This window comes from Bradyrhizobium sp. Kon58 (assembly GCF_055807455.1).
Genome location: NZ_JBVVOT010000003.1, coordinates 450,280 through 491,173, shown reverse-complemented (window position 1 = coordinate 491,173; position 40,894 = coordinate 450,280). Strand labels below are relative to the sequence as shown.

At 58.4% G+C, this 40,894-nt stretch carries 35 protein-coding genes (1 of these 35 cut by a window edge); 20 read left to right on the top strand and 15 right to left on the bottom strand.

All coding sequences use genetic code 11. The annotated features are described in order from the left end of the window. Positions 1 to 250 precede the first annotated feature (250 nt). Positions 251 to 994, bottom strand: coding sequence for an outer membrane protein (locus tag AC0L20_RS08725; protein ID WP_035974413.1), 744 nt, complete (start codon positions 992 to 994; stop codon positions 251 to 253). An 860-nt stretch (positions 995 to 1,854) separates the two neighbouring features. Here AC0L20_RS08725 and AC0L20_RS08720 point away from each other — a divergent pair. Next, entirely contained in the window at positions 1,855 to 2,058 is a 204-nt protein-coding gene (locus tag AC0L20_RS08720; RefSeq protein WP_473288196.1) for a hypothetical protein, read from the top strand. Between the two features lie 4 nt (positions 2,059 to 2,062). Here AC0L20_RS08720 and AC0L20_RS08715 read toward each other — a convergent pair whose 3' ends face one another. Further along, positions 2,063 to 2,344, bottom strand: a complete 282-nt coding sequence (locus AC0L20_RS08715) for a hypothetical protein (protein WP_456767971.1) — start codon at positions 2,342 to 2,344, stop codon at positions 2,063 to 2,065. Positions 2,345 to 2,469: 125 nt separating this feature from the next. After that, complete coding sequence (ybgC, locus tag AC0L20_RS08710; RefSeq protein WP_007596415.1) at positions 2,470 to 2,913, bottom strand: tol-pal system-associated acyl-CoA thioesterase; 444 nt, start codon at positions 2,911 to 2,913, stop codon at positions 2,470 to 2,472. A 357-nt stretch (positions 2,914 to 3,270) separates the two neighbouring features. On the opposite strand from ybgC, the gene AC0L20_RS08705 reads away from it, so the two are divergent. Next, positions 3,271 to 4,554, top strand: coding sequence for an NAD(P)/FAD-dependent oxidoreductase (locus tag AC0L20_RS08705; RefSeq protein WP_473288195.1), 1,284 nt, complete (start codon positions 3,271 to 3,273; stop codon positions 4,552 to 4,554). A gap of 1,156 nt (positions 4,555 to 5,710) precedes the next feature. Here the strand turns inward: AC0L20_RS08705 and AC0L20_RS08700 are convergent. Beyond that, positions 5,711 to 5,872 carry a hypothetical protein gene (locus tag AC0L20_RS08700; RefSeq protein WP_157158605.1) on the bottom strand — a complete coding sequence of 54 codons (162 nt, stop codon included), beginning with the start codon at positions 5,870 to 5,872 and terminating at the stop codon, positions 5,711 to 5,713. Between the two features lie 429 nt (positions 5,873 to 6,301). Here AC0L20_RS08700 and AC0L20_RS08695 point away from each other — a divergent pair, with 429 nt between their 5' ends. The 3 genes from AC0L20_RS08695 to AC0L20_RS08685 all read left to right on the top strand — a co-directional run bounded on the left by AC0L20_RS08695 (position 6,302) and on the right by AC0L20_RS08685 (position 10,243). After that, positions 6,302 to 6,511 carry a hypothetical protein gene (locus AC0L20_RS08695; RefSeq protein WP_473288194.1) on the top strand — a complete coding sequence of 70 codons (210 nt, stop codon included), beginning with the start codon at positions 6,302 to 6,304 and terminating at the stop codon, positions 6,509 to 6,511. A gap of 987 nt (positions 6,512 to 7,498) precedes the next feature. Continuing rightward, positions 7,499 to 8,185: an HAD family hydrolase gene (locus AC0L20_RS08690; protein WP_007596419.1), complete on the top strand. Its 687-nt coding sequence runs from the start codon at positions 7,499 to 7,501 to the stop codon at positions 8,183 to 8,185. A gap of 501 nt (positions 8,186 to 8,686) precedes the next feature. Next, complete coding sequence (locus tag AC0L20_RS08685; protein ID WP_247402520.1) at positions 8,687 to 10,243, top strand: ISL3 family transposase; 1,557 nt, start codon at positions 8,687 to 8,689, stop codon at positions 10,241 to 10,243. A 214-nt stretch (positions 10,244 to 10,457) separates the two neighbouring features. On the opposite strand, the gene AC0L20_RS08680 is transcribed toward AC0L20_RS08685, so the two are convergent. From AC0L20_RS08680 to AC0L20_RS08670, 3 genes are all read right to left on the bottom strand, one after another. Then, a complete protein-coding gene (locus tag AC0L20_RS08680; RefSeq protein WP_473288193.1) occupies positions 10,458 to 10,943 on the bottom strand; it encodes a hypothetical protein in 486 nt (161 codons plus the stop codon). A gap of 16 nt (positions 10,944 to 10,959) precedes the next feature. Then, positions 10,960 to 11,154 (bottom strand): hypothetical protein, encoded by a 195-nt coding sequence (locus AC0L20_RS08675; protein ID WP_007596423.1) that lies wholly within the window; start codon positions 11,152 to 11,154, stop codon positions 10,960 to 10,962. A gap of 87 nt (positions 11,155 to 11,241) precedes the next feature. After that, positions 11,242 to 11,661 carry a DinB/UmuC family translesion DNA polymerase gene (locus tag AC0L20_RS08670; protein ID WP_425304747.1) on the bottom strand — a complete coding sequence of 140 codons (420 nt, stop codon included), beginning with the start codon at positions 11,659 to 11,661 and terminating at the stop codon, positions 11,242 to 11,244. 874 nt (positions 11,662 to 12,535) lie between these two features. Between AC0L20_RS08670 and AC0L20_RS08665 the strand changes: the two genes are divergently transcribed. The 3 genes from AC0L20_RS08665 to AC0L20_RS08655 all read left to right on the top strand — a co-directional run bounded on the left by AC0L20_RS08665 (position 12,536) and on the right by AC0L20_RS08655 (position 15,793). Then, the gene (locus tag AC0L20_RS08665; protein WP_473288192.1) at positions 12,536 to 14,011 is read left to right on the top strand and encodes a coproporphyrinogen-III oxidase family protein; all 1,476 of its coding nucleotides are present in this window, start codon (positions 12,536 to 12,538) and stop codon (positions 14,009 to 14,011) included. Positions 14,012 to 14,031: 20 nt separating this feature from the next. Continuing rightward, positions 14,032 to 15,222 (top strand): hypothetical protein, encoded by a 1,191-nt coding sequence (locus AC0L20_RS08660; protein ID WP_473251270.1) that lies wholly within the window; start codon positions 14,032 to 14,034, stop codon positions 15,220 to 15,222. A gap of 79 nt (positions 15,223 to 15,301) precedes the next feature. After that, entirely contained in the window at positions 15,302 to 15,793 is a 492-nt protein-coding gene (locus tag AC0L20_RS08655) for a GNAT family N-acetyltransferase (RefSeq protein WP_456767966.1), read from the top strand. 134 nt (positions 15,794 to 15,927) lie between these two features. Here the strand turns inward: AC0L20_RS08655 and AC0L20_RS08650 are convergent, their stop codons facing one another. Continuing rightward, positions 15,928 to 17,616, bottom strand: a complete 1,689-nt coding sequence (locus AC0L20_RS08650; RefSeq protein ID WP_473288191.1) for a DAPG hydrolase family protein — start codon at positions 17,614 to 17,616, stop codon at positions 15,928 to 15,930. A 212-nt stretch (positions 17,617 to 17,828) separates the two neighbouring features. Between AC0L20_RS08650 and AC0L20_RS08645 the strand changes: the two genes are divergently transcribed. From AC0L20_RS08645 to AC0L20_RS08635, 3 genes are all read left to right on the top strand, one after another. Continuing rightward, positions 17,829 to 18,095 (top strand): hypothetical protein, encoded by a 267-nt coding sequence (locus AC0L20_RS08645; protein WP_473288190.1) that lies wholly within the window; start codon positions 17,829 to 17,831, stop codon positions 18,093 to 18,095. Between the two features lie 188 nt (positions 18,096 to 18,283). After that, positions 18,284 to 19,120 (top strand): alpha/beta fold hydrolase, encoded by an 837-nt coding sequence (locus AC0L20_RS08640; protein WP_473288189.1) that lies wholly within the window; start codon positions 18,284 to 18,286, stop codon positions 19,118 to 19,120. Then, entirely contained in the window at positions 19,117 to 19,821 is a 705-nt protein-coding gene (locus AC0L20_RS08635) for a helix-turn-helix transcriptional regulator (protein WP_473288188.1), read from the top strand. The genes AC0L20_RS08640 and AC0L20_RS08635 overlap by 4 nt, the downstream gene beginning before the upstream one ends. On the opposite strand, the gene AC0L20_RS08630 is transcribed toward AC0L20_RS08635, so the two are convergent. The 3 genes from AC0L20_RS08630 to AC0L20_RS08620 are packed head-to-tail and all read right to left on the bottom strand — an operon-like array spanning position 19,702 to position 21,937. After that, entirely contained in the window at positions 19,702 to 21,105 is a 1,404-nt protein-coding gene (locus AC0L20_RS08630) for a diaminobutyrate--2-oxoglutarate transaminase (protein WP_473288187.1), read from the bottom strand. The genes AC0L20_RS08635 and AC0L20_RS08630 overlap by 120 nt on opposite strands. Further along, complete coding sequence (locus AC0L20_RS08625; protein WP_473288186.1) at positions 21,102 to 21,314, bottom strand: hypothetical protein; 213 nt, start codon at positions 21,312 to 21,314, stop codon at positions 21,102 to 21,104. The genes AC0L20_RS08630 and AC0L20_RS08625 overlap by 4 nt, the downstream gene beginning before the upstream one ends. Further along, entirely contained in the window at positions 21,311 to 21,937 is a 627-nt protein-coding gene (locus AC0L20_RS08620; protein ID WP_473288185.1) for an acyl-homoserine-lactone synthase, read from the bottom strand. The genes AC0L20_RS08625 and AC0L20_RS08620 overlap by 4 nt, the downstream gene beginning before the upstream one ends. Positions 21,938 to 22,121: 184 nt before the next feature. Here AC0L20_RS08620 and AC0L20_RS08615 point away from each other — a divergent pair, with 184 nt between their 5' ends. The 3 genes from AC0L20_RS08615 (at position 22,122) to AC0L20_RS08605 (ending at position 24,669) form a co-directional block, all read left to right on the top strand. Continuing rightward, the gene (locus AC0L20_RS08615; protein ID WP_456767958.1) at positions 22,122 to 22,391 is read left to right on the top strand and encodes a helix-turn-helix transcriptional regulator; all 270 of its coding nucleotides are present in this window, start codon (positions 22,122 to 22,124) and stop codon (positions 22,389 to 22,391) included. A gap of 575 nt (positions 22,392 to 22,966) precedes the next feature. Further along, a complete protein-coding gene (locus tag AC0L20_RS08610) occupies positions 22,967 to 24,283 on the top strand; it encodes a DUF2130 domain-containing protein (protein ID WP_456767956.1) in 1,317 nt (438 codons plus the stop codon). 149 nt (positions 24,284 to 24,432) lie between these two features. Continuing rightward, positions 24,433 to 24,669, top strand: coding sequence for a hypothetical protein (locus AC0L20_RS08605; RefSeq protein WP_473288184.1), 237 nt, complete (start codon positions 24,433 to 24,435; stop codon positions 24,667 to 24,669). 235 nt (positions 24,670 to 24,904) lie between these two features. On the opposite strand, the gene AC0L20_RS08600 is transcribed toward AC0L20_RS08605, so the two are convergent. From AC0L20_RS08600 to AC0L20_RS08585, 4 genes are all read right to left on the bottom strand, one after another. Further along, positions 24,905 to 25,789, bottom strand: coding sequence for a hypothetical protein (locus AC0L20_RS08600; protein WP_473288183.1), 885 nt, complete (start codon positions 25,787 to 25,789; stop codon positions 24,905 to 24,907). Then, positions 25,786 to 27,693, bottom strand: a complete 1,908-nt coding sequence (locus AC0L20_RS08595; protein ID WP_473288182.1) for an NERD domain-containing protein — start codon at positions 27,691 to 27,693, stop codon at positions 25,786 to 25,788. Before AC0L20_RS08595 ends, AC0L20_RS08600 begins: the two co-directional genes overlap by 4 nt. Positions 27,694 to 27,783: 90 nt before the next feature. After that, positions 27,784 to 29,565, bottom strand: a complete 1,782-nt coding sequence (locus AC0L20_RS08590; RefSeq protein ID WP_456767952.1) for a hypothetical protein — start codon at positions 29,563 to 29,565, stop codon at positions 27,784 to 27,786. Beyond that, positions 29,562 to 30,527 carry a hypothetical protein gene (locus tag AC0L20_RS08585; RefSeq protein WP_456767951.1) on the bottom strand — a complete coding sequence of 322 codons (966 nt, stop codon included), beginning with the start codon at positions 30,525 to 30,527 and terminating at the stop codon, positions 29,562 to 29,564. The genes AC0L20_RS08590 and AC0L20_RS08585 overlap by 4 nt, the downstream gene beginning before the upstream one ends. A 1,136-nt stretch (positions 30,528 to 31,663) precedes the next feature. Between AC0L20_RS08585 and AC0L20_RS08580 the strand changes: the two genes are divergently transcribed. The 6 genes from AC0L20_RS08580 to AC0L20_RS08555 form a co-directional block, all read left to right on the top strand. Next, positions 31,664 to 32,200, top strand: coding sequence for an HhH-GDP family DNA glycosylase (locus AC0L20_RS08580; RefSeq protein ID WP_473288181.1), 537 nt, complete (start codon positions 31,664 to 31,666; stop codon positions 32,198 to 32,200). 373 nt (positions 32,201 to 32,573) lie between these two features. Next, complete coding sequence (locus AC0L20_RS08575; protein ID WP_456767949.1) at positions 32,574 to 33,650, top strand: hypothetical protein; 1,077 nt, start codon at positions 32,574 to 32,576, stop codon at positions 33,648 to 33,650. Positions 33,651 to 33,918: 268 nt separating this feature from the next. After that, the gene (locus AC0L20_RS08570) at positions 33,919 to 35,136 is read left to right on the top strand and encodes a hypothetical protein (RefSeq protein WP_473288180.1); all 1,218 of its coding nucleotides are present in this window, start codon (positions 33,919 to 33,921) and stop codon (positions 35,134 to 35,136) included. Positions 35,137 to 35,372: 236 nt separating this feature from the next. Then, complete coding sequence (locus AC0L20_RS08565; RefSeq protein ID WP_473288179.1) at positions 35,373 to 38,162, top strand: DUF2235 domain-containing protein; 2,790 nt, start codon at positions 35,373 to 35,375, stop codon at positions 38,160 to 38,162. Between the two features lie 31 nt (positions 38,163 to 38,193). Then, positions 38,194 to 40,527: a transporter substrate-binding protein gene (locus AC0L20_RS08560; protein ID WP_473288178.1), complete on the top strand. Its 2,334-nt coding sequence runs from the start codon at positions 38,194 to 38,196 to the stop codon at positions 40,525 to 40,527. Between the two features lie 34 nt (positions 40,528 to 40,561). Continuing rightward, positions 40,562 to 40,894, top strand: partial view of a hypothetical protein gene (locus AC0L20_RS08555; RefSeq protein ID WP_473288177.1) — the 5' portion only. It continues 738 nt past the right edge of the window; 333 of the gene's 1,071 nt are visible here — the first part of the coding sequence; the start codon lies at positions 40,562 to 40,564; its stop codon lies off the right edge, out of view.

The following is a 40,894-nucleotide window of genomic DNA, read 5'->3' as shown; positions in this document are numbered from 1 at the left end:
ACATACCAAAACGCCATCGCCAACGCCGTCCAAAGAATTGACGACGCAAAGAACAACTTTGGTCGAGGGAAGAATGAAACGAACATGCTCGCTGTCCTTTATCGACTTAGAACTTCAGCTCAGAAGATGAACTCGCCGCGGTTTCGCTAGCTGTTCCTGACTTCCGGTCACCCCCCAGTCGCGTCGCACGCGCGATGCCTGAAAGGCCCCGGTCTAGCCGGGGCCTTCGATTCACCAGTCCGACTTCAGATCAATATTTGAGCAGAATCGGGCCGCCGAACTTATAGTTGAGCCGCGCAGTCACAAGATCGAAATCCTGGCGGATGCGGTCGCCGCCCAGCGAACCAGCAGCCACGACAAAGTTCACGTCGGCATCCCGCATGAACAAGTGGTCGTACTCGACGCTTACCGACCAGTTCGGCGCGAAACCGACTTCGATCCCGGCGCCCACAGTAGCACCCCAAGGGCTGCTATCAGCGCCCGCGAACTGCGCGCCCGTGACTGCGGAGTTGACTCGATACGTGTTGCTCGCCACTGCGACGCCGCCCTTGGCGTAAAACAGTACGGTGTCGAGCGCATAACCGATCTGCCCAGTCATCGTACCGAACGCACCAATCTTGCTCTGGTCGACATCGCCGAACGCAATGCTGACGTTGGATCCGCTCAGATCAGCCCAGTTCCCCTGACCTTCAACGCCCAGCACGATCTGGCCGATCTGCCATCGATAGCCGATCTGCCCGCCGACGGTAATGCCGGTCGCATCATGACAGCCCTCAGGGGTGCGACCATTGTAGTCCCAGCAATTCGAGCTTGAGCCCAAGCCGCCGTTCACACCGACGTAGAGGCCGCTCCAGTCGTAAATTGCAGCCGCGACAGGCGGCGGAGCTTTGGAGTAGAGAGGTTGGACGGGCTGCGCAGCCAGGTCTGCACCGGATGCGGACGCAATTGCGCCAAGCGCCACAATGCTCACAGTCGTAAGCAAGAAGTTCTTCATTTCTACTCTCATGTCTTGAGTGCCCCGAGCCTCATGCGTCTTAACAACGTGCGCGCGAATTGCTGTAGCTGCGTCACAACATTCGTGCCGAAAGAAATGCGTGAACCGGACGCTGCGTTAGGTTCTGCGTTGCAGATCATTCCCAAGTGTCCCCTTACGGAGGCCACCATGGGCGGAGCGCCACATCGGCATGCGTTTCTTGGAATCCCGGGCCCACCTTGATATCCCGCATTCCAAGTTCGGCGGAGACATCGAGCAGTTTGCTGACGGAATTTGTCGGATTCCATTCGCTTCTCGTCAGTCCTGTACCAATCGAGCAGAAATTCAATCTTCAGATATTTGATGCCATTGTCTTGAAGAATGCGTCTCATTTCCGCAAAACCAATCTTGCTTTGCGCGACCATCGTGTCTTCGTAGTGAAGACCGAACCCGTTGAACCCCGCGCGCGCTGCCCCTTCGACCCTGCCTTTGAATTGGAATGGAGTGACCTCAGCAGGCCCCCAGCGGGTAAACGTGCCCCGAAAGCGCGAAATACGAGATCAGGAGCTCTACGTCATTAGCCACGGCACTATCCTCGCGCGTTCAAGCGGTGAAGTAAGGTATGGCAGCCCACAGGCCACCGGTTGCCATTCTGATATCATGGCACTCGCTGACATAAAGTGGGCGCCCCACGAAACCGTTTTGCCTATTGGAGGCCCGGACCAACTTCGAAAATGGCCGCGCGGCCCTTCATTCGATTGGCGGCGCATCCGGCGCAATGTTGTTGTCGGCACGGCACGCGGCATAAAGAGCGCTAGCCGATGCGCGGTCTCGAACGTAAGCGGCATTTCCGCGACGATATCCATCCTCTTTGAGCGACGGTGAATGACGATCGCTCGATCGTGCTGATCCGCATTCCAGAAAACAGCATAAAGATTGTACTTTCTAATGAATCCGACAAACGTGCCTTTGATGTTTTCAGACCCAAGGACGAGGCCGCCGGCCGCCTTCGATTGGGCCGGCTCCTGGACCGTCTTGACCATCTCGTCGAAAATGATCGCGCTCGGTTCCGCCCTCTTCCATGATTTTTTATCCGGAGTGGCAAGAGCACCGAGCGTTGGCGCGCAGCTCGGAAACCATCCGCCTCGCTGCCGTCAGCCAGATGGAGCATGGGGCAATGGAGACGGTGCCGCCATTTGAGAAGAGCCGCGAAATGCGATCGCGCAAGTTCGCCACGGCAGCGCCGCCGGGATAGCCGCGCCAGTCGCCAATCGGCCCGTCATCCTTGACGTGGATTTCGCTGTGGTCGCTGTGACGAAAGCGGCCGACGAAGTCCGATTTGTTTTCGTTCTTCGCCGGCTTCTGATTCATTCGGCTGGACTGTGCAATTGAGCCACCCCGGGTTTGCCGCAGCCCATTTGCTTTAACTTACGCCGCCATGATGACTTGAATTCGTTGGAGCGCTGCAAGGCAAACGCGTGAATGAGGCGGCAGATTTATCTATGCCCTTCCATAGCGAGCCGCAGCGACTTCGGGATGCGCTGCGCCTTTCCAGCTGAGATAAACGCTACCCGTACACGTGCTGTGACCAGGAGATCGTCGCCACGCCTGCATTCCTGCAGCAAGGCAATCGACGCGCCCCTCACCTCTTGCGGGACTGTGACGACGTCAAGAATGTCATCCAAGACCGCCGGTTTTAGAAAATCGATCGTCATCGAGCGCACAACGAAGGCAACACCGGGCGCATCGTTCTTGGCTTCTTTGAGTAATGCTTGCTGATTCGTTCCGAGCAGGCGCAAGTAGTTCGTTCTGCCGCGTTCCATGAAGCGCAAGAAATTTGCGTGATAAACAATTTGGCCGGAGTCGGTATCTTCGAAATAGACCCGGATCTGCATATGATGGCGGCCGTCGCGAATTTCGCCATCAAGAGAGGCTCTCACGGTGTGGTCCCCTTGCTGCCCTTTTGGGACCCATTGTCTCGCACAAAGGCGCGTTCCAGAGCAAGCGCCGAGGGGCTTTGGCTTTGTTCGCGCAGTCGGAGCTCCGGCGCACCGCCGCGTGGGTGCTGCGCGTGCCCTCAACAGATCAACAACTTAGTAGCTCGGCCTGATCTTCGGGGTGATGACGAACTGCCCTTTTGGCCCGCGATTTGCCTGCCGGTGTGGCGCTGGCACGTCAGTGTTGGATACTAGGGAGGTCCGCTTGGATACTAGAGAGGTCCGCCAGAACTTAGCGGTATTCACGATGGCTGCTGGAGCTCGGGTCGATCAAGAAGCTACTTGTAAGAGGATTGGCGGATGCGAAACAATCGACGATCACACGGACTGTGGGTGCTGACTGCGCCACCAGCGCCACAAACTGCTCCACTTACTGATGAAATTGCAGCGGATATCGTCGTGATTGGCGGTGGATATACCGGGCTGTCGGCGGCCCTTCATCTAGCTGAAGGTGGAGCGCGTGTTGCGCTTTTGGAGGCGTCTGAAATAGGATTCGGCGGGTCCGGGCGGAACGTCGGACTCGTGAATGCGGGCATGTGGCTCATGCCCGAGTCGCTTCCGGCCGCGCTCCGCGCGCCTTTTGGAGAACGGTTACTTGAACAGCTCGGCCGCGGACCGCAGACGGTATTCGAGCTCATCGAAAAGCACCACATCGAATGTGAAGTCGAACGTGCCGGCACCTTGCATTGTGCGGTCGGACGTAAGGGCTTGGAGGAGGTTGAGGCCCGTGCCGAACAGTGGCAGAAGCGTGGAGCGCCCGTCCTGGTGCTAAATGCGGAGGCAACACGCAGCAAAGTAGGCGGTGGCGACTACACCGGCGCGCTGCTCGATAAGCGCGCCGGCACCATACAGCCATTGGCTTATGTGCGAGGGTTAGCGCGGGCCGCGCTTGCGATGGGAGCCAGGATATTTACGCATAGTGAGGCCGTCATGGCGCAACAGAATGGTTTCCGCTGGAGAGTCGGCACCGAAAGCGGATCTGTAGAGGCCGACTGGGTGGTCGTCGCGACGGATGCTTATAGCAAGGGACTTTGGTCTGAGGTACGGCAGGAACAGATTCAACTGCCCTATTTCAACTTTGGCACGCCATATCTGCCCGATGATCTGAGAAAGTCGATCCTGCCTGAGCGGCAGGGTGTGTGGGACACTCGAGAAGTCCTCTCTTCGTTTCGTCTCGATCGCTCCGGGCGACTCGTGTTTGGCAGTGTTGGTGCGCTTGAGGGGATTGGGCGATCTATTCACCGCGCTTGGGCCCAAAGATCGTTGCACAAGCTTTTTCCAGGACTTCGGGGCGTCCAGTTTGAAACCGGCTGGTTTGGCATGATTGGAATGACCTCCGACAACTTGCCCCGGCTTCACAAGCTGGACCGCAAAGTCATCGGTTTCAGTGGCTATAACGGCCGCGGAATCGCACCAGGCACTGTGTTTGGCAGTGTTTTGGCTTCGTATGTATTGGGGCAGATCGCGGAGAACGACCTGCCGTTGCCGGTCACCGCCGTTGAAGCCCAGCGCTTTCGTGCAGCGCAGGAGGCGTTTTATACGGCGGGCTCCCAGCTTGTTCACCTGATGGATTCCTGGTTCTGATCACCCCAGCAACCCGGTTGGCTTCACAAGCTGCCCTCGCTCGAAGCATGCCGGTCCTCGTGATGTTGTTATGATGTGTTCAAGGGCGCCGTCATGGAACTTAGCATACCTCGGGTAGACAATCGGATGGTGAAAACGACGAGCTTGCGACGGGTGACGTTCATGACTCGAGCTGTCGGTTCTCCGCCGAATGCCAGTCCGCACCGTGGAGGCGGATCATCTCCCCGACGGATCGCTCGATGAAGACGCGCTCAACGCAAAAGCCGGCAGTGACCGAAGCCGCACTTTAAAAGGGTATCTCGATATCGCGAGACACCAGCGCGAAGGCCCACCCCAAACTGGAAGCGCTCATGAGTTGCCGTCACGGCGGTCGAAAGGGAAGCGCCAGCCTGTGAGGCGAGTTCTGCGTCATTTCGTTTCGCTGAACCCGTCTGGAAACTCCCTTATGATGGACAGGGCAACTTCGCCTCGCTGCTTTATCCCGGCATCGTAGCGCTAGATGCCAGCGCGGCTTTCTGTTGGGGTGTCATAATTAATCCATGCGCCGAGCGCGTGCGGTGCGCGGCGAAATCTCTTCCGAATAATGAGGTTGTCCACAGGAAGCTGTGAATAGCCGGCATAAGGTTCCGCTATTTGCGGTTGCACGCCGGGAAACGTGTTCCACTGCTCGTAACGAATCGGGGAGAACCGCCAGCTTGCGACTGGCGGCCCCGATTGCCCGCGCAACGCTGCGGACTGCGGGCCAAACGCCGATGTTAGCAGCAACAGCATTACATTCGGTAAGCCCCGAGAGGTCAAGTCCGGCTTTACTCTAGTGACAGAAGTCGAATGGCTACCTATAAGAACGCCAACTACCTACCGCAATCTAACAGCGACTGTTTCGATCAGGATCAGGGGCCGGGAGTCGCGGCTCCCTTTGCCGCTCTCTACCGATGCACGGGCTGTCATCGCGAAATCGGAATTGCAGCAGGCCACACATTGCCTCCGCAAAGCAATCATGCGCATACGTCAGCACAAGCACCATTCGATGGCGTCTGATCGTATGGGCAGATCACAATCCGAAGTGAGCAACCGACAACAGCGGAAGTCCGGTTCAGCCGGGCTTCTACACTCTTGTTTGGAGATGCCCATTCAGGCGAGAGTACTTGAGAATGAGCTAGAAGTATTTCGCGGCCGGGTCTTCAGCATCTTCCACTTCCGGCATCATTACTTTCGATGCATCGGACAGCGAGCCGCCAATGGAATTCAGCATCATTCTGAGAAGATTCAGAGCTTTCGCAAACGTCTTCGCCTCCGATTTGCCGCGCAACCAGCCCACTTGCCATTGCCACTAGCGTCCGGTGGCTCCGGGTTGAACCATCGAAGGTCATCAGACAGCGTTCGCCGCGCCTCGCGCTCGTGCGGTTTGCCTAAGCATTTCGGCGGTTCGCCTAACGCACCCAAGCCGTTTGGCTCTTCGCGGCCCGAAAATCGTTTTGGATTCTTGCGAGTGCGGCCGGTCGCCCGGGCTTTGCTGAGAGGAACGCATGCGCGTGCCATTGAAATTCATTCCTTTATATAAATTGGGTATGGGGACTCCATTTGCAGCTGTGCGCGTGAACGACCCGGTCTGTGTTTGGGTTGGCCGTTCTGTGCCTTTCGAGATGCCCTACCCATGTGGAACCACGCGAGCGCGACAAAGATTGCAATCAGGTGCATGCTCCGAACAAACATCTTCTCGGAAGCAACGGCAATACGGGCAACGGCGATGAATGAAGTTACGATGCTCAACGCGGAGTTAGATCGCTGCAAGGCTGAGTTGAGGGACCTTAACGCGAAGATGAGCTCAATTTCCTGCACGCAGCCGGTGGACATGACCGCAGTCGAGGACGTGGCGAGGCGAATTCGCCAAATTGCCGAGCGGGTCGAAGTCTTGACGCGCACCATCCTCCACGGTCCACAAGCCGGAACACAATAAGGCTGCCAGGAGCGCTGCCGGGCGGCCAGTTACAAAGTTAACCCGGCAGGGAGATGCCCAGGTTAGATCATATTTCTAAGCCTTGCGTGTTCTTGCAGCAGCTCAACTTCTTCTGTCTGAGCCCCTGTTGCTTTCGTCAACTGTCGGCCACCTAATCTTGCGAAGCGATTCGCGATCACCGTAGGTCGCAGGAACGTGCGCTTTTAGATGACGTAACGTGCGCGACACGCGATGCAGCTTCTGCGCTGCTACGGTCGAAAATGTCTTAAGCGGGCAGATATTCTGGCGGGAATTGTGCGAGGGCTTTAGCCTCTTCGCCCTGCCCGTGCGTTGGATGTAACCGTTGACATAAGTGCGATGGCAAGGGCCGCGTCCCCAAGCCGGATGATGAGCGGACCTGAGGCGCATTCAGCGAAGCTCGAGTCTGCCAAGGACCGCGAGTGCTCGCCACGAAAGATCGCTTCGCGGTCCTCAAATCGCGTGTTGCTCAGGCAGTCGCCTGCCGAAGCCCGACTTCCCCATGCCAACCGGAGCGTCTTCAGCGCAAAGGCCCCGTCTCCATGGAGCGCCGCCCGCGAACACTTGCGAATGGCGCCTCCTTCATACTCAACATTTCGCGTTGTCGTGTTCAGCCGTATCCGGCTGAAGACGTTAATGTCGGAGACCAGACACTAACGCGCGAGTATTCCGTCGCCTGAGCCGAAGAACATGGTTTTGCCCTCTTCAAGCGGGGCTCGCAAATGGCTTTGGTGGCACGTGGATTGCTGGGACACCGAAAAGAGCCCGTACGATCATGACGGCCTCGCAGTCGCCGGCCCAGGAGTCCAAATGAAACTTGCTCGATTGATCGCGGGCGTCAATCATCTCCATTCTCGCCAGCATTTCAACTCATCTAGTGTGTCGATGCCCATGCCGTAGTAGTTCGGTGCTACTATACGTGGCGAACGACGGTGGCACCCGCACGGAATCTATGCTTAAGGTCAGATCATGAAACCGGTTCTCGTCTTCGATTGGAATGGAACGTTGCTCGATGATGCATACGCACTGCTCGAAACCACCAATGCAATTCTAGATCGCTTTGGTCGTACAACGATCGACATGAAGACGCTTCGGGAACATTGCGACGTTCCGCTGTCTCTTCTTTATCGCAGCCTCGGACTATCGCGAGACGAGCTTGCGACGGTGGATCGCGATGGGAGTGCAATGTTTCACGACGCCTATGAGGCTCTTGCGGGCAGAGCCGATCTACGCGAGGGCGCGCGCAGAGTCTTGGAGTTGGCGCGCCGAGAAGGGGCTTCGTCCATCATCGTGAGCAACCATATAGTCGACCCTCTGCGCTACCAATTGAGAAGACTTGGAATCAATGACTGCATCGACGATGTGCTCGCGTTCGAAAGCCGCGACACGCAATACAAATCGACAAGCAAAGGAGAGCGACTTCGTCTATACATGCAGAAGAACAACTTGAAACCAGCGTCAACTTTCATCATCGGCGATATGCCGATCGAAACGGATATTGCACGGAATCTCGGACTGATAAGTATAGCCATTACCGGGGGATTTGTTTCCGAGGCGCGCCTGCAAGCGGCGCATCCAGACTACACGATTAACAACCTTCATGAGCTGTTGCCAATCTTACGAAGCTACGGTTTTTTTGGAATGCACAAATCATGATCGGCGAAGATCACCGCACAGCGTCTGTAAAACCTTGATCATGTCGTCCATGTTGAACGAGTTTATCTCGGCGATTCGAACTCCGCCTTCGACATCGCACGCGTCGCATGGCTCAACTCAGTCGCGAGTCCAGCATCTGCAATACCGAACCCGTAATCGGGTACCTGCCGCACTCGCGGCATTCCAGGCGCCTGTAGTCGTCACCGGTGGACTGCTCGAGGCTTGACGATGCCAGATCGAACAATAACCCATCTCTCACCCACACATTGCCGCTCTTACGACCTCAGCGATCCCAGATAGTCGAGCGTGTTGGCAAGCGTCACATTGTAGAATCGGAGAGCAACTTCACCCCGGGCGTCGAACGCTGACCCCAGCTATTCCATCGCAAGTCAGTACTGGTCTGGACGAAATCAGCAGTAGGCCGGGGTCATGGTTGGGGTCTGACTCATTTCCGATGAAGTTTGCCGGGCGACTGTGGTTCTCAAACGGAGAATCAGCGCCATGCGGACGGGCTTTCAAATCTCATCGCTAGTACCGAGTGGTTTGGTGTTTGATGGTGTAAGTGACTCAATGGATTCGGTTATTCTGGCTGTTCGGTCAGAGGCTGCGGAGGCCCAATGCCCTTTGTGCGCGACAGCGTCGCGCCGAATCCATAGCCGATACATCCGGCACGTGGCTGATTTGCCGTCAGCGGGCAGAAGGGTGCGCCTCCGATTGCTCACGCGGCGCTTCACATGTGAGGTGCCGCATTGCCGCCGGCGGATCTTCGCGGAGCGGTTTGGAGAGGACATCGTCCCGCTTCGACGGCGCCGGACGGCACGGTTGGAATACATCGTCCATCACTTGGGGTTGGCGCTCGGCGGCCGGCCGGCGGCAAGCTTCGCCAAGCGGCTCATGCTGCCCGTCAGCAACGATACCTTGCTGCGGGTGGTCCGCCGGCGGACGGCGATGCCGACAGATCCATTGCTTGTTGTGGGCATCGATGACTGGGCGTTCCGGAGAAATCATCGATACGGGACGATCGTGTGCGATTTGGAGCGCCGGCGGATCGTTACCCTGCTGCCCGACAGGGAAACTGCGACCGTTCGGGCGTGGCTATCGAAGCACCCAGCGATCAACATTGTGTCGCGAGATCGCGGTGGTGGATACGGCGAGGCAGCAGCCAAGGCGCTGCCGAACGCCATCCAAGTCGCCGACCGCTGGCATCTGATGGAAAATGCGAGCGCGGCCTTCCTTGATGCGGTGCGCCGCTCCATGAACAGAATCCGAACCGCAATTGGAGCGACGACGATCAACCCGGAATTGCTGACCTGTGCGGAAAAGCTGCGCTATCAGGGCTATTTGCGGCGGCAGGACAGCCATGCCGTAATTACGGCTCTCGTCAGCGACGGTGTGTCGCTCAAGGAGATCGTCCGCCGCACAGGACATAGTCGCAATCTGGTTCGCCAAATTAGCCGCGGCGGCGGTACGGATATGTTCCGCACCCGTCAAAGCACCCTGGACGGGCATCTGCCGTTCCTGGACGCGCAGTGGTCAGTCGGCTGTCGCAACGGTGCCGAGCTCTGGCGTCGCTTGAAGGGACAAGGCTTCAAGGGATCGCTGCGCGTCGTGGCGGAATGGGCGACGCGACGGCGACGTGCCGAGACTATCAGCCATCAACAATTGCAGAAGGTCCCCGCCGCCAGGACGATAGCGCAGCTGATGACGACGAAGCGCGACCACCTAACCAAAGCCGAGACCGTCACGCTTGCGGTCATCGAACAAAACGTTCCTATGCTGGCCGACGCCCAAGCTCTCGTTGGCCGCTTCCACGCGATGATCCGAAAGAAGGCCGAGATGGAGCTCGAACCTTGGATTGATGACTCCAAGCGGAGCCTCATTGCCTCGTTCGCGAATGGCATTGCCAACGATAAGGGCGCGGTGCACGCCGCTATTACGCAACCCTGGTCCAATGGCCAAGTGGAAGCTCAGATCACCAAGCTCAAGCTGGTCAAACGGCAGATGTACGGGCGCGCTAAGCTCGATCTCCTTCAGGCTAGGCTGATTGGCGCGCCATAAAAACAATCACGATCATCGAATATGCGTCAGAGCCATGGTTGGACGCTGACGGGGCCAGTTGGGCATCCGGAACTCCGCAACCGTAACAGCACCAGCGCTCGTGCCGCACGGTACGCCAAAGGCACCGGTTCGGTTTGACGCGCGGGTCGCGCTGCCGGATGGAGATGCGCTTCGCCGCTGCTGGCGGACATAGTCCAATTCGCTCCCACACCCCCTACCCAGGGGACCTGTTCGTGTGCGCCACAGGCGAGTCAACGACCTGACTTTCTGAGCCGCTGGGAGAACTCGGCGGCTGCTCCTCAAGATGCATGCGCTCGCGCGCGTTCGCGGGCTTCGCGGCGACGCTGGAAGCGCTCGCGTCAGCGGTTCGCTCGTTCCGAGGGCTGGGCACCGATGGCATCGGCCCGGCCGTTTCGACTGGGACCTTCTCCGTCGGCTCGTCTTGGCCTCGGCGCGCCTCCATGGTCTCGAGCACAACTCGCCCTCTCACCGTGATTCTCCAACCGCCGTTTTGGCGCTCAACGAGGCCGTCCGAAAAAATGTCCAGCCCGGGAACGCGCGCGGCCAGCCGTTTGGTGCGCTCGGCCCATTCCGGGCCGCTGGTCGCGAGGATTGCCATGTCCCGCTTGAGGTCCGCCATCACGGCAAATCCTTGGGGGTAACTCACCAGGATCTTCAAGACTGTGACCTGGAAGTTCACTCCGCACCTCGCCCGATCAACGCCACATGATCGACGCTCGGGCCAGGGCTTTACGCCCTATATGCCGCAGCAGCTTCGGCGTTGTTTCGTCGGTCTTTGCGGCTTCGACGATCTCGGAGGCCAAACCAGCGCCGCTCCCCTTGCGCGGAAGCGTCTGGCAGACCTCGTCAAGTACCGCTTGCGATAGAGCGGTCGTGGGGTGTTCAAACATGGACGCCTATCCTACCGTAAGTCTTTCGACCTTGGGATTCCCGCAGTTGAGGTAAACTCTGCCGCGTTGCGCACGAGGGCTCGCGCTCTACTGATGTACCGCGGTCTTGATTCTGATCGATGCGGACTCAAATTGGTAGGCCGAGCTGCAGCTCGGCCTACGGTTCGCCCTGGCGTGAAGACAAGAAGGCGGATCGGCTTTGGAGCGGGTATCTCGTTTGAAGGAAGACGAGCGACAAGTTTCGAGCTCGCAGCGGCTCGAAATCGGGACGCGTCCGGTCCTGCTCCGCGTGATGATCTCGAGATCGTTGAACCTGCCCCTCAGTTTAACCGTCCGGCCCCGCGAACCTTTGTCCTCGCAGTGCATCCAGACCTTCTCGATGAGCGGCTGTGCCTTCCTGACAACGGGGGGGACGCCGGGGTGTCGACACCCAGTCAAGGCGATGCCGGTGATCTTGACGACGCGGCGCCGCGTGCAACCGCCCGCAACTGACTGGAAAGCGCACACAGCAAATATCAGTCTCCTCACACCGGCGTCGGACTTGAACGCTTCCCCGATGGTAGCAAGCGAACTTTCTACGTGGCCACCCCGCGCCGCAACAATGTGACGAATTCATTTGCATATCCGTCACGTGCAGCGACGCTGCCTGCATCAGCCGAGCGACTCGGTCGTAAGCTCGTCGTGCAGCAGATGTTCGCGATTGAACATGAGAGGCCTCCATCATCATTCAACATTCCGCGTTTGTCGTGTTCAGCCGTGTCCGGCTGAAGACGTTAATGTCGGGGACCAGACACTGAGGCGCGAGTATCCCGCCGTTGGCGCCGAAGAACATGGTTTTGCCCTCTTCAAGCGAGGCTCGCAAGCGGCTTTGGTGGCACGTGGATTGCTGGGACACCCCAAAGATTCTGTACGACCATGACGGCCTTGCTGTCGCTGACCCAGCAGTTCAAATGAAGCTTGCTCGATTGATCGAAAATGCCATGGACATTGCGCTGTTGCCTACGTCCGGCTTAAAGTTTTGCCGCGTTGCCCCGCGGGTGGCTATCTCCGAGGTCGAGCACCATTTTCTCGAGGAGTATTCGCACCCTCTGCGCCTGAAGTCTTCCTCGGTGCCGTTTAGCAACGCCCGAGGGGGCATTCGCGTGGGCCACGGCATCTGTCTTCCTCGCCGAACCATAATCGACCCTCGCGTGTAGCCGAGCGGATGGCGGCCCGTGTTCTGATCTACGGTGGTTGCCTCGAGGGGGAGCCGACAACCCCGCGCCTTTTATCGAAACGCATGGCTACGGTATCGAGCCCGAGCTGAAGAGCGGAATGTGAAGCGAGGGACGGAGGTGCCATCGCCCCTTGCTTCACACGAAAGCTAGAGGAGTTCAACAAAATGCGCGCCCCGACCTATTCCGAAGCCTTGGAATTCGCGATCGACCGATCCTACGACATTAACCTCGACATGTTGAGGTCACGGAATTTGCACCTTGACACGCACAACGATTATCTCGTCGGCACATATCCGCCTCTCAAGGCAATGGGCGATCTAGATGCCGAAAACTTGTTGCTTCAGGTTACGCCGTCAATTGATCTCTACTTTCACGTCCCCTTCTGTGATCAGCATTGCACCTTTTGCCACTTCGCCAAAGAAATCCATCCATCTCCCGAGCGAGTGGAGCGCTATCTGGCGGACTTAGATAAAGAGATGAGTTGGTCGGACGCGGCACTGGCTGACAGAGCTGTTGAGACTGCTTTCTTCGGAGGCGGTACCCCCTCGTTCCTGACCAACAGTCAACTCAAAACGCTATTTGGTATGATTGGCCGGCGCTTTGATCTGTCTAAGTCGGAGGTGAGCTTCGAATTACATCCCTCTCTTGCAAAGCAAGTGGATGCTGCAGATCGCATATCGACACTGCTCAGATCCGGCGTAAACCGCTTTGTATTGGGCGTTCAGAGTCTAGATCCGAGCATTTTACGCATACTAAACCGCGGACACCGCGTGGACGAGGTAGTACAACTCGTAAGATTGCTGAATGAGATGGGCGTTGAGAATCTCTCGCTCGACCTCATGTATGGATTGCCGCAGCAAACGCTCCGTAGCTGGTACGACTCACTCATCGGCTTACTAGATTTGGGGATAGAGAAGTTCAATGTATTCCCCTTGATGTTCAAATCTACAGACCCCGTGGCCCGCCATTTGGCTCAGGGACGATATCAATTCGCCGGGGCTAAGGAGCGCATTATCATGCATTTTATGGCCGAGCACATCCTCACGACACTGGGCTATCGTCACGGGCCGATTTTCTACTGGAGTAAGCAGTCGCAGCCACACTCGGTTCAACAGCGCCGCAAATACGATTCCTGGAACGACAATAATCTGGTTCCGTTTGGGGTTGCCGGATTTGGCTACATGAGCCAGTGCCAGTTCTATAACGAGGCAGATTTAGATCGTTACCTATATAGGGTCGAGGCTGGCGAGAAGCCAGTGTGGAAGGGTGTTGTCCTGTCGCAAGATGATCTCATGCGCAGAACAGTAATGTTTGCCCTGCGAAGCAGTGGAGTGTCGCTCTCCCGCTTCGAGCGGGAGTTTGGGGTGTCGATTGAGAAATGCTTTGGCCGCGAGCTGGAAAAGTTGAATGAGGCAGGCCTCATCTGCATTTCAAATGACGGCCTGCTTTCGTTAACTGCCGCCGGCACCATCAATTCGGGCGCGGTATCGCTGCTATTCTTCTCGAACAATATACTTGAGCAGGTCGCGTATAACGACAGTAGGATAGCAGACAAACGAACTGATCTGCTCGAAAAGCATGATTACTCACCGGCCGCTCGATACGGATCAAGTACCGAAATGCAAGTTGCATTTCGATGAAGCCGCGGGCGGGCTCGTTTATGGTCACTCCTTTTTCCGTTTCCACTCCGCAAAGCTCGCCTTGCGAAGGGCACGACATATTTTTGCATCTGGCCGATAGTATTGATCGGCGGCAGCGAGAACGTCCGCTTGGGCTGGTCAGCAATTTTGTCACCGATGAACTGCCGCACTGCATTGCGGAAATCAAATGCAGTGAACGACCAGATGAAGCGGTTAAGGCGCTTGGACGCAGCGTCCACGCGATGATCGCCGCGAGTGACTATGATGCGTTGCTGCGAAGTCTTCCGCAGTCCGACTTCGAGATCGCTAAGACAGATATCCAATATCTCGTAAATTGTGCTTATCAGATGTCTGCGTTTGCCGGCCTTCACCCCCTGGACGCCGAGCTGACGGTGGGAGAGGCACTGAGCCGCCTTGCGCGATCAAGTTGTGACCGGCAACCCGGCATCGAGGTCCTCTCCTATGAAGATATGATCCTTACTAATCCGTTGCAGAACGATCCACGCGTATACTGCCTCGGCGCGGCCGGGGTCGAGGAACGAGATTTTTGCTTAGGCCATCAGATCATCGAGAGCGAATTGCAATCAGCAATGGACGCTCTCCTTGACTTGCGTGATGCGGCCGAGGTGGATGCGGGGCAATGTCTTGCGCTTTGCTTGGCGCGCCTTGAGTCAGCAAACTATATTCTGACGCGCTTTTATGAACATATGTCACCGGACCTATTTGGCCAATTTCGTGTGTTTTACGGAAAAAATCCTTACAAGAATACGCTTGGTCCAAGCGGCCGCTTCTCGGCCCGGATCGTGGCAGTGTCGGTGCTACTACTAGGTGAAGAACTCTTCCACCAGAAACCGCAATTCTATAGTGATCTATATCGGCTTTCCGAATATTATCCGCAGAGGTGCATTCACGAGGTATTCCGCTGGCTCTCGTCAGACAACGGGAGTGCACCGATCAAGCCGAGTTGGCTAGAAGGGAAAGCGGAGTTTCCCAGGCTTGCGACGATTTCGCCAGTAGTGGAGCATCACGGCGACGAAATCGGAAGGCTGCGCGCGTCCTGCATTTGTGCGCTGGATCGGTTTACCCTGATGCACCGAAGTACGGCGTTAAAATATACCGTCGAGCCGGGTCGTCCAATCGTCGGCGTTGAGGTATCGGAGAATGTTGAGGCTGTCCTTTCTCAGCGACTGTTGACAGAGGCGGGTCGGTAAGCTGACGGTGGCCCTGCTTGGCTAAACAGAAACGATGCCATAGGCGCGGTGTTCGACGCCCGTCGAGAGGTGATAATCGATGTCTCAAGACGAACTGATCGTTCGTCGGTTCGAGTCCGGGGATAGCGATGGTGTATGGCATCTGCACAGAAGCGCATCGCAGCATGTTGGTGTGTGTGGCCCGGAAGGGACCTGGGAGGATGATTTACGCAGTATCGGCGCAGTATACATCGGGTCGGGCGGAGACTTCGTAGTTGCCTATATTGGTCCCCAACTCGCTGCCATGGGTGGGCTGAAACGTGTCGATGACGATGTCGCAGAAGTTAAACGTATGCGAGTCGATCCCGACTTTCAGCGACGAGGGCTTGGAAGGAGGGTTCTTCGTGAATTGGAGTCGCGAGCTGTTGCTCTCGGTGTCAAGTGGATAATGCTCGACACAACAACGATCCAAGCAGGGGCTCAGAGACTTTACGAGACCGCTGGCTATGTTCGCCGCAAGGAAGGGACGTTGCACGGATATGCAGTGATCTTTTACGAGAAGCGGCTCATTGGCCAGGACGACCCCACATGAGCAAATGATGCGGATATTCGAATGAAGCTCTACGGACCGCTCAGATAAAATCGTCACATCCCGCGAAGACCCCCTTTCAACAGTCCCGCGAGATCTGGGGCCGGAATGAATCGTGTCACTGTAGCTGACGAGGACTAAAGATTTCGCAACCGACAGCCCTCGAACGCACGCCCAAACTCACACCTGCCTGAATCAGCGTTGAGCTCAAAAGAGAGCTGGAGCGGTGCGCCCGCGACGCAACCCGCCGACAAAGTCCCGTTAATTATCGGTGGAAACTGCCGTCCTGTACGAGCATAAATCGCCGCATTCACGCCCGCCTCCGCGAACCGCGAGGTGTCGAGGATATCGGCAGGGTCGCGGAAATTGATCTTCAGCTTGAACAGCGTGGGGCCGCCTCCGAAATATTCATGCGCAATATGGGTACCGCCGACATAGCGACCGGTGCCACGTTCGCCGATCCAGTCGCTGAAGACGTGATCGCGCGGATGCCACCACAGATAATGTTCAGTGGTATGCACGTAACCGAACCACCATTCCACCATGGCCGCCTTGCAGCCGGTCATATGCGTGCGCCCTGCGACGTGAGCACGGCCGTCGGGATGACGAACCCAGCCGCTCTCGAACGGCGAGATCGGCGCTTTGAGGAGGTCGTTGGCGTCAGCAAGTCGCATGGGCAAGTCCTTTGGATGGAGCCGCGTCTTCGGCGGCGCCGATATAGATGTGACGCAGCGGGGATCGGCAGAGATCTGCTTCGGCGTCCCCGACAACGCAAAACGTCCATTCTCGAGCACATAGGCATGATCGGCGAGCGCCAGCGCGCGGTCGACGTCCTGTTCGATCACGATCATGGTCATGCGCGCCTTCTTCAGCAGCGCAAGCGCCTCGTAGAGCTTGTCCATCACGATGGGCGCCAGACCAAGGCTGATCTCGTCGAAAATGACCAGCCTCGGCCGCGCCATCAGTGCGCGCCCGATCGCCAGCATCTGCTGCTGCCCTCCCGACATCGCTGTGCCGCCCTGGGTTCTGCGCTCGGCGAGGATGGGAAAGAGATCGTAGACCGCGTTGAGCCGGGCGCGAGCGGAGATCGCGTCGACGTTGCGCGCCGCTATCAGCAAGTTTTCCTCCACCGACAGCGTCGGAAAGATGCGTCGCCCTTCCATGCAATGCGCGACGCCGAGTTCGGCGATCTGATGCGGCGCACCTCCCGATACGTCCTGTCCGCCGATCAGGAGGGCGCCGGCGGTGGGCGCGATCGCACCCGTGATGGTCCGTGCCAGCGTGGTCTTGCCGGCGCCGTTGGCACCAAGGACCGCGATGGCCTGTCCGGTGTCGACGGTCAGATCGATGCCTTGCAGCACGCGGGCCTGCCCGTAACCGGCACGGACGCCTGCCAGTTGCAGCAGGGCCACCCCGGCGTCGGATGCGGCGACCGGAGCCGTTAAGGGCGCAAGGACCCTCGCCTCCGCCTCGGGTGCGCCGACATGCACGGCGCTGTCGGTGGCTTGCGACGGATCGGTCGCGACAGTCTGGCGATCCCCTCCGGTACCAAGGTAGACCGCCGCGACCTGGTCGTTGCCGAGGATCTCCGCCGTAGGGCCTTCGATCAGCGTCTTACCGAAATTGAGCACCATCGAGCGGGTGCAGCATTCGCGCACGACGCGGAGCACATGTTCGACGATCAGGATCGCCGTATTGGAGTCAAGCAGCGAGTGGATCAGAGCGATCAGCTCGGTGATTTCGCTGTCGACGAGGCCGGCCCCGACCCTCCCCAACTGGGTCGCCACGGCGGCCCATTTTTTTGCGGTCGTCTTCTCGCTTGACATTTTTAGATATCTAGATATCTATTATTCATGATGACGACGAACAATCTTGGGGACTGATGACGTTCGAAATCGATTGACCCTTATTTCGCGGGCCGCGCGGCTATCGCCGCAAAACCGCGGCCCATTGGCGGCGACAGCCGGAACTTCGGATATCTGAGCCAAACGAGCTCGAGACCGAGTCCGAGATACATGCCAATTGAGGACGATTTTGAATGCTGAAGATCACTGTTGAACTTTATCCCGGTGGCGCGGAGGAACTGGCTCGCCCCTTAGCGGCAATGACGGTGACCAATCTCTCCAATCTCGCGGATGTGTCGGACTACGAGATCGTAGCGGCGGAAAATGCGAATCCGTTGACGGGCGAACCGGCCAAGATGTGTTGGCACCACGTATATGGTCATCCGCGCCGACAATCGGTCTGGAAGCTGGTGGGCGCGGCCATCGCCGGGCTAGAAGAAGCCGGATGCACGGAAATGTAGCCGCGACCTGACGACAAGCATGATTCGACGAGAGCAGCACGGTTTATACTTTCTAGGGTATGGACCGTGAGGCACCGCAGTGACTGAATGACGGGAGAAGCTTGAGCAACAACGCCATAAGTTGTGCCGATTTTTCCGACTATTTTCATTCGTAGATCCAATTTGCCGGCGACACATCCGGAACATCCATGTTGTTGCGTTCGAGGACGGTTCGCGGAATTCGACTGACTTACCTGGAGCGGCGCGGCGGCCGCATCGGTATCGTTTTGGTCCACGGCAACTCGTCCTCCAAGGAGATCTTTGCTCGTCAGATATCGGCCTTGACGCGGACCGGATACGGCGTCGTCATCCCCGATCTCCCGGGTCACGGCACGTCGGACCGTTCGGCCACGCCGCGGCGGACGTATAGCTTCCCGGCCTACGCCGAGATGTTGCATCGTCTGATGTCGGACCTGGGCTATCGTACCTACCATGTGGTTGGCTGGTCCTTGGGCGGTCACATCGGCATCGAGATGCTGGCTCGCTATCGCGCGGTCAAGTCGCTCCTCTTGACGGGTACACCTCCTGTCGTGCTCACGCCCGACGGTATCGCCGCCGGCTTTCGATGGACGCCATCGACGGCACTAGCCGGGCGACGAATCTTTTCAAAAGCTGATGCCACTCGCTACGTTCGCGCGATGATGGGAGCGCGCCGCGCGGCCTCTGATCAGGTCGAGACTGCGCTCCGTACCGACGGAAATGCACGGTACTGGATGGTGCATAACGGCATGGCCGGCGTCGGAGTGGACGAAGTCAAGACCCTTTCGGAGGACCAGCGTCCGCTGGCCATCGTTCAAGGCGCGGCGGACCCATTCTTAAGGACGGAGTACCTCGCCGCCCTGCCCTACAAGCACATATGGCAAGGAAGACCGACGTTGCTTGATGCCGGGCATGCGCCGCACTGGGAGCGTCCGACGATCTTCAACGACCATCTTCTTGGATTTCTGGCGTACGCGGATCAACACTACCTGGGGGGGGCAGAATGATCTCGGGAATAGAGAGTTTCATCGACACGACGTTGCATGCTCGAACTGATGCCGAACTGAAGGGTCTCTTCCTGGCCTCGATGAAGTCGGAAGGATACGAGAACGCCGTCTTCGCGCGCGCCAGAGAGAAGAGGCTGGTTTCCATTCCCTGGAGCGAATTTCCCGAGGGGTATCTGGACACATACAAATCGAGCGAGTGGGATCGCATCGATCCAGTCGTGCAGCACGTCCAGACGGCGCACGGGCCATTTCACTGGAATCAAATCAATCCAGCGGGATTCTCACGCCGGCAGATCGAATTTTTCGAGGAATGCCGCGAGCTTGGGGTCCACTCAGGGCTGACCGTTCCCATTCGCGGTCCCTGCCGTCAGACGGACCTGATATCGCTGAGCTTCCGTGGCCGGGGCAAGCCCGCGTCGGACCGCCTGTCCTGGGTCTATATGCATTGCGTGCAGTACTGGTTGAGGTACTGCGACATGATGGATGACCACCGCCCGGACGAGGTCTCCCTCACAGGCCAGGAGGTGGAATGCCTCAAGTGGTGCAAGGAAGGGAAGACGAATTGGGAGATAGGCGAGATTCTAGCGATCTCCCAGAAAACCGTCGAATTCCATGTGGGGAACGCGATGCGGAAACTCGGTGCCGGCAACAGGATCACCGCCGTGATCATGGCTATCCGAAACGGGCTCATCCCTCTGTAGCGGCGGCGACACGGTTACTTCGATGACCGAGACGACGATTGTCCTCAAGACGGCAAGTGCCTTCTGAAACAGGTCAAGCTCTATGTTCAGGGGCGCCATCACCTTCAGGACTTCGTCGTTCGGGCCGCAACACTCGACCAGAATGCCGGCTGCGACAGCCCTATCCGCGACTTCTGCTGCGTGCTCAGCCGCAGCGAACTGCACACCCTGCATCATTCCGAGCCCCTTGTGACGGAGGTGCTCCGGGTACTCCGCCGCCAGGCCGACGCACCATAGGCGCAGGCTGTCGGAGCGGGTTCTTACGCCGTCGACGAAATCGTCATCCCAGAGATCCAGGGCGGCGGCGCCAGTCGCAAAAGCTATCGAGTTTCCGCGGAAGGTCCCGTTGTGCTCACCGGGCGCCCACACGTCGAGCTCCGGTTTCAGCAGCAGGAGCGACATCGGATAGCCGTAGCCGCTGATGGACTTCGCCAGACACACCATGTCCGGCACGATCCCGGCGCGCTCGAACGCGAAGAATGATCCTGTGCGACCGCAGCCGGTCTGGATTTCGTCGACGATCAGAAGTGCTCCTATCCGCTTCGCTGTCTCGGACAGCGCCGCAAGCCAACGAGGCGATGCAACGTTCAAGCCGCCCTCTCCCTGCACGACCTCGACTACGATTGCCGCGACCGGGTCGATGCCACCGGAAGCATCGACGACCATGGCCTCGAAACGGGAAAGGTCGCGCGAGCCGGCGCCGCAATAGCCTTCGAAGGGCAGACGGACTACCGGATCGAGCGTTCGACCGCCCGAGCTTCGTGCCACACGCGAGCCCGTAGCTGCCAGCGCGCCCGATGAAACACCATGAAACGCGTTGGTGAAGGCGGCTATGCCGTGCCTGCCGGTAACCTTCCGGGCGAGCTTGATGGCGGCTTCGACGCAGTTCGCGCCGGTCGGTCCTGTGAATTGCATCCGGTAGGAGAGTCCCCTCGGGGCCAGGATTTTGTCTCGGAAGCTCGACATGAAACGGAGTTTCGCCTCGGTGTGGAAGTCGAGTGCCGCGCTCAGACCGTCCGCCGTGATGTAATCGATGGCCGCTTTCTTAAGGTGCGGATGATTGTGTCCGTAGTTGAGCGCGCCGCAGGCGGACATCAGATCGATATAGGACCTACCGGCGGCGTCGAGTATCGTCGCGCCGCTTGCCGAGCTGAGCAGCGCAGGTAACCGACGGCAATAATACCGAACCGAGGATTCATTCTCGGCGAAGAAGGCGACATGGTCGTTGCGGAGTTCCGGCCTCATGCGTGCGTCCTCCGCGGAATGGGCGCCTTCTCCGCATTGGAGATCATCATCAGCTTTTCACGCACCAACAAAATATCGGCCGCTATTGCCTCGTAGCCAGCATCGGTAGCCGCCCGGCTGAGGTACGTGAGTGCGTCGGCGATGTTTTCTGCCGCGTCTTCGTCCGGGGCCAGAACGACCGTCGAACGTTCGGAGTGGTTTCCGCTCATGCGGCGTCCTTTCTTGGGAGAGTTTCCGCTCCAAGCGATAGAACCCTCGGAGCGATGCCGAATTTCTGGCAGTGCTCCGTCGGGCGAATGAACGCTGTCGGAACAAAGAACGCGCGCTCCAATTCGCCCTCGATTTCGTGCGCAGGCCCCAGCCACCGGATCCCCGATTTGATGAAATGAGCAAGGAGATGCTCCCGAGTCACCCCGATCATTCCGGTCGCCCCGCGAAGAGAGAGAAACTCCTGGATCGCACAGAGAAGCTCCGGGAAAATGGTTCTGCGTATCGCCGGCGAGACGGCCTTGTCGACGCATACGCGCGTCACCTCGAAGACATCCAGTGATTCCGGGAGATTTCCGTCCGTGACGAGATACGGCCAGTAGCTCTTGAGCATGTAGGGCCGTGTCGTCCGGAGCAGCCGGGCCAGCCCTCGCACCACTCGAGCTTCGTCGCGCCAAACCAAGTAGACCGCCGCTGGGGTGTCGAACTCGTCGAACTCCAGCCCTCCATAGGAGGAATGATCGAGTTTCCTCCTGCAGACGAACACTTCGTGTCTGAGACGAGCCTGAGAAGCCAAGGCATCCTGGAAGAGATGCGCCGTCGCAATCGAGAAAGCTTCGATCATGCAATGCCGCTCCGTTGCAGGCATTCGATCAAAACAACCGATGACGCGATACTGGGAGATTCCCTAAGGCCTCGGTCTCATTTTCGCAAAATTGATGACCTGAGCAGTCGTCGCCGCTCCTTGGAAGGCCAAGAAGCCTCGCGCTTGCGCCATACCTGCAAGCGTATAATATACGTTCCGACGTATGGCCGTTTCGACGCTGCGATGGTCATCGTGGCGGATGGCCCGAGAATCGCGCAATTCGCCCCGTAATGTGCTTGCAAGGAATGTGCGCCGACTCCGGTTGGAGCGCGGACTTTCGCAGGAAGCGCTTGCGGCGGAGGCGACGACGCGGCAGGCCCTGATCAGCAACCTGGAAGCCGGCGTCGCCAATCCTACACTGGAATTGCTCATCCGTCTCGCCCAGGCGCTTCACGTCGACATCCGGGATTTATTTGAGCCCTCGCGGGGATGATCCGCGGCAGGTTTGCCGGGCAGCTTGAGAATTTCCTGACATTCGGCCGCCCGCCGAACGACTTCCCGCTAGATATGGTGCTTCGCCTTCTTGAGATAGGCGACCACGGCGTCCTCGACGATCTCGTATGCATTCCGCTTCTCGTCGATGGCGGCCTTCTTGAGCGCGTCGAGTATGTGCGGCATCAGATACATCGACGTGGCTTTCCGCTTGTCTGGTCTTCCGGCGACTGGCTCATCTTTCTTCCCGCGTGGCATGATCGGCTCCTTTGGATACCTAGATATCCAATATCAGGGAGCTGCGGACCCCGATAGCCTTTCCGGCCGTTTTCCACGGCGGTGGATAGGATATCCAGATATTTAGATATTGAACTATTGTTTCTCCTGTGCTAAGGCCCCGATGTGCTTACAGTCGACCCATAGCCCCTCCTCCGAGGCACGGACTGCTCCAGTCCGGGCAGCCTGATCCGTGGATGTCTCCGCGAAGCGCTGCTTGTCGACCCTTGCACCTCAGCACCGAGCTCATGAATGAAATTTCCTCCCCGCCGCCCGAATGCGGCTGAAATGGAGAACTCAATGAACTTCAAGGCCAGCCCGCCCTCGGTGGGCGGAGCGGAACCGATTCTCCACTGTCCGAACTGCAATCATCAGATCAAGCTGACCGAATCCCTCGCCGGCCCTCTGATCGAACAGAGCCGCCGACATTTCCATGAGCAGCTCGCTGCGAAGGATGCGGAAGTCACGCGGAGGACGGACGAACTCCGCCATGAGCGCGACCAGCTCGCCCAGCAGCGGGAACTGATGGAGACCGAGATCTCCCGCAAGATCGGCGAAGAGCGTGGTCGCATCGTACTGGCGGAAGGCAAGAAGGCGCGCGAATTGGCCGCAGCGGAGATCGCGGCCAAGGAGGCCGAGACCGTCGAGCTACGTAAGACGATCGAGGCCAACAACGCCAAGCTGGCGGAGGCCCAACGGACGCAGGCGGAGCTGCTGCGCAAACATCGCGAACTGGACGAGGAGAAGCGCGAACTCGACCTTACCGTCGAGAGGCGGCTTCAGGCGTCCTTGCCGGAGATCAGGCTCAAGGCGCACCAGGAGGCCGACGCGTCCGCCCGCCTCCGGGTCTTGGAGCGGGATCAGACGATCGAGTCCATGGCTCGCACCATCGAGGAGTTGAAGCGCAAGGCCGAACAAGGATCACAACAGGGACAAGGCGAGGCGTTCGAGCTGGAGCTCGAGGACGTGCTCCGTGCCCGCTTTCCCACGGATGTCGTCGATCCGGTGGGCAAGGGAGAAGTCGGTGTCGACGTGACCCAGCGGGTGAACGCTAACGTCGGCCGGAACGCCGGCACCATCCTTTGGGAGACGAAGCGCACGAAGGCATGGAGCGATGCATGGCTCGCAAAGCTCCGAGACGACCAGCGGCGCTGCGGAGCCGATATCGCAATCATCGTCTCCCACGCGCTGCCCAAGAATGTCGATCACTTCGATCTCATCGATGGCGTCTGGATCTCCCACCCCCGCTGTGCCGTCGTGTTGGCCGTCGCGCTCAGGCAGACCTTGGTGGAGGTCGAGGGATCGAGGACGGCCCAGCAGGGGCAGCAGACCAAGACGGAGTTGGCCTACCGCTATCTTACCGGCACCAAGTTCCGGCAGCGTATCGAAGCAGTGATCGAGAAGTTCAACGACATGCGCGACGATCTCGACAAGGAGCGGAGGTTCATGACACGGCAGTGGGCGAAGCGCGACATGCAGATCCTCGCCGTCATCGAGTCCACGGTGGGCATGGTCGGCGACCTGCAGGCGATCGCGGGCAAGGCCATGCCGGAAATCTCGAGCCTGGACACGCTCCTGATACAGTCCCCTGAGCGTATCGACGTCGACGCCCCGTAAGACCACCGCCCAGCGATCTTCCGGCACGCATGGCTGGAGCAGCACCGACATAGAGCCGCCCGGTCCAATTGTGCAGATCGCAAAAAACGCTCTGGTCCATAGATATCTAGATATTTGAATATTGACATATCAAGACACCCGTGATACGTATGATCGCAGGATGGGATCAAGGAAAGGAGCTGGCGATGGCCGGCAATCGCGAACACGACTTCAGCAGCCGCGGCTTCGATCCGGCTCGGCCGGTGTCGATGAGGAGCCAGCAGTTCAGGGGCGCTCCCCTGCACGGCCTCAAGACCTTCGGCTGGTCTCACGGCAGCACGGCGACCCCGTCGGGCCGCTCCTTCGTCATCACCCGCGCGTTCCAGGGGCCGCGGCGCACGGTCTAGACCGCCCACCTAACCAGCCGCCCGTCCGACGATTTCGGACGGGCGGACCTCATGATCGCCACGGAGTACGCGTGATCGCTTGGTTGTTTTCCGACACCCATTTGGAGATGTCGGTCTGGGATCTTCCCCAGGAACGGCCGAAATACGACGTCGTCATCGTTGCCGGTGATCTGATTACGCGTGCCGAGCGCGGCGTGGCCTGGCTTCGGGATCGCTTCCCCGACACCGATGTCATCTATGTCGCGGGTAACTTGGCTCGGTTCGTTTGTATCTTCGCAGTCTCAAGAACGGAAAATCGTCGGAGGTCCACGACGAACCCGAAAGCTTCGTCGGCGCGCATCTCCGGATCCATAGCCACCAGGTCCGAGATGGGCCATGTGTCGACGCGGCTGTCCTGAATAAGGTCCGTCAACCCCGATTTGAGAAGCTCCCGCCGAACGCCTGGACCCGATTTCCCGCCGCCAGATACGAACTCGTGTTGCGGAAACAACTGGCCCAACATTGCATCGAGATCAGCGACGGCACTGGGTGTTTTCGACGTCCTGAGTTCGTTCAGGACGGTTAGCGCTTCCTGCAGTTTCTTGACGCGTTCGAATTGCTTTTTCCTGGCCTTCTCGCGCGCTTTGGCCTGCTCCTCCGACCTCGAATTATCCTGCGTCCCCGCAGTTCCTGTATCGTCCACGCGGTCGACCGTCGCCATGCCGAGTTGCTTCGCAATTTCCTCGATGGATTGTCTGAGCAGGTGCCTCGGCGTCACATGATGATCGTTGAACTCATCGAGAGCCTTTTCGGCTTGGCGCGTGGCCGTCTCATAGAGCGCGGTAGCATGGTTGGGAAGCCAGACATCCGCAAGATAAGTCTTCAGACCGATCACCGGGATGTAGACGAGGTTTGCACCGCCTTTTTGCTGCTCTAGATCGCAATCGGCCGTCAGGATCACGCCAAACCGGCGCCAGGGATTGCGCCAGTTTTCGGTTCCAGGATGTGCGGCAATAATGTCCCCCTGGCGCAGAACATTTCCGGAAAGAGGCTGCTCGCATTCCATCGATGCGCACTCACCAAACTTCTTGGCGTGCCCCTTGGCAAGCTGCAAGGCGAGAGGATCCTCCAGATAGGTCAAGAAGTCGGCCGGCGTCGGCTTATCGCCCGCGCCCAGAGGCTCTTCATCGCAGTGCGATGCAAGATAGCGGAATTGTTCTTCAGATGGTGAGGACGCACGATGTGGAAATTGCGTTCCTGAAAGAATCGCTTCACGCCGGACGCATCGGTAACATAGACGCCCCCGACATCTCCCGTCATCGCATACGGCAAGGAATTGACGACGCACGGGACGATCTTCTTATCGGCGACGTCTATTCCGGTTCGTTCGAGGACGACATCCCGATGGATGGCCATAGCCTCGGCCAGGCGGGCGACCTGCTTGATCGCAGATCCCATTTCGAGCGTCAAGTTGTACGCCGCCGTCGGATTGTGTCCAGACAGCGACTTGTTCTTGCACTCGAGGATGAAGACGTAGTCGCCCCAAGGTACGATCACGTCGTATTCGAACTCTTCGTTGCCGATCTTGAACTTCAACCACTTGGCGTCGTACCCCAGCTTCTCGAAAAAGCCGAGCATTTCGGCTTCGAAGGCCTTTCCCTTGCGCCCGAGTTGCTCGCCGCTCCTTCCGATCGCGGACAGCGTCAATCGCGCGGGATCGGAAATCAATATGCCCGGCCCGAACATCAGGAGAGACCCGTCTTCCAGGCGTATCAGCGGTTGGTCGAAGAGGTCACGGCTCGACTTGCTGAGGGACGCTCGGTCCACGAACGTTTCCGCCGCGCCGTCCTTCAAACCCAAACTCTCGAGGCGCGAGACAAGCTCCTCTCGGGAGAGGACGAAATTGATGCCGCTCTTGCCTTCCTGAGAGTACCGTCCTTCCGCCAGACATTGGAGTACGGCGTAGCCCCGGATCCATTCCAAAAGCCGCAGCCCGCCTGGTTTTTCCTGGTCATCCACGATCGCGTAGCCGAGGATTTCGGACAGGGACACTCCGGAATGCGCTTCCTGCGGAGAAACGAACGCTGCGGGAGGAAGCGCGAGGGGCGATCCGATTCCCGACGCTTTTCCGTGCATGTTCGTTTGAAGCGACATTTCTTGAAACGTCTGAATCAGGCGATCGTTGAGCCGTTCATTGGCGAAGTAGTCGAAGGACTCGCCCCAAGTGACATGATCATACTCGATGGCGGTCTCGGCGCCTTCAGGCGCCCATGACGGCAGATCGTTGGAGGAGAAGACCTTGATCTCGCCGTCGAAATAGCGACAGCGCTGATCCATCCGTTCCCATTGACGCCAAGAAGAGGCAAGCAGTTCAGTCAGCCCGGACTTGTAAATTTCGTCGTCGGTCACGTCGGTCAATCGCGGAAGCACCAGGAACTTCTGCGCGTCGAACCAGCCGTAGCGATGAGCGAGGAGCATGAGCGTCATCGTGGTCACTTGAACGATCGCCGCGAGGACCCCGTCCGGTGAGTAGGATGATCCGTCCGGATGCTTGATGCGAAAGGACTGCAGCGTCAGCTCTTTGCGGCGCTTCGCCGAAGTGCGGAAGGCCTCCATCAGTTCGTGGTACGAATAGCTCGCTCGCGCAAGCGCGGCAGAGGCCTGCGTCTCCGGCAGCAGCTTGGCCGCAACCGTGGCCTCCTGTGTCCGCAATATCTCCCGGTAGCCAGACTCGATCCGCTCCAGCGTCGCTATCAGGTCTGCGAGTTGGGCGCCGGCATCTGATCCTGCGCGCTCGGCGATGTAGTTTCCGAGAGCCTCCGTAAACGCTGCACGAGCATCTTCGCGAGCTTCATCGGGTCTTTTCAGCAGGAAATCGGTGCTGTGCCGGATAAGCTGCAGGAGCTCGGATACGACATCCTCGTCCATGTCCAGGGTCAGCAAGTGCTTCTTCAGCTTTTCCCAGCCAAACGTTTTGAGTGCATCGTTTACGATTTTCTCCTTCAATCGCGGTTCTTGCTTCAGAGGCTTCTCGGTCCCCTTCATCTTCTTTTCCACCTTTCTGCAACCTCATGAATCTGACGCGCCATGCTCCTGGTCCCCAGCATTAGAATGCAACGACTCGGGACATCTCAATCATGTCTTCTTATGCCAATTCCTGTCCGGCATGGTCGCATCCGGAAATAATTCGGCCTGCAAAAGATCCAAGACTTCCACCGAGCGATCGATCAGAAACTCACTTGGAAGAATCTTCTTCCCGTATTCGGAATAGGCCAGATAATTATGCAACGATCGCATCCGGTCTGGACATTCGCGGTCGTAGTCGCGGAGTAGCTGCATAAAGCCGAACCCTTCGATCGATTTCTCGAGACTCTCGAGGTCCGCAATCGTGACGATCGTCAATGGCCCGACCCGCCTCCCCGCCGGGACAGCCCCCAACAACCGACGAAAATCGGCTTCCAGAAAATTCCCGAGGCCGGGCGCGTCAAGACGACTATCGTGAACGACGAGCACCGGATGCAGCACATCCATATCTCTGAATTGTCCGTCTGCGCCGAGCCATTCGCCACGAGCGATCGCTCCGATGCTCCTCGCCAACTGCGCAACGCCTTTGTCGCGCTCTCCCGGTTTTTGCGATGCTCCGTATTTGGAACGGATTTCCACGATGAGGGCCTCGGGATCCTCGTGGGCGAGCGCTTTCTCGGCAAGAAATGCGGCCTTCATCTCGATGATCGCGGCCTCTCGGACCTCGAACACGGCCGCATCGATCTCGAACTCTCTTCGTTGCCCGTCCTGTCCACAGAGACGAAAGGCCACGCGATCCACAAGACCAGCGACATGAGGGTACATGCGTCGAAGAATGTCGATGGCATAGTCTTCAAAAACTTCGCCGAATTTTGCGAAGACCTTGGTCCGGACACGCGCCGCGACATTGAAAACAGCCCCGATCGATACTCGCTCGATGAAGAACGCAGGATCGAGGATTATCCCGCGGCCATCGGCAGTGGTCATCACCGGACGCTCACGCAACCCGCGGTAGTCCAGAGTATCGAAGTTCGTCCAAAATGACCGTGCCAATTGCTCGGGAGACTGAGAAACCAGATCGAAGAAGCGCGGATACAGATCAGCGACTGGAGTGGCCGCCGCAACGGTATTCCGATCGAAGAGCGGGCCTTCCTTCCTGTGTTGCAAGGCGTAGAGCGCCATGGTCGTAGCGCAGCCGAGATACTGTCGAAGGGTCAGCCCTGTCGCTTTCTCGAACTCATCACCGAATTCGGGAAAGTGCCTGGGCATGTATTCGGTAAACAAGGCAAGCCCTCTTCCGATCGCGATGCCGATGTGAAGAGCAAGGTTCGATTCGTCGGCCCCCTTCCGGAACGCTCCAAGCGCACGACGCCTCACCGCCTCGATGTCGTCATTGGGCGCGAGCTTGTCGGAGAACACTCGTCGAGCCCATATGTCGCTGGCGATCAGTGCCGCCTTCACGAACTGGCTTCGTAGCGCCGGATCTTCGAAACTCGTGCCATCGTCGGGGCGATTCTTGCAGTAGCGGGACGCCCAGCGCATAAGCTCGCGCAGTTGGCCAGTAAAGAACACTACGGGAAGACCGCCGCCCCGGCGTCTCGCAAAAGCATTGATACGCGCAAGCTGATCCGAGTTGCAGGCGAAGCTGATCGCCTGCTCCTGACGGGGTTTCACCTCGAAATCGCCAGGTCCCGAAACGATGATGTTGAGGCGCGCGCAATGAAACAGCGTGTCATCGCGACTGAGCGTAGCGAGCACCTCGATCAGCGAACGCTCATCCGCAGCCACGCCGGGAAACACTTCGCCGACGGGAACAAAAACGCCAACTTCCGCTACGTTGCCGCCGTTGGCGCCTCCGCCAAGCAATGATCCCGATCCAGGTTTGATGATCAAGGACTTTCTGCCTCGACCGCGCTAGAGGTTCGATTCAAATCGCCGCCTTGAGCCTTCGGATTCTGTCCCGGAATCCCTCGCAACCCGACCAGCCCCGAAACCAACTCGCCTCCTTTCAGGTCATAGGGCAGACGCCAGACCTGCTGCTCTCTCGCAACCTTGATCGACAACTTACTAAGATAACGGTGAAGCCCCGTCATGATCGTCTCGATGCTTTCGTTTTCGCGCCCGAGCTCGACGTCTGGATCCATACTTCTGCCGGGAAAGAGGCTTTCGATAAGCTCCTTGTGCTGCTTAGCGTCCCAGAGAATGTTGCCCCCGATGGTCCATAGAACCGACGAATCTCTGGCATAGGTGCTCGCGAGATATGAGCAATGAGCGAGGAATTTGGACTCCTTCAATGCGACCAACTGCCGTCTGAGGTACGGATCCATCAATTGACCGAAGGATATCAACTGCCGATCGATCTCCGTTTCCAGCTCTTTGGCTTTGGACGAAATATTTTCCATGATCGGTACGCGATCGGGGTCGCTTCCAAGCGCTTTTCCCAGCTTCTCAATCGCCTCGCGGGCCTCGCTTGAGAATGGGCCGAAGTTCGCCTTTTCGATGCGATCACGACCATAGCCGAGGGCCACCAGGCCGGCCCAGAGGTAGAATGCTTTCCTGTAGGCCGATTGCACCGCATTGAATACGACGCGATCGTCGTTGATATTTTTGCGATCGGCTTCAGCCTCGATCAATCGTTCGAAAACGATGTAACCGACGGCGAGCATGATCGCATCGGCCAGGAGATTGGGAGCAAGGCTATCTCCGATCGAGCCGCCGAAGTGCCACAGCAGTCCTGCGCCTACCGCGACTATCAACACGGCGACATAAAGAAGACTGCGCGGCCTGCCATAGTAGGTTCGCTTCGCAAGGATAAGCGCTTTATCGAAACTGCTCTGATCAGGATCGGATGACATCGAAACGCCCCTGTTCTACTTCAGTCCACTCGGCACCCCGCCAAACGCCATCATACGATGTAGGAAGCGGAGCGGCAGCGCCGAAGGACTCCATCCATAGTGCAGCTACCGTGCAAGAAGATTGGCCGTCAGCCATGGGAGGCATCCACGTAGCGGTTGCTGCCGTCTCACGCTTCCTACTCCCTTAGCCTCGTCGATCGGGCACGCGCAATCAGTTCAGGCCATCGAGGCAGCCCCCTACCATCTTTTCCTGGGCTATGTCGCGCAGGCGGTAGCGACTGTCCCCGACTCCATGATCGGCCGGCGGCGGCTGGAGGACCTGAAGGCCGTGGGCTCGTTGATTGTGACAACGGACGCATCCAGCCATTTGCTTGCCCACAGCACTATGTCTATCGTAGATGAACGGGCCAGACCCGGGCCGGCGTGATAGACGCTGCCCTTCACTAATATGAATATTTTGCTTCACATCTTCGTCATGCCTCGGCGCGCGTCAAAGGCCAGACGCGGGCGACTCTATTATCCTCCTGCCAAACGGCCCCGTAACTAGGGGGCCTCCTAGGCAAAAGGAAAGCACCGGGCTCGGTGACAAGGTCCTATGGATTAATCGTGCACGTGTGTAGAGGTCGGACCGCCTGGCATTCGCCCGGCTTGCCCGACTGGAATGCCAACCATCGGCGGCGGATGGACGCTCGCGCGCGCCTCACACACGGAAAGCCAGACCGGCCATCCGACGAAGCACGGCGACGGTCCTTTTTCAGCCTAGCTCGTCCTCACCGCACCTTTTGAGCAATCCTGGCGATCGCCTCGATCGCAATTTTTGCGTCTTTCGACCGGTTGGCGACCCTCATAATCTGCTCCAGCCAAGGGTCAACCGGCCGTCGCAAAGACCCGATGGCCAGATGTTCGACTCTACTTGCAATCTTCGCGCTCCCGGGTACTAGGCCCCTCTTCACCTTGGACAGGTGTCCCTGAGTGATCCCGATCTCAACGGCCAGACGATCCTGCGTCCAACCGCTCTTATCAAGGAACTCCTCTATCTGAAGGGAGACTCGAGAGCGCTTCCTGCTTGCTGCCATCCGATGCATAATGCATATTCATACATAACTGGCAATTAGGAAACTCTCGCGGGCCCGCCCATGCAGACGATGTATACGATCCACGAGGGACAGACCTATGGGCGCCGAATGCCGCCATCTACCGCGATGCTCAGATGTGGCATTCCCTGGGGACATTTCGACGAGTTGTTCACCGCTGCCTACTGGTGCGGGCAGGCTTGGCAGGCGGACCTTCACGGCCACTACGGAGATCTGCGCCTCGGCAATTCGCTCGCGGAAGAGACGGCCGCTTGTCTTTTAGGCGGATACGGCATGCCGGCCGAGCTGGGTCTCGCAGCCTTCGCTCGTCTTCGCGATCGAGGTCTGCTCATCGGCACCCCTCCCGCTCATGAGATCGAAATGCATCTTGCCGAACCCTTCGAGGTCTCCGGGAAAAGCATTCATTATCGCTTCCCGAGACAAAAGGCGGCGTACCTGGCGACCTGTCTCAAGGCGATTGAGCATCTCGACGAGGATGCCTTGGACGATGCCCCTCTGCGCAGCGCTCTAACCGAGATGCCCGGTATAGGTCTCAAGACTGCCTCGTGGAACCGTCACCGCAACTGCCCGGACAGGTGAGTTGACTTTGGTTCGTTCCACGATGTTGCATGGATCCGGCTGACTTCCCCCACCGCCTCCACCACCTGCGCCCTTTGGTTTGACGGGCCGCGCTGGCTTACGGGGTGATTTGTCGCCTCCACCACCGCCTCCACCCCCACTGGACATCTGCTCTCCTGCGTCCGCGAACCTTATTCACGGCAGGCTAACATCGGCGCCGGCAGGAGTACCCTAGGGTCTTCACTGGGTCCGGCGTACCGATCGCCCGGGCGGGTCAACGAAATCCACGATGCTCGGCGTCAGGGGCTTTAGTTGGCCGCGGATTGTCCTTGCAACTTGGCGTGCACCATTCCACAACGGCTAGGTCCAATCGCAGCTCCAAGAGACTGCTTTCGTGCCACCGCTAAAGTACGTTGAGCAAGATGAACGCGGCCTACCGACCGGCCGCACTATCGAGTTCGATGATGCCGAATTTGAACCGCTTGGTTTCAAAGACCTCACGCCTTTGAAGGCCACTCAACCTGTCACTATCAAACTGAAGGGTCGCGGCATGCCGAAGGTCTTGCCGGCGTTAACCGAAGCCGATGAGGCCGGGCGTGCCAATTTCAGTATGACTCTCCAAAGCCACTTCGCGGCGTCCGCTATCGGTCTCGTCAAAGGAGGCTGGCTACCATCATCTTTGGCCGTCCATGCCGATACCATCGTCTTCCCTGACCGATGCATCTTCGCACAGATCGAAGGTCGTTTTGCGTCGAAGAAGCCTCGATCAGTTGTTCAACCAGACTTCCTGGACCTATTTGCCGACAGTACCGTGCGCATTAATCCCATGTTGTTCGTGATGGAAGGCAACATGCGACGCATGCCGACGGAAATGGAGGCGAGATCTCAGTTGACCGCAGCTGTAACCAAACTCCGGTCTGCGCTACCAAAAGCAATATTGATCTCAGCGACCGAGGCGGGCCTGAAAGGTGCTTTGGGTTTGCTCGCGGAGGCGACCGTCAACCTCGAACAGAAGCAAGACTTTCTGATCGAAGTTGCGCCTGTTCTGTCAGCACCGATTGCGAAACGTTCGATTTCTAAGGTGTGGAGCGAGATCATCTCGGCAGCAAGAAGCCGAGGACTTCGGCCTGGTTCGCTGACGGTCCTGGCCGCGCTTAGCACGGTCCTGATGCCTCAAGGCAAGAGTCCTGCCCGGAAGCTATGTAAATTCAGCCGAAACTATTCCCGAGACGATGCTTACAACGTTCTCGCCGATCTACGCTCACTTGAGATGCTGGTCCAACTTTTTGCGGTTTTTCCCGAACAGAGAGCAATGCTTTGCACTGCTGACAGGGCATTGGCTCTGTTTTGGACTGGCCTGCGCCCCTTCGCGTTCGGTCACCAAAATGGGACTGTTTCGTTCGAATTCGATCCCACGGTCCTATTACCCAACATGACAGAGGAACAACGCGCAACGCTGAACGAGTCATAATCTCCAACTCCGTACGGCAATCAGTCCAATACCTGCGACGTCTACAATCAAGCTGCACGGGCGCGCCCCGCCGCAGGTGCCCTCGGCCAGCGGCGATCTGAAGCCACGCATCCAAGTACCTCCTGCATTCCCTAATGGTTGTCCTCGCATGAGATTTCAAAAGGGACGAGGCCTTACTCCTTCGGAGAAGCTCCTCGCCGCATTGTGCGAGCGATCGTTTCTGTCTCTTTGGAGCTACCCAAACGTCTTCCGCAAGGAAGCAAAGGAATTGACCGATCTACTCGTCGTGTTCGGCGACGACGTAGTCCTGTTCTCCGACAAGTCATGGACGTATCCAAACAAGGAAGATGGGGCGCTAAACTGGAGACGCTGGTTCAGTCACTCCATCGCCGAATCGGCACGGCAGATCACTCAAGCCGAAAAGTGGATCATCAGACAGCCCGAACGCGTATTTCTAGATGCAAAAGAGACGGAGCGTCTTCCTATTCCGCTGCCGCCTTCGGATCGGCTTCGCGTACATCGGGTTTGCATCGCGCTTGGTGCGGCTGATTGTTGTCGAAAAGCGACGGGCCGCCCTACGCTAGAACTGTCTCCCAAGACCGTCGACGACGGGAAGGCATTTTCGGTGGGACGCATCACCGGCGCCCTTGGCTGGGTTCATGTCTTTGACGAGACGACCCTACCTTTGGTTCTTAACGAGCTTTCAACAGCTCCAGATTTCATAGAGTATCTCCGGAAGAAAGAGGAGCTTTACGACGCCGGAAAATTTGAGCGAGCATCGTCAGAGAGCGACCTTCTTGGTTACTATCTCTGGCACGGTCGTACCTTTCCGACCCGACAGAAACGCTATGAAGTAGAAGCCGGCGCCTGGGAAAAGCTGGAAGCCGATCCGCAATTTCAGGCCAGCCGCAAAGAGAACAAGGCGAGCCTATTCTGGGATCGACTTGTGGAGTACCTGAACCGCCATTACTTGGCAGAGAATCTTGAGACCGGTAACGAGCATTCGATTGCCGACTATGAGCGGCTCGTTCATGTGATGGCACAAGAAACGCGCTTCTCTCGCAGGATCCTCGCTAACTGGATGACCAAGCGGGTGGATCGCGATGAAGATGGCTATGTTGGAACCATCGTAAGGTCGCCCCACCAATCCGACTTGGTCTACGTTCTCGTCGTCGGTCCCGGTGACCGCGGGAGAGGTCATCAAAGATACCGAACGGAGCGCTTCAAGGAGCTCAGGGCGCGATGCATAGTTGCTAAGGCAGTACATCCGGAATGTAGAACTGTCCTCGGCATCGCTGTCGATAAGAAGGGGACGAAGGGATCCTCCGAAGAATTCATGTACTTAGACGTCTCAGGCTGGACGGCGGTCCAGTTGGAGTATGCCCGCGAGGCCAGGAGAGACGCAGGGTTCTTCCTTGGTAATGGCGCGAGAACCTCGGTGATCCGCGAGATCGAGTACCCTGCCCCGCAGAAGGCCGCTGATTGATCCCGCAAAGTCCCGACCTCTCGTCCCGCTCTGCAATGCCCCGCCGCATTCTTTCGCAGGAAGGTCCTCTCTCTACCCTGTGCCTTGGTTGTCGCACCGAATTGACAATCCGAAAACGCGGCGCATATTACCCGCATAGATTGCAGCGACTTAGTTCTACTTTCCCTTTTCGATGAGCGCGAGCAACTTCCTCGCGGCCGGGTCGTCGAGAATTCGCATTTTCTTTTGGGGACCTCATGGCAAAGCGCATCGTGGTACTCTCCGATGGCACCGGCAATTCCGCATCCCAGGTCTGGCGTACGAACGTCTGGCGCACGTTCGAGTCCCTCGACCTGACGGGCTCGGACCAAGTCGCCTTCTATGACGACGGCGTAGGCACTTCCAGCTTCAAACCTCTCGCAATCTTGGGCGGGGCGTTCGGCTACGGCCTGAAGCGCAACGTGATCGATATTTACAAGTTCGTCTGCCGTAACTTCCGCACTGGGCAGGATTACGCACGTGCTTATGTCGACACCGATGCGCGCGACGAAAACTTCGTTGACGACGAAATCTATGGGTTCGGGTTCAGCAGAGGTGCCTTCACCATCCGCGTCGTGGTCGGCTTGATCCTCGATCAGGGTCTCGTGGAGGCGGAATCCGAAGCCGAACTCGACGCACTGGCCACGGAGGCCTACAGAAACTATCGCGCTCGTCACTTCAAGACCCGCACTGGAATAGAACGGCCATTCCGCGCGATCCGCGACTCGTTTCTCGGACGAAAGCGCGTGGGTCAGCTTCCTAACGTCCGCAAGGTCGATCAGATCCGCTTCCTGGGGCTGTGGGACACGGTCGCCGCCTACGGTCTTCCTGTGGACGAAATGACCAGGGGCGTCAGCCGGTACCTGTGGCCCCTCGAGCTCCCGAACAAGAGACTGGATCCCAAGAGAGTCGCGCGCGCTTGCCACGCGCTCTCGCTCGACGACCAAAGGACGACCTTCCATCCGGTGCTGTGGGACGAATCCAATATGCCCCCCGTCGTCCCCGGCCCACCGACCGTTACCAGGCAGGAAAAGCTGACTCAGATCTGGTTCGCCGGCGTTCATTCGAACGTGGGCGGCGGCTATCCAGACGATTCCCTAGCCTACATTCCGATTTACTGGATATGGAAGGAGGCGAAGGACTGCGGCTTGAAGTTCAAGTCTTCCCCCAGTGCCGACCCGGATGCCTTTTTGGCCGCCCAATCGAAAGGCGATAAGGACGGGCGTCTCTACGACTCCCGAAGCGGCCTCGGGGGCTATTACCGCTACGGTCCACGTGATGTCGATCAGTTGTGCGATTCCGGAGCGACCGATGAGCGCGATTTCGTCAAGATCGTCGCGCCAAAAATCCACGAAACCGTCTTCCGGCGGATCGCCATGGGGGCGCACTCATACGCACCGGTGGGACTGCCGCAAAGCTACGAGATCGTCGCATATGACGCCACATCCGGCGACCATCAGATCATCCGCTCCGCCGACCGGCTCCCTGAGGCTCCTGTCGGCGCTGCCACTCGCTACAAGGAGCAGGACTCGGTCATCTGGAGCACGATCTGGCGCGGACGCGGAATTTATTTTCTAACCGTATTCGCCTCCTTGTTCCTGGTCATATACCCCCTGGCCTATTCGATCCCGGCTACGTCCGAGTTCTCCACGCGCTTGCGCCTCCTATCCGACACGATACGGCTCGTGGCGACAGTCCTTCCAAGCGCAGCCGAGCGATGGGTCAACGCTTACGCGCGAGATCCCGCCCTGTTCCTTGTCTCCGCCCTTTTCATCGTAATATTGCTGGCGCTCAGCGCGGGCCTCCGCGCGCGGATCACCGACCAGATGCGCGCCCGTCTCGTCACCAGCTTGACGATTCCCAACAATCTGCCGGCGTCTCCGCCGATTTCCGACGAATGGAGACCAGGCGGTTGGCTCGAGATATCGAGCCTCGCTTTCCTGGTGGTGGCGGCGATCTATGGATTGTTGATAAATCCATTTCCTTGGCCTTCGTTGGTTTGGATGCCGCTGAGCGATCTGCTTGCTAGTTTTTCGGTTTGGACGGGCTTGGTCGCCTTGGTCGCCCTCGTCGTTCTTCTCGTTCCCACGAACCGGGTCCATGCACTCCGCAGCGCGCCTCGATACAAGGCATTTATTCGCGAACTGCGTCTTCGGTATGCCCCGATCATCTTTGCGGTCGTGTTTTGTCTTCTCGGGGTCGCCATGACAAGCCACTACCTGTTCAACGTCGAAGACAGTTTCGGGAAGTTCTGTCCGGCGACGCTTCCGAGCGACACTCTGGCGGCGGTCGACCAGGCAGGTATCAAGCAGATCTGCTACGATAAGAGCTTCAAGAACTGCACCATCGACGCTTCGGCCATCGACCCCGCAAACGGAGGAGCTTGTCGAACGGCAGGAGCGGATGCTGCGAAGTGCACGGGCAAATCGATCGTCTTCGACACGCGGGCGCTTTGCGCCAGCACGGGCATCTTCGTAGAGAAGAACGCGAGATATCACCTCCTGGTCAGCAAATCTCAATCGCTTCCCGGAGGATCCGCGGTCGACCCGCAGCAACTGCAATGGCACTTCGCCTGGACGAAGTCCGATTTTCGCGGGCAAACGCTGGCTGCCCTGGGTTCTTACGACGAAGCCTCATGCGGCCCGACCAAATCATGGGAGTGGCTCGGTTACGGAGCTCATCCGCTTCGCGTGAGCTGCAACTATCTTGCGGGCACCTCCAGACAGGTGTTCGGCACGCTCGTATATTTCCTCAAGCGTTCGTTGGACCGGCCGCTGGGAAGCTTCATCCTCCGCTACGGCTCGACCGGCAACGAGGAAAATTTCATCGATGCGGATGCGCCGCCGGCGAGCGGCGATAGACTCAGCGAACCCTTTGTGCCGACCCGCGATGGTGAGCTCTACGTCTATCTCAACAAGCCCGCTTCGGGCTTCTGGCCAACCATTGCGCACGACCTCAACAACGGCTTCGCCAAGGTCACGGTAATCCGGATCCCGCCGAAGCCGTAGTATCGACGTGGTGTTTGATGGAGTGATGCAAATGCCGAAAAGAGCCTCGTCCGTGCTTCGGCGTGCCCTGCTGATGGCCGTCTTGCTGCTGTTTGGCCTCCGTGCGGCGGCCGCGGACGAGGCGATACCGATAGGTGTCCTTCACTCGATCACGGGCGTAACCGCCGCGGACGAGGCTCACCTGAAGGACTTTGTGTTCTTCCTCGTCAAAGAGCAAAATGAAAAAGGTGGAGTTCTCGGCAAGAAATTGAGGGCAATCGCGCCGGATGCGCAGTCGACGCCGATGGTTTTCAACCTGCGTGCAGCCGAGCTCATCACCAGCGAAAAAGTCTCGGTCATCTTCGGAGGTTGGGGCAGGGCCTCGCTCTTTGCTATGGCTCCGTTGTTCAAAGGAAGTGACGCGATACTGTTCTATCCCGCAAACATCCTGAGCCTGGATTCTCTTCCGCAGGAACGCTCCATCTTCTACGCTGGCTTCTTTCCGGAACAGCTTGCGAAGGCCGCCATCACCTACATGAATTCGTCCGTGAGCCCGAGCCTATGGGTGCTTCTAGGCAACGACTCTTCGGAAGCTGGCGCGATGAACGCGATGATGCGTTCCATCCTGACGAAGGCTCGGGGCGTGCAAGATGCGGACGTTCTATCCAGAAATGTGAGGACCCCTGAACTGGCACGCGCGGCGAGCGATATCGCGAGTTTCGCCCAATCGCGAAGGTCGATGACGGGGCCCACCGCCGTTCTAACTACGTTGCAAGGCCTGGGCGACATCGCTATTTCCGGCGATCCGAGAGACAGAACGACCGACCTGAACCGCTTTCCGATTCTCTCGCTCACGCTGCGCGAGAGCCAGCTTCCGACGTCGTCTAAGGGGCAATTGGGGATCGTCGACTATTACCAGGGAGTTGCCACGCGCGCCAACACGGAGCTTCTCAGGCGGTGGCGCGCCTACACCAACAATCCGAACAGCTCGGTGGACGATGCCATGGCGTCTTACGCGGCCGCATTCGCGATGTGGGTGCAAGCGGTCGAAAAGGCCAGGACGGTCGAAGCAGCGAAGGTCATCGACGCCCTGCCCGGCATCACCGTCGAGACGCTCGCCGGCAACATCTCGGCGATGCTGCCGGATCATCGGATCACGAAGCAGGCGCGTGTCGTAAGGGTGAACGACGTAGGCAAATTCGAACTCGTCTGGTCGGAGAACGATGGCAAAAGATCGACGCCCACTGGAGGCAGCAGCTTTCCAAGTCAGCCCGTGGCGCCCCCCTCCTCGGCTCCCGTGACTCCACCCGTCGCGAACTTGCCAGCGCCTCGCACTCCGCCAGGAAGGGCCTCGATTGAACAGACGCAACCGGGCACCGGCGCCGGCGGTAATGCCGACTTGCCCGCGAACTCAGACGTGTCGTCGGATTCCCCTCCCATCCTGGCTGCACCGACCCTTGCGGCGGCCGCCGCCGGTCCCGACTCCAGAGGTTCGGCTCAGCGCTGTGCAACGCCGACAACACCTGCGATTCCCGGGATGGATGAGTTTCAACGAGCCATGAGCCCGCCACCCTACTGCAGAGAAGGCTTCCTTGACGTCGTGCTGATCGACACAGGAGACGAGACACAGCCAGTCGGAGATCGCGTCTGCTCAGGCGTCCGGGTGGGAGGTGAATGGGTACTGACGGCGAAGCACTGCGTCGCCAAATGGACCGCCACGCGCGGCAGAGTCTTCGCACTTACGAACGGGGTGTTCGACTGCCTGGATCACCCTCCGTCCACCGACAAGCATCCGGGCGAAAGCTGCAGCCTTCCCGTGGTCGGGAGGGACGGCCAACCGACGCCGGCCGAAGATGGATCACGCAAGATAGATTTGGCTCTCGTCCGAGTACTCGCACCGGCGGGCACGAGTTCTCCCCCATCAGCCAAGGTGCGCAAGTTTGTCCAGTCCGGATCGCTTGAGATCACGCTTGCGGGGTTCGGGGCATCACCTGGAAAGATGCCTGGAACGCTCAGGGTCGGCTGGTCGCGCATTGTCGATGCGACTGCACTTCGATCCATGACCGAAGAAACCGAGTTGAATATGGCCGAGGTCGCAGTGCCCATAAGGTTCACGCAGCGATCATACGGATCCGGAAGCCCCGGCTCCTGGGCTTGCAAAGGGGACTCCGGATCGCCGATCTTTGCCGGGCGAGTTTTCGGTTACAAAGACGAGCCCCACCTGGTTGCGGGGATCGTCACGGACTCATCTTTCGTGACCGCCGCGAGGTGTGCTTCGGACGCTCCGACGCAGGGAGACAGCACGAAAATCGTCCCGCTCATGCATCCTGTTGTTCGCCAATGGCTCTGCAGCACGACAAGCAACAACCTCGATCTCTGCCGATAGGATTCCAATGCCAGACACAACCATGAGAGAACGCATGGCCGCATTTCTCGGCTCGACAATGAATTGGCTGAAGGCCGCTGGCGTAGTCGGCGTGGCGGGTGCACTGTTCGTGCTGGGAGGCCGCGCCGGATGGTACGGCTCGTCGAAGATTTCCGCAGTCCCTCTGTCGTCGTCAGAGACGCCCGCCGGCGTGATCTACTTCCTGCCGAAGACCTCCATCGTTCTCGATCTCACCTGGAAGATAACGCGATGCGACGTCGTGCAACGTGGCCCTTCGCCCAAGGATCCGCAAGACGTCATTATCGAAAGCGAGATCGCAGTCACCGAATTTGCAGCCAAAGTCGAACCCGATCCAACGCAGGGATAC

Bases quoted from the DNA above. Each gene is read 5' to 3' on its own strand.
- AC0L20_RS08580 (WP_473288181.1), top strand. From the start codon at position 31,664: ATGCAGACGATGTATACGATCCACGAGGGACAGACCTATGGGCGCCGA.
- AC0L20_RS08675 (WP_007596423.1), bottom strand. From the start codon at position 11,154: ATGTTTGAACACCCCACGACCGCTCTATCGCAAGCGGTACTTGACGAG.
- AC0L20_RS08640 (WP_473288189.1), top strand. From the start codon at position 18,284: ATGTTGTTGCGTTCGAGGACGGTTCGCGGAATTCGACTGACTTACCTG.
- AC0L20_RS08685 (WP_247402520.1), top strand. From the start codon at position 8,687: ATGCGGACGGGCTTTCAAATCTCATCGCTAGTACCGAGTGGTTTGGTG.
- AC0L20_RS08660 (WP_473251270.1), top strand. From the start codon at position 14,032: ATGGTCACTCCTTTTTCCGTTTCCACTCCGCAAAGCTCGCCTTGCGAA.
- AC0L20_RS08565 (WP_473288179.1), top strand. From the start codon at position 35,373: ATGGCAAAGCGCATCGTGGTACTCTCCGATGGCACCGGCAATTCCGCA.
- AC0L20_RS08655 (WP_456767966.1), top strand. From the start codon at position 15,302: ATGTCTCAAGACGAACTGATCGTTCGTCGGTTCGAGTCCGGGGATAGC.
- AC0L20_RS08725 (WP_035974413.1), bottom strand. From the start codon at position 994: ATGAAGAACTTCTTGCTTACGACTGTGAGCATTGTGGCGCTTGGCGCA.
- AC0L20_RS08585 (WP_456767951.1), bottom strand. From the start codon at position 30,527: ATGTCATCCGATCCTGATCAGAGCAGTTTCGATAAAGCGCTTATCCTT.
- AC0L20_RS08560 (WP_473288178.1), top strand. From the start codon at position 38,194: ATGCCGAAAAGAGCCTCGTCCGTGCTTCGGCGTGCCCTGCTGATGGCC.
- AC0L20_RS08605 (WP_473288184.1), top strand. From the start codon at position 24,433: ATGATCGCAGGATGGGATCAAGGAAAGGAGCTGGCGATGGCCGGCAAT.
- AC0L20_RS08645 (WP_473288190.1), top strand. From the start codon at position 17,829: ATGCTGAAGATCACTGTTGAACTTTATCCCGGTGGCGCGGAGGAACTG.
- AC0L20_RS08595 (WP_473288182.1), bottom strand. From the start codon at position 27,693: ATGAAGGGGACCGAGAAGCCTCTGAAGCAAGAACCGCGATTGAAGGAG.
- AC0L20_RS08610 (WP_456767956.1), top strand. From the start codon at position 22,967: ATGAACTTCAAGGCCAGCCCGCCCTCGGTGGGCGGAGCGGAACCGATT.
- AC0L20_RS08705 (WP_473288195.1), top strand. From the start codon at position 3,271: ATGCGAAACAATCGACGATCACACGGACTGTGGGTGCTGACTGCGCCA.
- AC0L20_RS08620 (WP_473288185.1), bottom strand. From the start codon at position 21,937: ATGATCGAAGCTTTCTCGATTGCGACGGCGCATCTCTTCCAGGATGCC.
- AC0L20_RS08650 (WP_473288191.1), bottom strand. From the start codon at position 17,616: ATGTCAAGCGAGAAGACGACCGCAAAAAAATGGGCCGCCGTGGCGACC.
- AC0L20_RS08695 (WP_473288194.1), top strand. From the start codon at position 6,302: ATGAATGAAGTTACGATGCTCAACGCGGAGTTAGATCGCTGCAAGGCT.
- AC0L20_RS08630 (WP_473288187.1), bottom strand. From the start codon at position 21,105: ATGAGGCCGGAACTCCGCAACGACCATGTCGCCTTCTTCGCCGAGAAT.
- AC0L20_RS08690 (WP_007596419.1), top strand. From the start codon at position 7,499: ATGAAACCGGTTCTCGTCTTCGATTGGAATGGAACGTTGCTCGATGAT.
- AC0L20_RS08635 (WP_473288188.1), top strand. From the start codon at position 19,117: ATGATCTCGGGAATAGAGAGTTTCATCGACACGACGTTGCATGCTCGA.
- AC0L20_RS08625 (WP_473288186.1), bottom strand. From the start codon at position 21,314: ATGAGCGGAAACCACTCCGAACGTTCGACGGTCGTTCTGGCCCCGGAC.
- AC0L20_RS08715 (WP_456767971.1), bottom strand. From the start codon at position 2,344: ATGAATCAGAAGCCGGCGAAGAACGAAAACAAATCGGACTTCGTCGGC.
- AC0L20_RS08665 (WP_473288192.1), top strand. From the start codon at position 12,536: ATGCGCGCCCCGACCTATTCCGAAGCCTTGGAATTCGCGATCGACCGA.
- AC0L20_RS08615 (WP_456767958.1), top strand. From the start codon at position 22,122: ATGGCCGTTTCGACGCTGCGATGGTCATCGTGGCGGATGGCCCGAGAA.